This is a genomic window from Nocardioides bruguierae, from assembly GCF_023656415.1.
GTDB lineage: Bacteria > Actinomycetota > Actinomycetes > Propionibacteriales > Nocardioidaceae > Nocardioides > Nocardioides bruguierae.
Map to the genome: position 1 here is coordinate 55,465 of NZ_JAMOIL010000001.1, position 53,852 is coordinate 109,316.

Genomic DNA, 53,852 nt, shown 5'->3' on the forward strand with positions numbered 1-53,852 from the left:
TGCCGGCGGGCTCGGTCGCGCTCGCGGGTGGCTGGTGCGGGGTCTACCCGACCGCGTCGCCGGGCGGCTGGCAGCTGATCGGCCGCACCGACCTGGACCTGTGGGACGTCGCGGCCGACCAGCCCGCGCTGCTGGCCCCGGGCACGCGCGTCCGGTTCGTGGCGGTGCGATGAGCGGCCTCCTGGTGGAGCGGGTCGGCGGCCCCGTCCTCGTGGTGGACGACGGGCGTCCCGGCTGGGCGCACCTGGGGGTGCCGCGCTCCGGGCCCGCCGACCCGGCCGCCGCCGACCTGGCCCGTCGTCTCGTCGGCGCACCCGGCTCGGCCCTGCTCGAGGTCGTCCTGGGCGGGCTGGCCCTGCGCCTGCGCGGCCCCGGCCGCTGGGTGGCCCTCACCGGTGCTCCCGCCCCTCTGCTCGTCGACGGACGTGCCCGACCGGTCGCCGAGCCCGTGTGGGCCGCGCCCGGGGCGCGGATCACGCTCGGGCACCCACCCACCGGACTGCGGTCGTGGCTGGCGCTGGGCGGCGGGGTGGACGTCCCCGCGGTCCTGGGGTCACGGTCCGGGGACACGCTCTCGGGCCTCGGCCCGCGGCCGCTCGAGGTCGGGCAGGAGGTCGCGCTCCTCGAGGACGCCGGCCGGCCCGCGCCCCTGGACGTGCCCCCACCGGCGGGCAGCGGGCCACTGCGGCTGCACCCGGGCCCTCGGCCCGACTGGCGTGGCCCCGACCCTCGAGCGCACCTGGCACGGTGCGCGTGGGAGGTGGCCGCCGACTCCGACCGGGTCGGGGTGCGGCTGGCCGGCCCGGCGCTCCCGCTCACGCGCACCGGCGAGCTGGCCAGCGAGGCCGTGGTGCTGGGGGCGGTGCAGGTGCCGCCGTCGGGGACGCCCGTCGTCTTCGGGCCCGACCACCCCACCACCGGTGGCTACCCGGTGGTCGCGGTCGTGGACCCCCGCGACCTGCCTCGCCTGCTGCAGGCCAGGCCGGGGGAGCAGGTCCGCTTCCGCCGGGCCTGATGCCTCACACCTGGTGCCTCAGGCCAGCGGGTCGTCGTCCTCCGGCACCTCGGGGGTCCACAGGCGCAGGTCCGGGTCCTCCAGCGAGAAGGAGCGCACCGGACCGGCGGGGGACTCGCGGGTCTCGAACCTGACGGTGACCACGCCGCGTCCGGCCCCCCACACCCAGCCGCGACCGTGCTCGACGTGCTCGACGTCCACCCCCGGGGCGAACGCGGAGCCCTGGCGGGCACGGGGTGGCTCGGGGAGGTCCTCGGCCTCGTCGTCCTCGGGCTCCTCGAGGCTGGAGAACAGGTCCTCCTGCACCCAGTCGGCCAGGCCGGAGACGCCGACGCCGAGGAGGCGCACGCCCCCGCGCAGCTGGACGCCGACGTCCGGGCCCGCGGCCAGCTCGGCGAGCAGCGCTCGGGCCAGGCGCGCGACGACGCCCGGGTCGTCGGTGGGCGAGGAGAGGGTGCTGGAGCGGGAGACGGTGGTGAAGTCGTGCAGCCGCACCTTGATGCTCACCGTGCGGCCCGAGGCTCCGGACTCCCGCAGCCGGCGGGCGACGTCGGCGGCCTGCCGGGTCAGCACCGCCTCCATCACGCGCACGTCGGAGAGGTCGCTGTCGTAGGTCGCCTCGACACTGACGGACTTGGCTTCCCGCTCCGGCACCACCGGCCGGTCGTCACGGGCCCGGGCCAGCAGGTGCAGGCTGCCGCCGTGCGCCTTGCCGAGCAGGGAGACCAGCTCCTCCAGGGGCACCCGCTCCAGGTCGGCCACCGTGGTCACCCCGGCGCGGCGCAGCCGCTCGGCCGTGGCGGGCCCGACGCCCGGGATGACGGTGACGGCCATCGGGCGCAGCAGCTCGGTCTCGGTGCCGGGCGGCACGACCACCAGGCCGTCGGGCTTGTCGAGGTCGCTGGCGACCTTGGCGAGGAACTTGCTGCTGGCCAGGCCCACCGAGGAGGTCAGCCCGTCGGTGGCCTCGGCGACCCGGTGCCGCAGGCGGTCGGCCACGCCGGTCACGGTGTCGACCTCCAGGTCGGGCAGGTCCGCCGCGGCCAGGTCGACGAACGCCTCGTCCAGCGAGAGCGGCTCCACCAGCGGGCTCACCTCGCGCAGCGCGGCCATGACCTGGCGGCTGGCCTCGCGGTAGGCCCCGAAGCGCCCGGTGAGGAAGGCCGCGTGGGGGCACCGGCTGCGCGCCTCCCGCGTCGACATGGCCGACCGGACCCCGTACCGGCGGGCCTCGTAGGAGGCGGTGGCGACGACGCCGCGGCCGCCCACGCCGCCCACGACGACGGGCTTGCCTCGCAGCGACGGCTTGTCCCGCTGCTCGACCGAGGCGAAGAACGCATCCAGGTCGAGGTGGAGGACGGAGGCGTGGGCGCGCACGGCGCGAGAACCTACTCCCCGGTGCCGACAGCCGACCCATCCTCACCCTCGGGTACCCGCGCCACCCGGCGTCCACAGGCACCGGCCGCGACGACCTCCTCCACAGCCCCGGGAACCAGCGCCCCGCGGGCAGCTCGGTGGGCCGAGGGTCGAGTCATGACACCTGCACCCCGCACCTCCGTCCCCCACCCCGGCCGACCGGCCCGCTACACCGCCCGCAGCCCCGAGGACCTCGTCGCCCTCGTGCCGGTGGTGCTCGGGTTCGAGCCCTCCGAGTCGGTCACGATGCTCACCTTCGGCGCGACCCGTCAGTTCCACGCGCGGGTCGACCTGCCGCCCGTGGACGACCGCGGGGGCCACGCCCTCGCCGAGGTCGTCGACTCCCTGCTCGAGCCGTCGCTGCGCCACGGCGTGCGTCGGGTCGTCCTCGTGCTCCACGCCCGCCGACGACGTCAGGCCCGCCGCACCGCGGAGGCCCTGGAGCGTGCCTTCACCGCCGCCGGGATCGAGGTCGTGGAGGCGCTGCGGGTCGACGGCGGCGCCTGGTGGCCCGCCGCGGGGCCCGGCGCCACCGGCGAAGGCACGCCCCTGCCGGACGGCCCGCACCCCTTCGCCGTGCGCAGCGTGGTGGAGGGGCGCGTCACGCACGGCTCGCGCGAGGACCTCGCGGCCACCCTCGCCCGGGACGAGGAGGCGACCGGCGCGGTGGAGCGGGCGCTCGAGCCCGCACCAGGGTCCGCGTACGGGGCGGTCGCTCGCAGCGCGGCGGCGGTCACGGACCTGCTGGACCGCCGCGTGCCGGGCAGCGCGGCCGCCTCCGACGCCGAGGTGGCCGGTCTCCTGCTGGCGCTCGAGGACGTCGACGCCCGGGACGCGGCCTGGATGCACATGCGTCGCGACACCGCCCCCGACCACGTCGGGTTCTGGACCGACGTGGTGCGGCGGGCGCCCGAGCCGCACGTGGCCGATGCGGCGGCGATGCTCGGGTTCGCGGCCTGGCTGGCCGGGCACGGGGCACTGGCCTGGTGCGCGCTGGACCGCTGTCTGGAGGTCGAGCCCGACCACCCGATGGCGGTGCAGGTCTCGTTCCTCCTCGAGCACGCCGTGCCCCCGCACGACTGGGACCGGGTCAGCCGGGCCGGCTGAGTCGTCCTCCCGGGCGGGTGAGGAGCCGCACATCTAGGATCTCCGTCCATGGGCGAGGAGGTCGACGACCAGCAGTTCACCCGGGCCGACCGCACGGCGCACCGCGCCAAGGTGCGGCGCTGCCTGGACGTGCTGGCGAGGATGCTGCACGAGTCGGTCTTCGACACCGACGACCCGATGACGGGCCTGGAGCTGGAGCTCAACCTGGTCGACGCCGACGGGCGGCCGTCGCTGCACAACGAGGAGACCCTGGCCGACCTCGACGACGAGGACTTCACCACGGAGCTCGGGCGCTTCAACCTCGAGATCAACGTGCCTCCGGGCAGGTTGCGCGACGGCGGCCTGCGCGCCCTGGAGGAGGGCCTGCGGGAGCGGGTCGAGCGGGCGGACGACGCGGCCGGACGTCGCGGGGACCGGATCGCCCTGGTCGGCATCCTGCCCACGCTCACGCCCCGGCACCTCGAGCCCGACATGATCACCGCGAACCCGCGGTACCGGCTGCTCTCGGACCAGATCCTCGACGCCCGCGGCGAGGACATCACGATCGACATCGAGGGCACCGAGCGGCTGCAGACCTCGACGGACACGATCATGCCGGAGGCCGCCTGCACCTCGACCCAGTTCCACGTGCAGACCACCCCCTCACGCTTCGCCGCGGTCTGGAACGCCTCGCAGGCCATCGCCGGCGTCCAGCTGGCCGTCGGTGCCAACGCGCCGTACCTGCTGGGCCACGAGCTGTGGCGCGAGAGCCGCATCCCGCTGTTCGAGCAGGCCACCGACACCCGCTCGGCCGAGCTCAAGGCTCAGGGCGTGCGACCACGCGTGTGGTTCGGCGAGCGGTGGATCACCTCGGTCTTCGACCTCTTCGAGGAGAACGTCCGCTACTTCCCGGCCTTGCTCCCCGTCGTCGAGGACGAGGACCCCGTGGCCGTGCTCGAGGCCGGCGGCACGCCGAGCCTGGCCGAGCTGCGGCTGCACAACGGCACCGTCTACCGGTGGAACCGCCCGGTCTACGACGTGGTGGACGACGTGCCGCACCTGCGAGTGGAGAACCGGGTGCTGGCCGCCGGCCCGACCGTCGTCGACACCGTGGCCAACGCCGCCTTCTACTTCGGCCTGGTGCGCGCACTGGCGTCCTCGCCCCGTCCGCTCTGGTCGCAGATGTCCTTCTCCGCGGCCGAGGAGAACTTCCGCATCGGTGCCCGCGACGGGATCGACGCGCAGGTCTACTGGCCGGGGGTCGGGCAGGTGGCGGCCACCGAGCTGGTGCTGCGACGTCTGCTGCCTCTGGCGCACGAGGGGCTGGCCTCGTGGGGCGTCGACCCCGCGGAGCGCGACCGGCTGCTCGGCATCATCGAGCAGCGCTGCCTGCTGGGCACCAACGGCGCCGAGTGGTTCGTGGGCCGGGTCCGTTCGCACTCCGACCTGGGGCGTGAGGAGGCGCTGCGCGTCGTGCTGGGGGAGTACCTCGAGCACCAGCGCTCGGGCGAGCCGGTCCACACCTGGTCCCAACGGTGACCAGCCGTGACCGGCAGTGGCACCCGGCAGTGAAACCCGGCAGTGAAACCCGGCGCTGACGTCTAGCGTCGGCGCATCCGCTTCCACCGCCGCGTCGTGCCGCTGCGCGGGTCCCACCAGCCGCTGCGGGTGACGACCACGAACACCAGGCCCGAGCCCAGCTCGGCGGCCGCGGCGCGTGCGGCCGACAACCAGGCGGCATCCGCGTCCTGCAGGTCCAGGGGCCCGGTGCGGGTCAGCCAGACCAGCGGCCGCGCACCGAGGTCCTGCCACGCGGCCAGGAGCAGCGTGACGAGCAGGTCGGTGCGCAGGGCGGCGTCGAGGTCGGTGCGGTCGGCCGCCAGCACGCGGACCCTGCCGCCGGGCAGCCCGACGTGCAGCCGCGCCGGCGGACGGCGGCGGCGCTCACCGGTGGCCAGGTCGTAGACGGCTCGTCGGAGCGCGGCGGTGGTGGCGGCGGACGGGCAGGACGGCAGGCCGCCGCCGTCCCCACCCAGGTCTCCCGCGGCGAGGGGGACGTCGGGCGGGGAGAGGGGCACGCCTGGAGTCTGCTCCGCTCGGGCCCGGTGCGCGACCGGCTCTCCACAGGGTGGCGAGGAGCGGTGGCTCAGGCACCGGGAAGTGCGCGCACGGCACGGTCCGCGAGCTCCGCACCCGCTCCGTCGTAGAGCTGGAGGCCGGTGGCCGCACCGGCCCGGCGGGCGTGCTCGAGGTCGCTGTCCTGCTGGGCGACGACCGCGACGGTGCCCTCGTAGCCCGAGCCGCGCAGGTGGCTGAGCGCCTCGATGTTGTTGCCGTGGAAGGGCATGGCCAGCAGGACCACGGCGACGTCGCCGGTGCGCACGCGGTCCCAGAACTCCGGGTCGGTGGCGTCACCCTCGACGACGTCGAGCCCGTCGGCGCGCAGCTTCTCGGCCCGCTCGACCGAGTTCTCCACCCCGACCACCGAGAGCCCGTGCTCGCCGGCGAGCCGCTCGTAGGCGGAGCGGCCGACGCGCCCCATCCCGAGGACGACGGCCTGGTGGTGCCCCACGTCGACGGGCCGGTCGTCGGGGTGGAGGCGCTCGCTGGGGCGGTCGGGCATGAGCCGCGAGGTGACCCGGACGACCCACTCCGGGTGCCGCGTGACGGTGCCGAGCACGAAGCTCACCGCGATGGCGGTGGCGAGCACCCCGACCCACTCGGGCCCGAGCAGGCTCGCGGGCGCGGCGACGGCCACGATCAGCGCGAACTCCGAGTAGTTGGCCATCGCCGTCGCCGTGACCACGGAGGTGCGGCGGCGCAGCCCGGCCCACCACAGGAGCCAGGCCAGGGCGAGGCCGCGCAGGGGGATCAGCGCCACGAGGCCGAGGGCGATGAGCAGGTGGGGCAGGTCCGGGATGCCGGTGAACCCGATGGAGAGGAAGAACCCCACGAGGAAGAGGTCCTTGACCGAGAGCAGGCTCTTGGACAGCGCCTCGGAGCCCGGGTGGCTGGCCAGCAGCATGCCGATGGCCAGCGCCCCCAGGTCGCCCTTGAGGCCGACGGCGTCGAACAGGGCGTACCCCGGGACCAGCGCGAGCACGACGCCGAAGAGCGGGCGCAGCTCGGCGTGGCCCAGACGGTCCAGGACGCGACGCAGGACCAGGCTCCCGGGGAGGAGGAGCAGCACCAGCAGCGCCTCCGGCCCGGGCAACGACCCGTGCGAGGCGGTGAGGAAGACCACGGCCGCCAGGTCCTGGAGGACCAGGATGCCGATGGCCGTGCGTCCGGCCAGCGAGCGCGAGCCGGACTGCTCCTCGAGCACCTTCACGACGAAGACGGTGCTGGCGAAGGACAGCGAGAACCCGACGAGCAGCGCGGTGCGCCAGTCCGTGCCGCCGACGATCGCCCAGCCCGTGAGGCCGAGCGCGCCGAGGACGAGGGCGACCAGCGCCGTCGTGAGCACCATGTGCAGGGCCCCGACCCCGAGCACCTCGCGCCGCACGAGGGTGCGGACGTTGACCTTGAGGCCCACCGAGAACAGCAGCAGCGTCACGCCGAGGTCGGCGGCCAGCGAGACCACCGGCACCTCCGGCACGCCCAGCCCGTGCAGCACGAAGCCGGCGGCGAGGAAGCCGAGCAGCGGTGGCAGACGCAGGGCCGTGGCCGTCAGGCCGCCCGCGAGCGCGGCCAGCAGGGTGATGCTCGTCGGGTCCACGGTGCTGCTCCGTCCGTCTCCAAGGGCGTGGCGGGTGCTGGGCCGCATTCTGGCAGGCCGAGCGTCACCGTGGGGCCGGGACAGGGCCGGCGTGACACGCCGCGCGACGTGCGGGTGGCCAAGGCCCCGAGACGGGTGGTGCGGAGTTCGGTAGCGTCGGCGCTGCCGGTGCAGGAGCCGGCGTCCGCGCTCGGGGTCGCCCGGGCGCACGCGTCCCTGGCGGAGGCCGGGGCCGAGGCGGGAGGTCGACATGAGCACGGTCGTGGTGGGTTACGTCCCCAAGCCGGAGGGCGAGGCAGCGCTTCGCGCAGCGGTGTCGGAGGCGAAGCGCCGCGAGGTCACGCTGGTCGTCGTGGACTCCCACCGCGGTGGTCGAGACTTCGACAGCGATGCGGCGGACGACGCCGAGGCCTCCCTGACCACGGTCAAGGCGCTGCTGGAGGAGTCCGGCGTCGACTACGAGATCCGCCAGCTGGTGCGTGGTTACGAGCCGTCCGAGGACCTCCTCTCCATCGCGGAGGCCAACGACGCCGAGCTGCTGGTCATCGGGCTGCGTCGACGCTCGCCGGTCGGCAAGCTGATCCTCGGCAGCAACGCCCAGCGGGTGCTGCTGGACGCCCACTGCCCGGTCCTCGCGGTCAAGGGCAGCTGAGCACCGCCACCTTCCCGGCCCCGTGGTGCGCCACCGGACCTGAAGCGGAACACGTGTCATCCGAGACGTCCTGCGTGACGCCTGTGGGCGGAGTCATGCCTGCTGAGCAAGTCACGTCCAGACCGCGCGCCCCGGAGCAAGCGTTCTCTCACAGGATTCCTGTGAATCCTCGACGAGGCGGGACTTCGGACCCCTAGGGTCGGCTGCGGCCGGTACCCCTGGCGCTCTGCGCCCCCGGTCCACCCACCGCCGTCTCGCCGCCCTGGATACTGTCCCGTCCGGGCGGCGTGACGGCGGCCCCAGCGCGCGCAGCCCGACCGGCGCGTCTCAGTCCTCGCGCCGGCGCCGCTCGAGCAGCACCGTGTCGCGCCAGACCCCGTCCAGGGTGGCGATCCGCGAGCGCACGGCGAGGGTCTCGTAGCCGGCGGCGTGGTGCAGCGCGATGCTGGCCCGGTTCTCGGGGAAGATGGAGGTCTGCAGCGTCCACAGCCCGCCGGCGTCGGCCTCGGTGACCTGGCGGTGCACCAGTGCCTTGCCCACGCCCCGGCCGCGGGCCTCCTCGGCCACGTAGACGGACGTCTCGCCGACCCCGGCGTAGCAGGCCCGGGCCGAGACGGGGGAGACCGCTGTCCAGCCGACCAGGCGACGCTCGCCGTCCACGTCCGCCTCCGCCACCCACCGGTGCCCGTCGGTCCACTTGTGCCGCAGCGCGTCGACCTCGGGCACCTCGGTCTCGAAGGTGGCGTTGCGTGTGGCGATGCCCTGCGCGTAGATCTCCCGGACACGGGGGAGGTCCGCGTCGGTCATGGACCGGGTGCTCACGTCGACCGGCAGGTCGGCCGGGCAGCAGGGACGGGTGGTGAGGGCGCCCATCACCACGTCGGCGGCGTGCGGCAGACCGGTGCAGCAGGTCTCGTTCACGGCCACCACCGTGGAGGTGCCGACCTTCTTCAGGCTCACGAAGCCGACCTCGGCGAGACGCTTGACGTGGTGGGACACCGTCGGCTGGCTGATGCCGAGCTGGGTCGCGAGGTCGCCCACGCGGGTCGCGCCGGTGGACGCCGAGGCGACCGCGTGCAGCAGCCGCACCCGCGTCGGGTCAGCGAGCACGGCGAACCAGGAGGCGTAGGTCTCGGCCGCGGCGGGCTCCAGCGTCTCGCTCATGGCGGCACGGTACGGCAGTCATCGATCACTGTCGATCATTGACGAATATCGATGGAACTGCCACGGTGAGCGCATTCATCGATCCGCATCGATCAATGATCGTTCGAGTCCCGGCTCAGGAGGACATCGTGATCCCCACGCACCAGCTCCCGCTCGTCGTCGTCGGCGCAGGCCCCATCGGTCTGGCCGCGGCGGCCCACGCCGTCGAGCGCGGCCTGCCCACCGTCGTCCTGGAGCAGGGGGAGGTGGGTGGCGCGGTGCTCGGCTGGGGCCACGTGCGGCTGTTCTCACCCTGGTCGGAGCTGGTCGACCCGGCGGCCCGCCGCCTGCTCGAGGCCGCGGGCTGGACGGCCCCGGACCCCGACGCCGTGCCCGACGGACGCACCTGGGTGCGGGAGTTCCTCGCGCCGCTCGCCCGCGCGCTGGTGGACGCCGGCGTCGACCTGCGCACGGGAGCCCGGGTGGAGGGCGTCGCCCGCGAGGGGCGGGACCTGCTGGTCGCCGGTGGTCGGGAGGACGTCCCGTTCGCCGTGCACGTCGTCACCGTGGCCGGGCACGAGGAGACGCTGCGCGCCGCCGCGGTCGTGGACTGCTCCGGCACCGCTGGTCGTCCCAACCCGCTGGGCGCCGACGGCTGGCCCGTGCCCGGCGAGCGGGCGCACGCGGACGCCGTCATCTACGCCGTGCCCGACGTCGAGGACCCGGCCGTCATCGCCAGGCTGGCGGGCACGCACGTCGTGGTCGCAGGTGCCGGCGCCTCGGCCCAGAACGCCCTCGTCGCCCTCGGCCGTCTGGCCACGACCCACCCCGGCACCCGGGTCACCTGGCTGCTGCGCCGCGGCGACACCTCGCGGGCCTTCGGTGGCGGGGAGGCGGACGAGCTGGAGAACCGCGGACGCCTCGGCGAGGCTGCGCGGTCGGCGGCCGGGTCCGAGGTCGTCACCACCGTCACCGGGTTCCGCACCGCCGCCCTCGAGCAGGCCGACGACGGTCGGCTGAGCCTGGTCTCCGTCGACGGCACCCGCGTCGGCGACGTCGACCACGTCGTGGCCGTGACCGGATTCCGGCCCGACCACTCCTGGCTGGAGCAGGTGCACCTCGACCTCGACCCCGAGCTCGGCTGCCCGCGCGGGCTGGCCGTGGAGATCCACCCCGCCCACCACTCCTGCGGCACCGTGGCACCGCACGGCGCGGCGCTGCTGCGCCAGCCCGAGGGTGCGCTGTACCTGGCCGGGATGAAGTCCTACGGCCGCGCGCCCAGCTTCCTCGCGCTGACCGGCTTCGAGCAGGTCCGCTCCATCGTCGCCGAGGTCGCGGGCGACCACGAGGCTGCCGCGGCCGTCGAGCTCGTGCTGCCCGAGACCGGCGTGTGCGGCGCGGCTCCCGCGTTCGACGGTGCGCCCGCCGCGTCCTGCTGCGGGCCGTCGGTGCCGGCGGGGACGCCCGACCTGGTGCAGCTGGGGGCTACGCGGGGCTGACCTGCCGCGCGTCCTCGGCAGTGTCGTCGGGTCCCTCGTCGCCGTCGGCCGCGTCGGTGTGCACGGGCTCCCCGGCGGCGAGCCTCGCCTGCTCGACGAGGTAGCGCGAGAGCACGCCGAGGACGGCGGCGGTCGGGACGGCGAGGAAGGCCCCGGCGACGCCGAACAGGCTGCTGCCCAGCGTCACCGAGAGGAGGACGACGCCCGCGTGCAGCCGCAGGCTCCGCCCCTGGAGCCAGGGGGAGAGCAGGTTGCCCTCGACGTTCTGGACGAGCACGACGAGCCCGATCACGAGCAGTGCGGTGATCGGCCCCTGGTCGACGAGCGCCACCAGGACGGCCACGGCTCCGGCCGCCACCGCACCGACCACGGGCACGAACGCCGCCAGGAACGTGAGCAGTGCCAGCGGCAGGACCAACGGGACCCCCAGCAGCACCAGGCCGATCGCGATGAAGACCGCGTCGAGGAAGCCGACGACGGCCTGGGCGCGGATGAACCCGCCGAGGGTGTCCCACGAGCGGCCGAGCACCTCGGTGACGTGGGGGCCGGTGCGCGGGCCCAGGAGACCGCCGAGCCAGGGCAGGAACCGCTCGCCGTCCTTGACGAAGAGGAACGCCAGCACCAACGTCAGCAGCCCGGTGACCAGGCCCGAGGTCACTGCGTTGACGCCGGTGAGGACGCCGGTGGCGATGCTGCCGGAGCTGGACCGGACGCGCGACACCATCTCGTCGACGGCGGAGTCGATGTCGGACTGGTCGATGCCGATACCGGCGTTGACCGCGACCTCCTGCAGCTGGCGCAGGCCCCCGGTGATGCTGCTGCCCAGCTCGCTGCCCTGCGAGACGACCGAGGGGAGCACGGCCGCCACCACACCACCGAGCGCACCCAGCCCCACCACGAGCACGGTCGCCGCGGCGAGGGCCGAGGGGAAGTGGAGCCGCTGCTGGAGGAACCGGGCCGGAGGCGCCAGCACGGTGGCGACGATCAGGCCGAGCAGGATGGGGAAGACCGCCGGCCACAGGAGACCGACGACCCACAGCGTGGCGGCGACGCCGAGGCCGATGATCAGCCAGCGCAGGGTCCACGACGACGCCCACCGGATGCCGTGGCCGATGGCCGCCTCGTAGGTCGGGCGACCGTCGGCCACGGCATCAGCGGAGGGATCAGGGGAGGGATCAGCGGACGGCCGCTCGGGGGTGTGCTCGGGGGTCTGCTCGGGGGTTGGCTCGGGCAACGCGGGGCTCCTGGTGCGGCGGGGAGTCCCGGTCCCGGGACGCGCGTCAACCTAGTGACCGGGACCGGGGGTGTGCACCGCCCGAGCGGACGAGGCGGCTCGGCAGTACCGGACGTACCCGCGCGGGTACCGACGGTATGTGGGGTCTACATTCGCTGCGCGCTCGTGGGGAAGCCCGTCGCGGGCGAGGAGGAGGACCCACCGCATGACCGACGCCACCACCGCCTTCCGTGCGGCGCGAGACCTGCTGCTCGACCTGCGCGAGGACCACACGACCGCGCTCGAGCGGTTCACGTTCCCGGACGTGGGGGAGCGCTGGTGCTGGGCCATCGACTGGTTCGACGCCACGGCCCGAGGCAACGACACCGAGGCACTCGTGGTGCTGCACGAGGACGGCTCGCGTGAGGCGCTCACCTACGACGCGCTGGCGCAGGCCTCCGACCGGACCGCCCGCTGGCTCGCCGGCCACGGGATCGGCCGCGGTGACGCGGTGATGATCATGCTCGGCAACCAGGTGGAGCTGTGGACCACGATGCTCGGCGCCATGAAGCTGGGCGCCGTCGTGGTGCCGACGGCGATGGCGGCGGGGTCGGCGGAGCTGTCCGACCGGCTCGACCGGGCCGGGGTGCGTGCCGTGGTGACCACCCCGGAGGACGCGGAGAAGGTCGACGTGCTGCCGGAGGCGGCCTCCCTGCTGCGCGTCGTGGCCGGGCAGCGTGACGGCTGGCTGTCGCTGTCCGACGCGGACGCCTGCGAGGCCGGTGCGCTCGAGCACCCCGGCACCGCCCCGTCCGACCCCCTGCTCCTCTACTTCACCTCGGGCACGACCTTGCGGCCGAAGCTGGTGCAGCACACCCAGGTCAGCTACCCGGTCGGGCACCTGACCACCATGTTCTGGCTCGGCCTGCTGCCGGGCGACCGGCACCTCAACATCTCCTCGCCCGGGTGGGCCAAGCACGCGTGGTCGTCCTTCTTCGCGCCGTTCAACGCCGGCGCCACCGCCGTGGTGCTCGCCTACGCGCGCTTCGACGCCTCCCGCCTCGTCGCCCGCCTCGAGGAGGAGCGGGTGACGACGCTGTGCGCCCCGCCCACGGTGTGGCGGATGCTCATCCACGCCGACCTCGGCGCCAAGCCCGCTGCCCTGCGTGAGGTCGTGGGCGCCGGCGAGCCGCTCAACCCCGAGGTGATCGGGCAGGTCGAGCGCATGTGGGGCGTGGCCGTGCGCGACGGCTACGGCCAGACCGAGACCACCGCCCAGATCGCCAACACCCCCGGCTCGGTGCTCAAGCCGGGCTCGATGGGCCGTCCGCTGCCCGGCGTGCCCGTGGTGCTGGTCGACGAGCGCACCGGTGCACTCGTGGAGGGCGTCGGCGAGGGCGAGCTGTGCCTGGACCTCTCAGCCTCGCCCCTGCCGCTGATGACGGGCTACCAGGGTGACGCCGAGCGGCAGGCCGAGGCCACGGCCGGCGGCTGGTACCACACCGGCGACGTGGCGACCCGCGACGAGGACGGCTACCTCACCTACGTCGGGCGCACGGACGACGTGTTCAAGGCCTCCGACTACAAGATCAGCCCCTTCGAGCTGGAGAGCGTGCTCATCGAGCACCCGGCGGTCTCCGAGGCGGCGGTCGTGCCGGCGCCGGACCCGCTGCGCCTGGCCGTCCCGAAGGCCTACGTGGCGCTGGCCCCCGGCTACGAGCCGACCGCCGAGACCGCGCGCGACGTGCTCCGGCACGCGCGCGAGAAGCTCGCGCCCTACCTGCGGGTGCGGCGGCTGGAGTTCTTCGACCTGCCCAAGACCATCTCCGGCAAGATCCGCCGGGTCGAGCTGCGCGGACGGGAGGAGCAGCTGGCGGAGGCCTCCATCAGCACCGAGTTCCGCGACTCCGACTTCCCGGAGCTGCGCGGGTCCCGCTGAGGGCCGCTGTCGCCCAGGGCTCAGCCCAGGAGCGCCCCGGGTGGTCTCACGGAGGGCGTGGGGGCGAGTCGGGGGCCGCGCGTGCCGGGGGTGGAGCGGGGGCCCGGCCTGTCTCCTAGGGTCGCTGCCGTGAGACGACGGGTGCTGGTGACGGACGCGAACGACTTCCTGGGGCCGGGGGTGGTCGAGCGGTTCCGGGCCGAGGGCGAGGAGGTCGTCACTCGTGCGGCGCCCTTCACCTCGCGCGCCGAGGTGGCCGCGTTCGTGGCCGAGCACGGGCCGTTCGACGTCCTCGTGGCCAACCTCGAGGTGCCGATCACCGTCGCGCCCGTGGAGGAGCACGACGACGCGACCCTCGTCGGGGTCTTCGACCGGCTGGTGCACCCGCTGTTCTGGCTCCTCGCCGCGTGCCTGCCCGACATGCGCGCCCAGGGGGACGGGGTGGTGGTGGTCCCGACCTCGGCCGTGGTCCTGCGCTCCAGCGGGCACCCCGTGGCCGCGTACGAGGCGGCCCGCTCGGCCCAGGCCTCGGTCGTCCGCAGCGCCGCCAAGGAGGCGGCCGGGTCGGGCGTCCGGGTCAACGGCGTGGCCCCCAACTTCATCGAGAACCCGTCCTACTTCCCGCCCGAGACGGTCGAGGACCCCTCCTTCCGGGCAGCGGTGCGCGCCGAGGTTCCTGCCCAGCGCCTCGGCAGCGCCGCCGAGGCCGCCGCGGTCGTGTGGTGGCTGGCGTCGTCGGAGTCGTCCTACGTGCACGGCGTGATCGTCCCCACGGACGGGGGCTGGCGGCTGGCCTGACGAGTCCCGGCACGGTGCGGTCGTGGCACGGCCGCTGGGCGGCTCTGCAAACACGTTGTCCCTGCTGTGCTCGACTGAGACAGTCGCGCCGTGACTGCGATCTCGCTGGCCTCGCCCGAGCACCTGACGCCGGAGAGGACGAACCTCCTGGCGGAGGTCGCTGAACGCAACGACGCCACGCACGGGGACGACCTGCTCGGGCTGATCCTGTCGGGCTCGGCGGGCCGAGGGCTGGCCACCGACCGCTCGGACCTCGACGTCTACGTGGTGCTGACGGACGACGCAACTGCGGGCCGGCGCACGACCAAGACCGCCGCGGTCGACGAGATCCCTCTGTCCCTCTCGGAGCTGGCGGAGATCCCGCCGTTCGGCACCGATTACTGGTGGTACCGATGGTCGTTCGCCTGGGCGCCCGTCGTGCTGGACCGCACCGGCGGCATGCTGGACGACCTGGCCCTGCGGCAGGCCACCGTCTCTCCCGAGGAGGCTCGGTCGATCCTCGTCACGCACGACCGCCTGGACGGGTGGGTCAACTACGCCTACCGCGCGCTCAAGAGTGACCGGGACGGCCGGGTGCGGGAACGACGGCTGGACGCCGCCGAGTCCCTGCCGTGGCTCCTGGACACCGTGTTCTCGCTGGGCGGCCGCGTCCGGCCGTACCACAAGTACCTGCCGTGGGAGCTCGAGCAGCACCCGCTGCCGGGGTGGACGGCGGACGGCCTGCTGAGCCTGGTGGAGCGCACCCTGGACGGCGACCCCGCCGCGATCCGGGAGACCTTCGAGCGAGTCCTGGACCACCGCCGGGAGTTCGACCGCTCGCAGCCGGAGCCGGTGCTCGTGCCGATCGTCGACGGCTGGGGCAGCGAGCTGGCGCTGTTCGACTCATGAGCCGCTCTGAGAAGATCGCACCATGGCCCTCCAGATCACCGGCGACGCCGCCGCGGACAAGCTGCTCACCGATGACCCGTTCGCCCTGCTGGTCGGCATGATGCTCGACCAGCAGTACCCGATGGAGCACGCGTTCCGCGGGCCGGCGAAGGTCGCGGAGCGCATGGGCTCGCTCGACCCGAAGGCCGTCGCGGACGCCGACCCCGAGGAGTTCTCCTCGCTCTGCGCCCAGCAGCCGGCGATCCACCGCTTCCCGGGCTCCATGGCCACCCGGATGCAGGAGGTAGCGCGGATCGTCGTCGACGAGTACGACGGCCACGCCGAGCGGATCTGGACGGAGGCCGCGGACGGTCGCGACTTCCTCAAGCGCATGCAGGCGCTGCCCGGGTTCGGCAAGCAGAAGGCCCAGATCTTCGTGGCGCTCGTGGGCAAGCAGCTCGGTGCCGCCCCCGAGGGCTGGGAGAAGGTCGTGGGCGACTACTCCCAGCAGGGCTACCGGTCGGTGGCGGACGTCGTCGACGGCGCGTCCCTGCAGAAGGTGCGCGACCACAAGAAGGAGATGAAGGCGGCTGCCAAGGCTGCCAAGTCCTGACCTGCGGAAACGCTACTGGGCTGCACGGCGAGTCCGCAGAGAGTCCGCAACCGACATCATGGCGGCGTCGATGACCGACCTGGTGCGGTCGTCGTCGCCCGGCCACAGGTGCGCGTAGATCTCGAGCGTGATGACGGGGGAGGAGTGCCCCAGCCGCTCCTGCACTTGCTTCACGGAGGCGCCGCCGGCGATCAGTGCCGATGCGTAAAAGTGCCGCAGGCTGTGACTCCCGAAGTCGGTGCCAGCCGTGGCATTGGCACGGGCCATGACTCCCCGCCACGGTCGGTAGGCGAGCGGATCTCCGAACGGGTCCGTCCAGAGGGCCTCGGATGACGGGTGCAACGTCAGGTGCTCAGCGAGCGCGTCCACCGTGGACTGCCCCAGCGGAACAATGCGACGCGACGACTTGGACTTGAGCGGGCCGAGCTGTCGGTTCTGGTACCTCTGGCGCTCGACCGAGACCGTGCGCCGCAGGAAGTCGACGTCCGCAACCATGAGGCCGAGCGCCTCCCCGATGCGGAGCCCGCTCCCGGCCAGGAAGGCCACCAGTGTGCTGTGGCGCGGCTCCATGGCGTCCATCAGTCTCGCGACGTCGTCCGGGGTCGGCACGTGCACCGGTGCGTCCTCGAGGGGCGGCAGCTTGATGCGCGAGCACGGGGTGCGCGAGATGACCCGGTCATCAACGGCTGCGCGGAAGACCTGGGTGCACACGTGGTAGATCCCGCGGACGGTCGCCGGCTTGAGCCCCTGGATCTCGAGCTGCTTCACGATCGACTGGATCTCGGTCGGGCGGATGGTCGCCATCGGCTTGGGGCCGAGCCTGGGGATCAGGTGCACGCGGAGAGCGTTGTCGTTGATGTTCTCGGTGTTCCGGGCTGCCACCTGGACGGACTGCCACTGCCGCGCGTACCGCTCGAACGTCACTCGTCCGGCGCGAGGGTCGACGTACTCGCCATTGACCACCGTCGCGGTGACCTGGTCGAGCCAGCGCTGCGCATCCACCTTCCGGTCGAAGTGCCGGGCGTGCTCCTTGCCGGCCTCGTCACGGTACCGGGCGCGCCATCTGCCGTTGTCACGCTTCGCGATGCTGGCCATCGGCGGGCACCGCCTTCATCAGATCGGCGGTCGAGAGGTTTGACCACTGCTTGAGCGACTTTTCCCAGTGCCGCTCAATCGTGTCTCCAACGAGATCGAGGCTGTCGGAGGGGAATCCGCGCTCACCGTCGGGCACACCGGCCAGCTCGGCCGCCTCGTCCCGCGCCGAAAGTAGATCCCCCATCACGTCGCTCGTGCTGCCGAGCCACACCAGGGCCCAAGCCTCCATCGGGGTCGGAGCCCAATCTTCTAGTTGGCCTTGGTCCCGCGAGAAGACGTCGGATGTCAGCTGGTCGATGGCCTCTAGGAGCTCCAGCCCATCCTCAGTGAGATTCTCGAATAGCCGGCGACAACTCCTGCGGACTCGGTCAACGCCCAACTGAAGGGCCTGGTCCGATGCTTCCATGTAGGAAGTCATCGACGAAAGGCTCACGTCGAACACGTCCGCGACACAGTGAGCCTCATCGAGCCTGATCGGCCGCGTCTCTGCCTCGATGCGCTGGATGGTCTGCTGGTGAAACCGCAGTCCATACCGAGTCTGCAGAACGCGCGCCAAGTCGGTTTGAGTCATGCCTGCTCGCTCGCGAAGTCGCGCCAAGTTCGTGGCGAAGTGGTGCTCCCACAGTCCTCGCTGATTCCCATCGGTCACCAACGAACCGTACAACGTTTTGTAGGTGCACGTCTACAGCCTGGTTGCGCAGGATCAACTCTCATGTCAACATCAGATCGTAGATGACCACCAACGAACGGTTGTGATTGTGTTGAGCCACTCCACGAAGTTGCTACGGATCGATGAAGTTTCGACGCTCACCGGCGTCCCCGAGAGCACCCTCCGCTACTGGCGGTTCTGCGGATCCGGCCCTCGATCAGCCAAGCTCGGGCGTCGCGTGGTCTACCGCGAGGCGGATGTCCTCGAATGGATCGATGCCCAGTTCGAGCAGGCCGGCTGAGGCTGAGGCTTACGCCTCACGGAGACGGATGACTCGCCAGTCCTCTCCCCAGCTGCGGCCGATTGACCAAGGCCGCACCGTCGAGCAGCTCATCCGGGCCGCTCATCTTCAACTTGAGACGCTCGAGGTGACGCTGTCACCGAGCAAGGTCTCATCACTTGTTCGTCACTACCGGCGTGCAGTCGCACCGACCGGCCTTCCCTTCGAGATGTGGATCGAAGCTCAGGCCGAACTGGCTAAGCCATGCAAGTCTCCGGGGGCGGCATGAATGGTGCGGCGGTCTCCGGGACCGCCGCACCCACCGCGGGAGTTCGCTGCCGAGTCTGCGGACATCGCATCTGGTCGCCTGACTCCATCGCCGCCGGAATCGGGCTCGCCTGCCGACGAGAGGCAGCGCGGATAGCCCGCGCTGCCCAGCAGGCGGTGGGTCGATGAGCCGCATACTCACGGTCGTCCTGGACGGCTACCGCAGCACGATCGCCGGCCCCGGTGCCTTCTCGCTGATCCACGAGGCATCTGGCCGTAAGCCGGTGTGGATCGGCACCATTCGCGCGTTCTCGGTCTCCGAGCGCACCGCTCGCGACGTCATGGCCGAGGCTGAGCGTCGTCGGTACGAGGTCGCCGTCCGTGACCATGACGATGCCGACAAGGGGCACGCGATTGTGTGTACCCCTGGCCTGCCCGATGGGGTACGCCAGCCGTACCCCATCCGGCAGGCGGCCGCCGCCGACGGCGTACACACTGTGGACACCCCTAGCGCTGAGCAGGGTGGTCTCTGGTGAGCCCGCTCGAGGCCCAGGTGGCCGACTTCCGCGCCCGGGTGCTCCTGGATGCGCTCGCCGAGGGCACCGCGAGCTACTGGCTGCGTCGTGCTGCCGCGTTCGAGGACGCCAAGCCGCGGCCGGATGACTTCAACGGTGCCGCGACCGACGAGATGCTCTCGGCCCGCTGGCGACGGATGGACCAGATCGCCCGTGCTTGCCGGCGCGCTGCCGACATCGCCGTGACCGGTGACCGGGAGACCGCACGCGGGATGGTCCTGCGAGCTCTGCGCGAGGTCGAGGCGCTTGAGGCGGTGGCGGCATGAACAAGGTGACCGACCGTCGTCCTGGCCTGCTCGTGGCCGCCATGGCGAACCCGGACCTCAGCAACGCAGAGCGGGTCCTCGTCCTCGTCGTCCTGCACCTGCCGGCCGAGTACGTCGACGGCATCAGACGCCCGGGAAGCGCCGGGATCGACGTCCGCGGCAACTTCTCCCTGCACTACGACTACCTGGCTCGAGCACTGCACACCTCGCCCAGCAACGCCAAGAAGTTGATGCAGCGACTGGAGGCCAAGGGCGTCCTGAGCAAGCGGTCCACCGGCACGTTCGGACGACCAGCTTGCTTTCAGATGCTTCTCGTAAGGGGGGACAAAACGTACCCGGTTAGGGCGAGAAACCTTGTCCCCCCTTACGGCCCCGAGGACCCCACTTCAAGGGGGGACACCATGTCCCCCCTTACCTATAGGGAACCCACCCAGCCCAGACGGGCACCCACCTCGGAGGCGGAAGCCGTCGCCGATGGCGAGGCCGGATGGGTGCCTCGCTCCGCTGCATCCAGCGCCGAGGTCGGCACCACTGCGGACCGCCACGAGGGCAGCAACGACGGGGACGAGTCCTCTTCGCTGCCGCTTCCTCCCGTCACCCGTTGCCAGTGGCACTCGTGGCCTCACCTGTGCCCCAGCGACTGCGCCAACTTCACGCCTGCTTCCCGGAGGACCGCATGACCGCGACCGTGCTCGACCTGACTCCTCGTCTCCGCGCTGCTGCACCGACGTGCTCGTGCCGTGAGGACTGGACCTGCTTCACCCACCGCTGCACCGACCTGGCCGTGCTCCTGCGCGAGGAGATGGACGGCGCCGTCGGCGAGCTGCTGGTGCCGGCCGACCGTTACCGGGACGTGCTGACCCACGTCGTGGCCGTGCTCGACAGCATCACTGGCGAGGTTGGCACCGTCGTCCGTCCGAGCGAGGTGGGCCGATGACTCCCACCTCGCACCTCATCCAGCCCGACGCGCTGGTGCTGTGGCGGACGCTGTCGGACTTCGCCCGCGAGCTCGGGGAGGCAGGGCTGCCGGTCCCGTGCCGTCGTGACCCCGACCCGTTCGTCTCCGAGGAGGACGAGGAGCGTGACGCCGCTGCCGGCTACTGCCTTGCCGCCTGCCCGCTGGTCCAGCTCTGCGGTGCCTACGCCGACGCCCAGGGCGAGACCTGGGGCGTCTACGGCGGTCGTGACCGGACGACTCAAGCCCAAGGCCGCTCGTCCAGCCGACGTGAGCAGGTGGCCGCGTGAGCACGCTCTGCTCCTCGTGCGAGGCCACGCCGTCGGGGTGCCAAGCGCTCCACCTGCTGGCCGGCCGGTCGTGCTGCCTGAGCTGCTCTCACGGGCCTGGGGGAGAGGCCCCGGGGGTGGGGGTCACTCAGGACTGCGGGATTAAGTCAAGCCGCACACACAGAGCCATATCCACAGGAGGGGCCATGGCCTACACGCCCCGACCCAAGAGGGAAATGGCCTGCGTGATGTGCGGAAGTGTTATGCACACACACGCGCCGAACCGGCGGTTCTGCTCACAGAAGTGCGAGGCCGAGCACTGGAACAAGTCGCTCGTCACCTCGGGGGCGAGGCGCCGCGGATGATCGTCGGCGAGCAAGGACCAGCGGTGGTCATCTCCGCTGAGACCGCCTACTGGCTCGAGCGGATCTGCAGGGTCTCGTCGTTGCGTCAGCGGCTCCGAGACGGTCAGCACCAGGCCGTCTCCCAGGAGCTCTTGGACCTTCGTCGGGTCGCGATGACCTTCGATCCCGCACTGCTTCCGCAGACCGCGGCAGTCGGAAGTGACTCAGCGGAAGCGGCCACAGGCTTGGAGCAGCAGGAGTGGTTCACGGTCTCCGAGGCCGCCGACCGCCTCGGTATGGGGGAACGCGGTGTGCGCCTGGCGTGCAGCGAGGACCGCCTGGACGCCGAGCAGGTCGCCGGGCGGTGGCGGATCAGCCGGGAAGCACTCGAAAACTTCAACGCCGCCCGTGCGGCGTGAGCACCAGGGAGTCACCAGTGAACCGACAGGAAGCCATCCGGGCTCTGCTTCGCGCCGGCAAGAAGGCCGAGGCCGAAGCGATCGTCGAGAAGCGTCTCAGCGCCGCACGGAGTGCCTACGAGCGTGTGCGTTCGGACCAGACCAGGACCGAGGAGTACCGGCGATGGGTGCTCGCGGTGGAGGCGGCCCGCGCGGATCGACAGCTCACCGAAGACCTGGCTGCTCTGGCGCGTACCGCGTCCTCGTCCGAGCGTGTCGACGCCGGCCGTGTGTTCGGTACCGCCGGGCTCCCCGGTGACGCCGCCAGCCTCGCGATCTCGCGGCGAGACGCCTCCGACCGCGCCGAGAGCGCGAACGGCAAGGAGGAACTGCTCGACCTGCTCAGCCGGGCGACCAGGTCCGGTGACGAGGTGCTGGCCCGGGCGGTCGCCGAGGTCGCCGTCCGCAAGCGGCACGCCGAGGTCGTCAACGCCTTCGCCGACGACCGGCCAGACCTCGAGACCCCGATCCAGCGCCTGTGGAACGTCGAAGGCGCCGACAGCGGCGAGGCGATCTTCGGGTTCACCGTCGCCATCTCCGGTCTCAAGCCGGCCGAGCTGCAGTCCGACAGCTGGTCCTCGATCAACGCCCAGGCCAAGGCTGCCGAGCCCGGCTCCGGGTCCTCGTCCCTGGCGTACTTCTGAGGAGCGGCACCGTGAAGGCATCCCAGAACACCGACCTGGCCCAGCGCCGTCTCCTGGAGGCTCTGGCGTCTCTGGTGGAGTCCGGCCCGCACATCGTGGACGGGTTCCGCTCCGGTGTGGAGACCGGCCTCCAACTGGCCGACGCGATCGGAGCGGCGCCCGTCAGTGGGGTCTACCGACGTCTCGAGGATCTGCTGAGCGCTGTCGAGGCCGACCGGCAGGAGGCGCAGCATGGCTGATCGGACCTTCTCCTACGAGTTCCGCGGCAAGTTCGACAACCTGCGCGCCGGCCTCACCACTGCCGGCCGCAACGTCGACGAGTTCGGCAAGAAGCTGACGGCGCTGGACAAGGATGGCGCCCGGATGCGCGCCGGCATGACGCAGCTGGCCGACACCGCTGGCAAGGCGTCCCTGGCCCTCACTGCCGGTCTCGTCGCTGCCACCAAGGCCGCGATGGACTGGGAAAGCCAGTTCGCGGGCGTGCGGAAGACGGTCAACGGCAGCGCGGCCGAGATCGACGCCATCGAGGAGTCTCTGCGCGAGATGGCCCGCACCATGCCGGCCACCCACGAGGAGATCGCCGCGACCGCCGAGGCTGCCGGTCAGCTCGGCGTCGCCACGCAGGACATCGCCTCCTTCACCGAGGTCATGATCCAGCTCGGCGAGACGACGAACCTGACCGCCGACGAGGCGGCGACCTCCCTGGCGCAGTTCATGAACGTCATGGAGTCGACCGGGGACAGCGTCGACGAGATCGGCGCCACCATCGTCGCGCTCGGCAACAACGGCGCCTCGACCGAGGCCGACATCGTCAACATGGCCCAGCGGGTCGCGGGCGCCGGCAAGCTGATCGGTGCATCCGAGTCCGACGTGCTGGCCCTGTCCTCGGCGATGGCGAACCTCGGCATCCAGTCGGAGCTCGGTGGCGGCGCCATGCAGCGCGTGCTGATCGAGATGAACACCGCGGTCATGGATGGCGGCAAGCAGGCCCAGCAGTTCGCTGAGGTGGCGGGCATGTCGGCCGAGGACTTCGCTGCCTCGTGGCGCGGCGACCCGATCGAGGCCCTCGACGCCTTCCTTCAGGGCCTCGGCGGCATCCAGGACTCGGGCGGCAACGTCGTCTCCGTCCTGAGCCAGCTCGGCATCAAGGGCACCCAGAACCTCCAGGTGATGCTCCGCCTGGCCGGTGCTGGCGACCAGCTCACCGACGCGCTCGGCCTGTCCGCGGAGGCGTGGGACGAGAACACGGCCCTCATCAACGAGTACGCCCAGCGCGCCGGCACCACCGAGTCCCAGGTCACGGTGGCTTGGAACAACATCAAGGACGCCGGCATCGACGCGGGCGAGACCCTGCTGCCGATCGTCGCGGACCTGGCCGACGGGGTCTCGAGCGTGGCCCAGGCGTTCGGGGATCTGCCCAAGCCCGTGCAGGACGCCCTCGTCGGCCTGGCCGGCATCACCGCCCTCGTCGGAGGGGCCGCATGGTTCGGCGCCCGCACGATCAACGCCGTGGTCAGCACTCGTCAGGCGATCGTCGACCTCGGTGGCAGCAGCACGAAGACCACCAAGGCCATGAAGGGCCTGGCAGGTGCTGGTGCCGGTCTCGCTGTCTTCGGTGCCGCATCGGCCGGCATCCGCGCCATCCAGGAGGCCACCGACGAGGCGCTCCCCGGCATCAACGCCCTGACCATGCAGCTGCTCAAGCTCAACGACGGCCAGGTCAGCTCGCTGTCCAGCGAGTACGACTCCCTGGGCGAGTCCATCCGACGCATCACCGACAAGGGCGCCAACGAAGCGTTCTCCGACTTCATGATGACCCCGTTCGAGGGCTCCTTCGTGAAGTCCAGCTCCCTGCGCCAGGCTGAGGCCGAGGTCGACAGCCTGGACGCCGCCCTGGCCGGTCTCGTCACCTCCGGCCACGCCGACGTCGCCGCCGATTCGCTGAGCAAGCTCGCCGACGCTCAGGGCCTCTCCGAGGCGCAGACCGAGGCACTGATCGGCATCCTGCCGCAGTACCAGGAGGCACTCGACGGTGCCGCGAACTCCGCCGCCCTGGCCGAGGACGACACCGCCACCTACACCTCGCAGCTCCAGCAGGCCCAGGACGCGGCAAGCTCTTCCGCGCGCGAGATCCGCAACCTGATCGACGCGATGCTCGAGCAGCGCGACACCGCGCGCTCGGCCTTCGACGCCGAGACCCGCTGGCGCCAGGCACTCAAGGACGCCACCGCGGCAGCCAAGGAGAACAGCGCCGGCATCAAGGGCAACAGCGACAAGGTCCTGGAGAACCGGTCCGCGCTGTCCGAGCTTGCCGACGCCTGGAACTCCCAGGACAAGGCGGTCCGCAACAACGTCGAGCGTTACAAGGAAGCCCGCAAGTCGTTCATCGACACCGCTGAGGCCATGGGCGTGCCCCGCAAGCAGGCACAGGGCCTCGCTGACGACTTGCTCGCCATCCCTCGGCAGCGCCTGATCAAGATCGACGCAGAGGCCGCTGCTGCACAGGCTGCGCTCGACGCGACCCAGGCCAAGCTCGACAACCTCAAGGACAAGACGGTCACCGTCCGCGTCACCACCAGCGGCACCAACGCCTCCACCCCCGGCTTCGGCCCGGTGCCGGTCTCTGCGGACGGGTCCACGGTCCCCAAGGACGGAAAGCCCTACGGCGACCGCTACCTCTACATGCTTGCCCCCGGCGAGGAGGTCATCTCCAACCGCCGAGGCCAGGCCGACCGGCACCGGCCACTGCTCAAGGCCATCAACAACGCCGCCGACGGCGCCACTGTGGGCGGGCTGCGCGGCGGCCTGGAGTCCCGCGGCGATCAACTGCGACTCATCCAGTCGATCCGGCAGATCCAGCGCTCGCTGGAGAAGACTGGCGACGACCAGCTCAAGGGCCTCGAGCGCCTGATCGCCAAGAACGATCTGGCCCAGGCTCGCCGTGACCTTATGCTCGCCCGGATCGCGCCGGCCCTCGACAAGGCCACCGCGCGCCTGGACAGCACCACGGCCCGCCTCTCCGACGTCCGGCAGAACGCCTCCGCACTCTCTGGGACCGTCAGCGGCAGCCTGGCCTCAGAGCTCTTCTCATCCTCAGGCTGGGGCGGCGGCGACCTCGCGACCCTGCGCGGCGACATCGCCACCGGTCGCGGCATGAAGCAGGACATCGCCACCCTGCGCCGCAAGGGCCTACGCGGTGACGCTCTCCAGGCCGTGCTCGCCGACGGCGCCGCTACGACCGAGCGCTACGCCGGCATGAGCCGTCGCCAGATCGGCCAGTACGGGCGCCTCTACGACCGTCGCGAGCGCGTCTTGTCCAGCGTCGGGTCTGCAGCCGGCAGTGCGGTCTACGGCCCCGAGGCCAAGCAGCTGCGTCAGGAAGTCCGCGGCCTCCGCCGTGAGGTCAAGCAGCTCAAGTCCGCCACGGTCACCTCCAGCCGCGACAACGCCGAGCGCGTCGTGCAGGGCGTGAACGGGGCGGCTGCCGCAGGGATGCGCCGAGCCATGAAGGGACGCACTCGATGACGACCACCCACGGCGGCTTCGGTCATGCCGGCTGAGTCTCCTCGTCCTCATCGTCGTCCAGCGCAAGCTCTACCGCAAAGAGCAGGTCAGCGCGCCGCGCGTAGGCCCGTGAGCCAAGCAGGGTCGTCCCGAAGACGACTGCCGTTGCGATCAGGACCGCGTCCCCCTCAACCACGAGGAAGGCCAGGACGATAGAGATAATGAGGCCGACGATCGAAGCATCCCTGATGGCCTGCTCGAGCGGAGTGCGGAAGCGGCTGGCGCCGTCAGGGAGGTCCATGCGGTGAACCTTGCCAGGACGAGCAGCCGTGCGTGGGCGATCCAGGCAAGTGGGCCTGCACTAACGGTGGTCCCGCCCCGATGGTCCGCGAATCCGGCCCAGGACTCATCTCCGACGTCAGCTTGGGCGGATGCGGTCTCTCAACTCCTCGGCGAACCGCTCCCTGGCCATGCGCATCGTCTCCCTCACCTGCCTGGTGGGTAGCTCGAGTAGGTGCCCATCGACCTCTATCGTGAAGTCCAGCAGGAAGACCGAGTCGGTCTGGTGGCGCCTCGTCACGTCCATGGCAGCGTCCACCCTGATGCTCACCTCGCTCAAGGGCCACGATCGCGCCGCAACACCTCCGACTGTGTCCCGCCCGAAGTCGTCCGCGACCGTCGCCTCGCCGCGCAACAGGCGGGTGTCCGTAAGGACCCAGCACGTCCACTTGGCTGTCGAATCGCCCTCGACACGTGCCGTCACCGCGCCGGCAGCGCTCTCGTCACCGAGCAGCCACAGCATCGCCGCGTACAGCTCACCCGGCGGCTCGGACAAGGTTGCCTCGTCGGCTAGATCGAGACGGCCCCAGTCATCGTTCGTTAGGTTCATCCGGGCAAGTTAGCCCGTACCGCCGACACCATGGCCGCGCTGCGACTGGGGAGTCCCACCGTCACTCGCCTGGGTCGTCGCTGTTTCCAGAAACGTCGGCGTTCGAGCCGGGGCACTTAGGGGTCAGCCCGGCTCTGAAGGTCCGGTCGCAGGCAGGCGACCAACCGGACGCGCCGATCGGCACCCCAGAAGTCGGGGCCGATGGGCTCGCGACGTAGGCGGCGAGTCGTGGTCATTCTCGACCCTCAGCCGGCCGCCGGGGCTAGATTGCGTGCATGGCCAGCATTGACTACGCCTTCGTGGCCGACTACGCGAAAGTTGAGTCGCAGGGGACTCTCACGGTCGTTGGAGCTTCCTGGACCTTCGTCGTGGCCGATGGGTTCCCGACCCAGCGTCGTATGGCAGTCGCTGGCCGCATCCGAGGTGCCATGGACGAGGGCCCAATCCCCATGCGGGTGACGGCTCGAGGACCGGGACGCACGTTCGAGATCGTGGCAGGTATCGATCTGGTGGCCGGCCCAGATGCTCGGCCCTACGGTCCAGAGCGCTACGTCGGGCATCTGTTCGCCATCGACATGGGAATCCCGTTGCTGCAGGCGGGGTTGTACGAAGTGCTGGTCGAGCTGCCGAACGAGGGCTTGACGAAGCGGCTAGCATTCGAGGCTCAGCTAGGCGGACAGCCGGCCGAATGATCCTAGACATCCGCCAGGGTCATGCCACCGAACGGATGACCGAGCGCAAGATATCGCGTCAAGACATCGAGAACGCGATCCGCAACCACCGACAAGTGGTCAATGATCCAAGTAAGCCGAGCGTGACGTACATCGGGCCGGGTGTGAACGGAAGGACTCTCAAGGTCTTCACTCTGCCCCCCGGGTACGTCAACGAGCAGACTCCAGTCATAATTAAGTCAGCAGCGTGGAAAGGAACCCCATGAGCATCATCATCACGCTTGACCCCGGGATCGACGCTGGCTACATCCGCCTATCGGCGGACGAGGTGGCGGACACGATCGAGTTCAACGAGCAGATCCTCGTTGACGTAGATGAGTTCGGAGTAGCGGTGGGCATCGAGTTGCTCGAGCAGTCTGCTGCCCTTCCTTTTGCCGAGCTCGTGTCTCAGTTCCACGTTCACAGTGACGTGGTGGACCTCCTCCGTCTGATCCGCCCTGACCTGGAGTCTTTCCTCACTGTGTCGCAGGGGACGGACGGCGTCAGCACAGGGATCAAGGATCGACGCCTCATGCCGGCGTGAGTGGGGTCTAACCCCATTCGCCCTCCCCATCCCCGGTCTGAGTTGATCAGGCCGGGGATGACGTGTCTCTGCCCCGCTCCAGGCCGGCCAGACCGTCAACGGCGCCTCCCTCCGCGTCACGGCCGGCGCAATCAGGCCCTAAGGCCCCGGCATGTCGTCGCATGGCCAACTACGCGCGGACGGAGATCTGGGGCGGGGTCAGACGCCGCTCAGCGCAGCACGCAACGCCCGGCCGTCATGGCCGAGATAGACGATCCACGTAACCCGCGAGATCTTCGGACCGGAGCAGCCGCCGACGGCCGATCCTCACGCTGTCGATCTCACCGGCAGCCACCAGCTGCTCGATCACGCGGACCGAGAGGGAGAGCCTCGTAGCAGCTGTGGGTAGGTCATATAGGAGCCTGTCGCCTACGCGACCGGGATCTGAGGATGACTGGTCCTGCTGGGGCTCGACTGGAAGCTCAAGGGCGTCGGCGAGCTCTCGCAGCGCTCGAGCGATGGCGCGGTTCCGGGCGCTGGTCATGGCGCCAACTCTGCCCCGGGGGATTGGTCGTCTAGCATCGCCTCACAGCCCGTGCGTTGAACGGACCCGAGACCGGTCAGCGCACGGGCTGCCTAAGCCCCACGGAAGCTTCTGCCGAGGTGTTACCCGAGGTAACACCTCATGTTCGTCCCGGAGAGTCAGCGGAGACGCCGCCGTCGCCGCAGGGCCGGCTGGGGCTTGGGTCGCATGACTTCCCACATGGCGTCGACGTCGCTGCGCGTGAAGCGCCAGCCGGCGCGACCGCCGAGCTGCGCGCCGACCCCGGCCTCGTGCGCCAGGGCGGAGACCTTGCGCGTCTGACAGCCAAAGAACGCGGCTACCTCGCGTGCCGTGGAGATCTCCGGCAGATCGGAGCTGCTGCCTGGCGTGGCGTTCACAGGAGCATGTTCGCACGCCCTTCTGAGGCACCATGTGACCGGTGTGCGAATCGAGTCCCATTGCCTACTCGGTCAAGACCGCTGCGATCCTCACTGACCTCAGTGAGTCGACGATCCGCGACGCCATCAACAAGCAGGAGCTGCCGGCGTACCTGGTCGGCCGAGCGCCGCGCATTTTGCGTGAGGACTTGCTCTCGTGGCTCACCCACCGGCCCGCGCGACCGTAGGTCGCACCTGACACGCAGAACCGCCCCAGCCCGTTGATTCCGGCTGGGGCGGTTCTGCAGGTGTCCCACGTGGGACAGGTGTAAAGGGCTTTACAGGTGTCTCAGGTGAGACAGGTGTTAAGGACTTAACACCTGGTTGCTCAGTCGTCGCTCCACGCGAACTGGAGCTCGAGCCAGATCGTCTCGCAGCGCTTGCAGGGACGCAGTTCGGTGGTCGTCAGCGAGGTCGTCGGGACGCGGTTGCCCGGAGTCAGAATCGCCCCACACAGTGCCGGGTGCGTGGGCAGGTCGCGCATGTCGGACCAGACCTTGTGCATGGTCGCCTTCCGACTGTCGCCGCCGGAGTCGAGCGAGACGGCACCGGGCTCCACCTGTTCGGCGCTCATGCCTGCACCTCGGCGACGCCGTTGAAGCCGGGGTGCTGATCGGCGTAGGCCACAGCTGCGACGAGTGCCTCGGCCATCTTGCGAGCCTCGTCGATCTCGGCGCCCCCTTGGAAGCCCTCCGCGTAGATCGTCCCGACCTCGTGTAGGTACGTCCCGGGTTCACCAGCCTCCATGGTGGTGCCCTGGACTTCGACGTCCCAGGTCCAGTCGTCACCGCCGTCGAAGGAGTCGTTGCCGATGACGTGCGCGCACACGAGGACGCCTCGGGCGTTGAACTCCCCGATCGTGTGCTCGGTGGTGCACCCGTCCCAGCAGGGCGGGTTCGGGACGGTTCTCCACCAGGGGGCGCCGCGGTGCTCCTTGACCCACTCGAGCGCCTTTTCGACGTCCATCTTCAGGAGCGCCAGGCCGGTGATGTCGAGGTCCCAGGACTCCGGGGCCACGCACATGCCCCTGTCGAAGTCGAGGAAGCCAGGGTTGTCCTCCCGCTCCTCGGCGCCGCAGGAGACGAGCCCGAACGTCGGGCCGCCGTGGATGGCGCTCTGGACGCCCTTGTGGTCGATCGAGTCCCAGCCGTGGCCGCGCTCGAAGCGGCACCAGGGCGGGCACTGAACCAGGGGAGTGGGGCTAGCGCTCGAGAGCGCAGGGGTAGTACCTTCTGTCTCAGACATTGCATCCCTTTCGAGGGAACGAGGCCCCCGCGGAGTTGCAGCTCGGTGGGGGCCGATTCGTTTCGAACGCAGGACGCGACGGATTGCAGTCCGTGGCGTCGACGGTGGGCGTGACTCCTAGTCACGGCACCGGGTCGAACGGGACCGGCTTCGGCGGGCCGGCCTGTGTGATGGCGCGGAGCGTCTAGGCGCTCACCTCCCCAGATTCAGCGCTGCCCGTCGTCATAGACGGGCTGACAGGGTTGTCATTCTTCACCTTCGAACTTGACGACTGTCAAGGGTCTACGGTGCGGCATGTGGCGGACGAACTCATGGGCCTGGCCGAAGTGGCCGAGTTGCTCGGGGTGACTCGCCAGCGCGTCCACCAGCTCGCGCAGCGATCCGACTTCCCGAAGCCGACCGCCCGACTCTCGGCCGGCCTCATCTGGCTGGGGGCCGATGTTCGGCAGTGGGCCGTCGAGTCCGGTCGGCTTGGAGAGTCCGCGGACAGTCCGCAGGACGGCCAATCCTGACCAACGGCTACCAACGGTCGATGTTCCTGTTTGTGCTGGTCAGCCCCTGACCTCCGCAAACGGTCAACGGAAGCCAACGCGGGGGAGTCCAAGAAGGAGATGAAGGCGGCTGCCAAGGCTGCTAGGTCCCAGGGGTGAGGTGAGCCCCGCCCCGCCCGCCGGTGCACAGATTGGCGGACGGGGCCGCGGGGGAGGACTCTTGCGCGCATGAGCACTGGTCCCGCCGAGCCGGGCGCGAGCCCCGCCTCGTCCGCCCCCACCCTCGTGGACGGCGGCAGCGCCGAACGGCAGGGGGCCACCCTGGGGCAGCGGGTCGGCGACTGGATGCTGGCCGACCTCGAGGACCGGGTGCCGCACCAGGCACCGCACGGCCGCCCGCGGCCCGAGCACACGCGGCACCCCTGGTACCGGGTCGTCTGCCTCACCGGCGTCGACTACTTCTCCACGATCGCCTACCAGCCGGGCATCGCGGTGCTCGCCGCCGGGCTGCTCTCGCCCCTGGCGACGCTGGTGCTGGTGGCGCTGACGCTGTTCGGCGCCCTGCCCGTCTACCGTCGCGTGGCCCAGGAGTCGCCGCACGGCGAGGGCTCCATCGCGATGCTGGAGCGGCTGCTGTCGTTCTGGAAGGGCAAGGCGTTTGTCCTGGTCCTGCTGGGCTTCGCGGCCACCGACTTCCTCATCACCATCACGCTGTCGGCCGCCGACGCGACGGCGCACGTGGTGGAGAACCCGCACGTGCCGGCCTCGTGGGACGAGCACCCCGTGCTCATCACGCTGGTCTTCATCGCGGCCCTGGGGGTCGTGTTCCTGCGCGGCTTCTCCGAGGCCATCGGGGTCGCGGTGGTGCTGGTGCTGGCGTTCCTGGGCATCAACGCGGTCGTGATCACCGTGGGGCTCGTGGACGTGGCCACGCACCCGGACCTGGTGCTGGAGTGGGGCAACCTGCTGACCGCGCGACACGGTGACATCTGGACGATGCTCGGCATCTCGGCGCTCGTCTTCCCGCAGCTGGCGCTCGGCATGAGCGGCTTCGAGACCGGCGTCGCGGTGATGCCGCAGATCCGCGGGGACGAGGCCGACACCGAGCAGCGACCCACCGGCCGCATCCGTGGCGCCCGCAAGCTGCTGACGACGGCCGCGCTGATCATGAGCGGCTACCTGCTGACGTCCAACGTGGTCGTCACGCTGCTGGTCCCGCACGCGGAGCTGGAGCCCGGGGGAGAGGCCAACGGTCGCGCGATCGCCTACCTGGCGCACCACTACCTGGGCGACGGCCCGGGCACCGTCTACGACATGGCGACCATCGCCATCCTCTGGTTCGCCGGCGCCTCGGCGATGGCCGGGCTGCTCAACCTGATCCCGCGCTACCTGCCGCGCTACGGGATGGCGCCGGACTGGGCCCGGGCCGTCCGCCCGCTCGTCTTGGTGCTGCTGGCCATCGCCGCGATCGTCACCTGGCTCTTCGACGCGGACGTGGACGCGCAGGGCGGCGCCTACGCCACCGGCGTCCTCGTGCTGATGACCTCGGGCGCCGTCGCCGTGACGCTGGCCGCCCGGCACGCCCGCCAGTCGTGGCGCACCCTCGGCTTCGGCCTCGTGGCGGCGGTCTTCGCCTACACCACGGCCAGCAACGTGGTGGAGCGCCCCGACGGCGTGAAGATCGCCGGCGTCTTCATCGGGCTGATCATCGCGGTCTCCGCCTACTCGCGCGTGCGACGCGCGTTCGAGCTGCGCGTCACCGAGGTCGAGCTGGACGCCAAGGCCGAGAAGTTCCTGCGTGACACCGCCCGGCGCGCCATCCGGCTCGTGGCCAACGAGCCCGGCACCCGCGACGCGGTCGAGTACGAGGACAAGACCCGCCAGGTGGTGCGGGACAACGACCTGCGCGACGAGGGGGACGTGGTGTTCGTCGAGGTCACGGTCATCGACCCCTCCGACTTCGCGGGCAGCCTCCGGGTGCGCGGCGAGGTGCTGCACGGACAGTGGCGCGTGCTGCGGGTCGAGGCGTCCTCGGTGCCCAACGCCCTGGCCGCGCTGACCCTGGCCGCGCGCGACCTGACCGGCAAGGTGCCGCACATCTACTTCGAGTGGACCGAGGGCAACCCGGTGGGTCAGTTCCTCCGCTTCGTCTTCTTCGGCGCCGGTGAGGTGGCCCCGGTGACCCGCGAGGTCCTGCGACGCGCCGAGCCCGACCGTGCCCGTCGTCCCCACGTCCACGTAGGCTGAACGGAGCCTGAACGTCCGCCAGGACACTGCTGAGACCGAGGCCGGGCCGCCCACCTGCTGGGACACCCCCGTTTCCGGGGCTGGATGCTGGTGTGTTGGGAGGCGCGTGGCAGAATGGTCGCTGCGGTGCTTGACGAGTCCGGGCTTTGCCGCGCCCCTACGCCAGTTCACGAGAGGTGTTCGTGACTTCGAACGCACGTAAGGTCCCCGCCGAGGTGCTGGAGCACCCGGCAGTCGTGGAGCTCATCGAGCGGGGTACCCCCAGTGGGGTGGTCACCCCTGCCGACCTCCGCCAGGCCAGTGAGGACGCGGCCGTCGAGCCGCGCCACCTCAAGTCCCTGCTGGCGCACCTGTCGGGCCTGGGGATCACCGTGCAGATCGACACGGCCGGTGCCACCCGCGCTGTCGCCGCGACCTCCAAGGCCCCCGCCAAGAAGGCCGCCGCGAAGAAGACCACGGCCGCGAAGACGACCGCCGCGAAGCCCGCCGCGAAGAAGGCCGCCTCGGCGACCACCGCGGCCGAGGCCGGCAAGGGCGCCGAGCCCACCGTCGCCGAGGTCGCCCAGCAGCAGGCCGCCCAGGTCGGCCCCGACGGCAAGAAGATCCTCCCGGACGTCTCCGACGAGCAGTTCGAGAAGGACGTCGCCGCGGACCCCTCCATCAAGGAGGACGAAAAGGAGGCCTCGTTCGTCGTCTCCGCCTCGGACGACGCCGGCGAGCCGGAGCAGACCGTCACCGTCGCGGGTGCCACCGCCGACCCGGTGAAGGACTACCTCAAGCAGATCGGCAAGGTCCCGCTGCTCAACGCCGAGATGGAGGTCGAGCTCGCCAAGCGGATCGAGGCCGGCCTCTTCGCGGACGAGAAGCTCGCCAAGGGCGGCCGCATCAAGGCCGACCTGCTCGAGGAGCTCGAGTGGATCGCCGACGACGGTCGCCGGGCCAAGAACCACCTCCTCGAGGCGAACCTCCGCCTCGTGGTCTCGCTGGCCAAGCGCTACACCGGCCGCGGCATGCTCTTCCTGGACCTCATCCAGGAGGGCAACCTGGGCCTGATCCGTGCGGTCGAGAAGTTCGACTACACCAAGGGCTACAAGTTCTCGACCTACGCGACGTGGTGGATCCGTCAGGCCATCACCCGCGCGATGGCCGACCAGGCCCGCACCATCCGCATCCCGGTGCACATGGTCGAGGTCATCAACAAGCTCGCCCGCGTGCAGCGCCAGATGCTCCAGGACCTGGGTCGCGAGCCCACCCCGGAGGAGCTGGCCACCGAGCTCGACATGACCCCCGAGAAGGTCATCGAGGTCCAGAAGTACGGCCGCGAGCCCATCTCGCTGCACACGCCCCTCGGTGAGGACGGCGACTCGGAGTTCGGTGACCTCATCGAGGACTCCGAGGCGATCGTCCCGGCGGACGCCGTGTCGTTCACGCTGCTCCAGGAGCAGCTGCACGCGGTCCTCGACACGCTCTCCGAGCGCGAGGCCGGCGTGGTCTCGATGCGCTTCGGCCTGACCGACGGCCAGCCCAAGACCCTCGACGAGATCGGCAAGGTCTACGGCGTGACGCGTGAGCGCATCCGCCAGATCGAGTCCAAGACGATGTCGAAGCTGCGGCACCCCAGCCGGTCGCAGGTCCTGCGCGACTACCTGGACTGACACGCCGAGGGCCCCGGGACTGTTTCTGCACGTCAGAGACGGTTTCGGGGCCTTTCGCTTGCGTACGGTACCCGGCAATAGCGCTCTTAGTCCAGATATTCATCTACGGTGGGGCCTATGGACCCCGCTGAGGCGCGCCTGCTCGCCAACTCCTGGAACCTCTCCCTGCGCGCTGAGCGGAAGTCGCCGCAGACGCTCAAGGTCTACGGCGACGGCGTGCGGATGTTCCTCGACTACTGCGAGGCCAACGCCCTCCCGCCGATGCAGCGCTCCACGCTCAACCTGTGGGTCTCCGGCCTGCTCGACGCTGGTTCGGCCGCGTCCACGGCCCGATCACGGCAGCTGGCTGTCCGCCGGTTCTCGGCCTGGCTGGCCGAGGAGGGCGAGCTGCCGGCGGACCCGTTCGTCGGGGTCAAGGCGCCCAAGCTCGACGAGCGGGTCATCGAGCCTCTCACCGACGACCAGCTGCGCGCGCTGCTCAAGGCCTGCCAGCCGCCCAAGGGCGCCGAGCCGCGCGTCGCTCTGAGGCACCGCCGCGACGAGGCGATGCTGCGGCTCATGCTCGAGACCGGGATGCGCGCCGGCGAGGTCGTCGCGCTGGACGTCGAGGACGTGGACCTGACCACCGGAACCGTCACCGTGCAGCGAGGCAAGGGCGGCAAGGGGCGCGTGGTCCCGTTCGGGCCCGACGCCGGCCTGGCGCTCGACCGGTACCTGCGACTGCGCCGAGGTCACCGGCTGGCCGAGACCTCGCTGCTGTGGCTGGGGGACCGGGGCAAGCGGTTCTCCTACGACGCGTTGCACAAGACGCTGGCCGAGCGGGCGAAGGCGGCCGGCATCGAGGGGTTCCACCCGCACAAGCTGCGCCACACCGCGGCCCACCGCTGGCTCTCGGCCGGCGGCTCGGAGTCCGGCCTCATGGCCGTGGCCGGCTGGACCCGCCCAGACATGCTGATGCGCTACACCAAGGCGCAGGCGGCGGCCCGTGCGGCCGACGAGGCCCGTCGGCTGAATCTCGGAGAACTTTGAGCGTGGGAGGCCACAGCGTCGGCGCGCCCGAATAGCGTTTCAACCACACCTCGCAGGGCTTGACCCGGGCCCGCTGAGCGAGGGGAAGCCACATGTGTCAGGAGGCAACGAGGTGCATCGCGTGACGGTCCGGCCGGGTTGGACCACGATCACGGAGCCGCACCACAGGACTCGACCTGTGGAGGCTCCACATGCCCGGCAAGACATCCGACCAGGCCCCCGACCGGGCCCCTGACCCGACGCTCTCGGCGTTCGGGAAGATCGGCGCCCACACCTCGTGGGCGAACACCACCAACCGCACGGCCAGGACGGCGCCCGCCCGCGCTGCCCTCGACCAGAAGTTCCTCGACCAGGCCGACGGCGACCCCCAGCGCGCTGCCCACCTGCGCAAGGCGCACTTCCAGCGGCTCGCGCAGCTCTCCGCCCAGGCACGACGGTCCCGTGGGGGCACCGAGGGCGGGGTGGCCTGATCATGGACAGGAGCACCGAGGACGGCACGCGTCTGGGCGCGCACGGGCCTTTGGCCGTCGCCGTGCGCCAGGCGCGGGCTGAGCGGGGCCTGACGCTGCGCGCGGCCGCAGAGCAGATCGGGATGCCCTTCCGCACCCTGCACCGCATCGAGCGCGGGCACGGCTTCGACGCGGTGCACGCGCCCGCGCTGCGGCGCTGGCTCCGGGCCGCGGGGGAGGGGAGCAGCCAGTGACTCGCATGAGCACCGCGCCCGGCCTGTGCCACTACCCCGGCGGGCACGACGATCGGTGGGCGTGTCCGCTGCACGGCTGCCCCAGCTGCGCCGCCGGCGCCTTCCGGTATCTGGAGCCCGAGGCCTACGAGCCGCCCGTCCACCGCGACGATCCGCTGTGGGAGGTGCTCTCGGAGCTCGCCGAGGCCTACGTCGACGCGGAGGGCTGCATGGTGTGTCGTGAGATCACCACGCGGTCGTTCTGGGCCCGGTACCCCGGGTCGGAGTGCGAGACCGAGTGCCTGGCCGGCCACTGCGAGGCCTGCGGCCTGTGCGGGAAGTCCGGCCGGGTCTGCCGCAACTGCGAGCGTTGCCTGGACTGCTCGCGCGACGACGAGTACAACCCCTGCGCACTGGAGCGCTGGGACCGCACCCTGAAGCGTCGCGTGGTGGCTCGCTGGATCCACGAGCTGCTGAACCCCCGCACCGACCGTTGGACGCGCTACGACACGCGGACCGGGAGGTGGGGTGCGTGAAGCAGCCCTTCGACTGGGACGACGAGGCCAACTCCGAGGCGCTCGACGCGCTCGTCGGCGAGCTGCTGCGGCAGCGCGTGTTCCGCGAGGCTCGTCGTCGGCTCGACGTCGAAGCCCGGACCAGCGCCGAGGACGGCTTCGACGCCGGGCTGCTGGCCGATGTGCTCGCACGGCCGGCCGAACCGCCCGAGCGGGTCGAGGGCCTGATCCCCTCCGAGGCCAGCACGCTGATCGTGGCCATGCGCAAGACCGGCAAGACCACGCTGGCACTCAACCTGGCCCGCGCGCTCATCCTGGGCGGGGCGTTCCTGGGCCGCTTCCCGGTGCGGCCGGTCGCCGGTCGTGTCGCGTTCCTGAACTACGAGGTGAGCGCGGCCCAGCTGGCGCGATGGGCCTCCGAGCTCGAGCCGCAGATCCCGCGCGACCGCCTGGTGCTGGTCAACCTGCGCGGTCGCCGCAACCCGCTGGACAACGACGAGGACCGCGCCGAGCTCGCCGAGCTGCTGCGTGAGCTCGAGGTGGAGACGCTCATCGTCGACCCCTTCGGCCGCGCATTCTCCGGCGCAAGCCAGAACGACTCCGCCGAGGTCGGTGCGTGGCTGGTCCGGCTCGACCTCTTCGCGCGCGGTCAGGCCGGGGTCTCCGACGTCGTCCTGACCGCGCACGCTGGGTGGGAGGGTGAGCGCACGCGGGGCTCCTCCGCGCTCGAGGACTGGCCCGACAGCATCATCACGCTGACCCGGGACAAGGAGGGGGCCACCTACTTCCGGGCCATCGGCCGCGACGTCGACGTCCCCGAGGACCGCATGGAGTTCGACGAGCAGACGCGGACGATGTCGCTGACCGGTAGCGGGTCGCGCCGGCAAACGGTGCGCACCGACCACGTCACCGCCCTGGTGCCCGCAGTCGTCACCGCCGTGCACGACAACCCGGGCGCCGGGGTCAACGACGTGCTGACCGCGTTGCGCGCCACCAGCCTCAGCTTCAGGGATCGCGACGTCAGTTCCGCCCTCAAGTCGGCCACCGAACAGCTGCTCGTGGTCGCCAAGCCGGGTGGTCCAGGGAAGAAGACGGAGCACTACCCGTCGGGACCCCGTCCAACCCCGTCCACACTGCTGCCCGGCATCGGTTCCACCACCCCGTCCAACCCCGTCTATAGGGACGGGGTGGGGGTGGGCAGTAGTTCGAGCACCGAAGAGCTTGGACGGGGTCAGGAGCCAGAACTTCCGGCGACCCTGTGCACTTGCGGACACCCCCTCGGAGCGGCGCTGCCTCACAAGCGAGGGTGCGCCCAGATCGGCGGTACCGCGCGAGGTGGTGTCTCGTGAGGACGCTGCTTCCTGTGCGGCACGCGATGCAGCAGGCCAGGAACCGGCGGCTGCCGAACTGGCTGCGCCTGGCGTACTGGGCCGCCGCGCACGCCGACGAGAACGGGCACGCTCGTGCCTACCCCGGTGACCTGCGCCGGCTCCTGGCCGTGGACGCCCACGAGGTCAGCCGTGCGATCCGGCTGGCCAAGGCCCGGGGTCTGCTGGCCGAGAGCTCGCACGCGGGCTGTCTGGTGCTCGCCGGCTGTGCGACCAGCGCGTGCGACGCCGAGCACCAGGAGCTGGCGTGAGAGCCGGGGCCTCGTGGTCGGGGCGCGTGGTCACCCGCGCCCGGGCGGTGGTGGCGACGTGGCTGCCGATGCAGTGCGGACGCTGCCCACGCACCGTGGACGGCACCGAGCCGTGGGTCGTGGGCCACAAGATCAGCCGAGCGCTGCGCCCGGACCTCGCGCTCGAGCCGAGCAACTGGCAGCCCGAGCATCGCTCCTGCTCGGACCGCAGCGCGCAGGCCGCGGTGATCGAGAAGGCACGAGCCGAGGGCGCGAGAGACGCACTTCTCGGCGTTTTCCCCGCCACGACGACCGCCGGGCAGGCCCCGCCCCTGCCCGTCTCTCCCTCTGGCGCCGAAGATGGCCAGTGGACGGTGCCGGCGCGGCTGAAGTGGGCTCACCACGTCCGCACGGCGCCTGAGTGGCTCGCGCCGTACCTGGTGGTCCCGGACAACGCGTCCCCGCCGTTGGCGATGACCGAGGTGCACCCGCGCGCGGTGTGCTCCTACGCGGCCGAGGGGTGCACCCACGGGTGGGCGGGCGTGCCGTTCGTGCTCGAGCCGCCGGCGATCGCGTGGGTCGAGAAGGCGCGGGGCATCCGGCTGCGGTGGTGGCAGCAGCTGGCCATGGTGCGCCAGCTCGAGCACGACGCGGCGGGCCGGCTGGTGTGGTTCAACGTGGTGGAGTCCGGGACTCGGCGCATCGGGAAGTCGGAGCGGCTGCGGTCCCTGGCGCTGTGGCGGATGCAGCGCGGCGTGGAGCTGTTCGAGCCGGGGCAGACGGTGATCCACTTCGGCAACAAGCTCGACGTCGTCCGCGAGGTGCAGGAGCGGGCGTGGCCGTGGTGCGAGGCGCAGGGCTGGGCGGTCTCGCGGAACAACAACAACCGGTCGGTGACCCACCCGAACGGGGCCCGGTGGCTGGCGAAGACGACGGCGTACAGCTTCGACGTGCACCTGGGGCTGGCCGATGAGTGCTGGGACATCGAGCCGGTGCGGATCTCCGAGGACCTCGAGCCTGCGGCGCTGGAGCGGGAGTCGGCGCAGGTGGTGACGACGAGCACGGCGCACCGTCGCGCGACGGCGTTGATGCCCCGGCGGATCTCGGCGGCGTTGGCGTTCGATGATCTGCGGACGTTGCTGCTGCTGTGGGGCGTCGAGCCGGCGGCGGACATCTTCGCGGAGTCGACGTGGCGGGCGGCCTCAGCGCACTGGTCGCCGGAGCGTCGTGACCAGATCGCGGCAAAGCTGGTGGAGGCGCGCGAGGCGGAGCCGACTCTGGACGACCCGGACCCGGTGGGGTCGTGGGCGCACCAGTACCTGAACCGGTGGGACCTGGCGCCGCGACCGAAGAAAGCGAAGGGCGACCCGCTGATCGACGCGCCCGCGTGGGCCGAGCTGGCCGTCGAGCTGAGCGAGCCGCGTCCGGCGCCGGTGGCCGCGGCGGTGGAGTCCTGGTTCGAGGACGGGGTCTCGGTGGCGCTGGCGTGGCGGCTGCCGGCTGGCGTGGTGTCGGTCGGGGTGGCCGACTTCGCCGACCTGGGGACCGCGTTGGCCGCGGTGCGGGCGTCGGGGTTCCGGGGCCGGGTGACGTGTGGGTCCTCGCTGCTGGAGGACCCGGCGGTGCGGACCTCGCGGGTGCGGACGCGCCCGGGTGAGGGCCGGGTCATCTCGGCGGTGCAGGAGCTGCAGCGGCTGCTGGCCGAGGACGTGGTCCGCCACGACGGCGGGGAGCACCTGGCCGGCCAGCTCGTCGAGCTGCGCACGGCGCCGGGCGTGGACGGGCCGCGGGTGGTCTCCACAGGCCGCGCCGACGCGGTGAAGGCCGCGGTGTGGGCCATCCGCGACGCCCGGCTGGTGCGCTCGGGGAAGCCGCGCGTGCTCTCGCGCACCCCTGATCCGGGCAGCTGAGCCCCCGGTTGAGTTGGCGGGGTTGGCAGGTTCCTCACCACGGGGTGGGCAGGAACCTCCAACCGGGGCCCCAGCGTCGGCGCGCCCGCACACGCTGGGGTCCGTGGGATTGGTCAGGTCGTTGCTGCGGGGTCGCATGGACCCGTTGGTCCAGATGGCGATGGAGCAGGCTGACTCGGCGCCGGCCTTCGCGGTCGACGCCGAGTCGGTGCCGCCCGAGGCGTACGGGCTGACCAGCTACGCCGCCCCCGTGACCGCGGTCGCCCGGGTGGGCCGGCGGGAGGCCATCCAGGTGGCCGCGGTGAAGCGGTCCCGCGACCTCATCGCCGGGTCCCTGGGCTCGCTGCCGCTGCAGGTGGTCCGCTCGGACCTGCGGGTCGAGCCGACCTCGTGGCTGCACCAGCCTGAGCGTGACGTCCCGCGGTCGGTGACGATGACCCGCACCATCGAGGACCTGCTGTTCGAGGGCATCGCCTGGTGGAAGGTCACCGCCTTCGACTGGCGTGGCTTCCCCGCCCAGGTGCGGCGGCTGGACCCCCGCAGCGTCGACGTCCAGAAGGACGGCCGCGTGCACGTCACCCTCGACGGGCACCGGGGCACGGCCGATGAGTGGCCGAAGGACGGCGAGCTCATCCGGTTCGACTCGCCCAACGACCCGCTCCTGACGGCCGGCGCCCGCGCGATCCGGCAGTGCCTGCTCCTGGACCGGGCCGCGCAGCGGTACGCCGACGGGGCGCCCCCCGGCGACTACTTCTCCGCCGCCGACAACACCGACCCCTTCGACTCCGAGGACGAGGTCCGCGAGCTGCTCCTGGACCCGTGGCACCAGGCCCGACAGGCCCGCTCGACCGCGTGGGTGCCGGCCGGGGTCAGCTACCACGCCTCGACGTTCAACCCCGAGCAGCTCGAGCTGGCCGCCCAGCGGCAGCACGCGGTCCTGGAGATCGCCCGGGTGGCCGGCGTGGACCCCGAGGAGCTGGGCGTCAGCACGACCAGCCGCACCTACGCCAACCAGTTCGACCGCCGCAAGGCGTTCCTGGACTTCACCCTCGGCGGCTACCGGGCCGCGATCGAGGACCGGCTGTCCATGGGCGACGTCACGCCCCGCGGCTCGACGGTGCGCTACGACCTCGACGCGTTCCTGCGCACCGACCCGCTGGCCCGCTACCAGGCGTACAAGGCCGGCCTCGAGGTCGGCGCCATCCAAGACCAGGGCGAGGTTCGCGCCCTCGAGGGGAAGCCGGCCCCCACCACCACCGTCCCCGGATCCACCAGCGGATCCGCACCAGCACAGGAGACCACCGTGACCCCCAGCATGTCGGCCACCGAGCCGCTGACCATCACCTTCGACTCCGGCCCGGCCGTCGTCCTCGACGCGCCGCCGGCGGCCGAGTCCTTCTCCGTCGACGCCGAGCGCCGCGTGATCCGCGGCCTGGCCGTGCCCTACGGCAAGACCGGGATCAGCAACGGCCAGAGGTTCCAGTTCACCCAGGGCAGCCTCAAGTTCGCCGAGACCAAGCGCGTCAAGCTCTGGGTCCAGCACGACAAGAACCAGGCCATCGGCTTCGCCACGCGCCTGGAGGACCGCGCCGACGGCCTGTACGCCGAGTTCCAGGTGGCCCGCGGCGCCGAGGGCGACCGGGCGCTGCAGCTGGCCGAGGACGGCGTCCTGGACGGCCTCTCGATCGGGCTCGGACGCGGCGGCCGGTTCCGCGACCAGGGCGGCGTCCAGTTCGCCGTCGACGTGCCGCTGATGGAGATCAGCCTCACCCCGGCGCCGTCCTTCGACGACGCCCGCACCGGCACCTTCGAGAACGCCGGCCAGCCCGGTCAGGGCAGCGGCCAGGGGGCCGGCCAGGGCGGCGAGGCTCCGCGGTTCGAGGGCCTGGCCACCGAGATCCGCAAGGCCATGTTCCAGGGCTTCTCCGACTTCGGCGGCGGCCGCGAGCAGGTCTCGGCCGGCCACAGCGCCGGCTTCGAGGTCGAGGAGCCCTCCCCGTACCGCTTCGACGGCACCCGCGCCGAGCACTCCTTCGTGGCCGACATGCGCGCCGCGCAGCAGGGCGACGGGGAGGCCCGTCAGCGACTGGAGACCTTCGGTGAGGAGTTCGAGCGGTTCGCGGTCACCACCGGCAACGTCTCCTCGCTCAACCCCACCAAGACCCGCCCCGACCTGTACGTGCCGAACCTCCAGTACTCCCGCCCGCTGTGGGACTCGGTCTCGACCGGGTCGATCGAGGACCAGACGCCGTTCACGGTCCCGAAGTTCGCCGCCGCCACCGGCCTGGTCGGCGCGCACACCCAGGGCACCGAGCCCACGCCTGGCTCGTTCTCGGCCACCGTGCAGACCATCACCCCGGGTGCCACCTCCGGCAAGATCGAGATCAACCGCGAGGTCCTCGACCAGGGCGGCTCGCCGCAGGCCGACCAGATCATCTGGGGCGAGATGCTCAACGCCTGGTACGAGGCCATCGAGGCCAAGATCGCCACCGCGCTGGCCGCCGTCGCGACCGCCGAGCTCAACCTCGCCGGCGCCACCGACGCCGCCCTCGTCGACGCGCTCACCGGCTACTTCGCCGGCCTGCAGTTCGTCCGCGGCGGCAACCGGTTCACCGGCTTCGTCTCCGACGGCAACCTGTTCCCCGCGCTGGTCGCCGCCTCCGACACCGCGGGCCGCAAGCTGCTGCCCGTCCTGGGCCCCACCAACGCGCAGGGCAGCGTCTCCGGCGGCTTCGACCGCGTCCAGCTGGGCACCCAGACCATCCGCGCCGCCTGGGCGCTGGGCACCGGCAACGACAAGAAGTCCTACAGCTTCGTGCCCGCCTCGGTGTGGGCCTGGGCCTCGGCGCCGCGCAAGTTCGTCTTCGAGTACCAGGTCAAGTCCGTGGACATGGCCATCTGGGGCTACTCGGCCACCGCGATCCTGCGCGACTCCGACGTCAAGCCGATCGACTACACCACCGCGGACGCCTGATGGCCGGCAAGAGCACCTCCTCGGCGGGGCGGCGTCGGCCCTCCGCCGAGGAGCGCCGCGGCAAGCGGGGCCACGACGAGCACGGCAACGTCCGGCCCGCCGACGGCCGCTTCGAGCTGCACGACCCGGCCCAGGAGTCGAGCTTCGTGTCCAGCACCAAGGCCAGCAAGACCAGCAGCAAGACCCGGCCCACCCGAGGGAGCGACGATGGCTGACGACCAGGCACCGGAGACCGGCAAGAGCACGACGTCCACGACGTCCACGGCGCGCCGGGCGAAGCCGAGCCGTCGCGTCGGCGACCACGTGCAGCTCAAGCCCGGGGGCATCGTGATCCGCCCCGGCGGCGTCACGCACATCCTGGTCCGCGGCGGGTTCGTCCTCGACGAGCCCGGCACGTTCACCATCGACGGCGAGCCCGTCGAGGTCGCGTGAGCATCGACCAGGGGGCGCTCGAGGCCGTGCCCGTCCCGACTGCGCAGGAGGTCGCCAACCTCTCCGGCTGCGACCTGGTCGAGGTGGAGCAGTTCTACGCCGGCGAGGTGGCCGACCAGGCCCGCCGCTGCCGCGTCGCCACCTACACCCCCGCGCTGGCCGCAGCGCTCGTGCGCCGCGTGCAGCGCGCGGTGGCGATGAGCAACCTGCCGCTGGGCGTGCAGATCGACGAGGTCGGCGCCACCCGGCTGGGCAGCACCGGCCCCGAGGTCCGCCGGCTCGAGGGCCCCTACCGCAAGGTCGTGGTCGGATGAGCTTCCGCGAGGACCTGGTCACGCGTGCCGCCACGGTCGCCGGTATCCGGCCCCACCCCTACGTCGTGCAGGCCACCGCCGCCGGCACCCTCTACCCACGCCTGGAGCGGATCGATTACCCCAACCCCTTCGGGGGCGTGGCCCACTGGAACGTCGTCCTGGTCCTTCCGCAGTCCCCGGCCGACGCAGAGCGCTACCTCGAGCAGAAGCTCCCGGCGCTCAGGGCCGCGATCGCGCCGGCGCTCAGCGTGACCAGCGTGGCCCTCCAGCGACTTCAGCTCGACGGCATCGGCGTCCTGCCGGTCGCCTTCATCAACGGACACAGAGAGCAGGACCCCTCATGACCGCACTCGGCACCCGCCTGTTGACCATCACCGTCGACGGCGAGGACTACACCGCGCAGGCATCCAACGTGCGCATCACCGGCGCGCCGGCCGACTCCGACTTCGTCTCCTTCGAGGACGCCGCGAACGGCGGCAAGCGGGAGTACAAGCTGGCCTTCACCGCCGTGCAGGACCCCGCGACGGGCTCGCTGTGGGACCTGCTGTGGTCTCAGGCCGGCTCGACCGTCCCCGTCGTGGTCAAGCCCGCCGGCGGCACCACGGCCAGCGAGGCCACCCCGCACTTCACCGGCAATGTGGTCATCACCGAGCCCGACGGCGACCTGCTGGGCGGCGAGGCCAACGCCTCGACCAGCGCCCGGTTCACCTTCGACGCCGAGTGGACCTACGCCGCCAAGCCGGTCCGCGTCACGGCCTGACCGCCGCCCACGAGATCCGGAGTCGGCCGTGCACCTGGGAACCCGCTCGCTGACGCTCCGCGTCGACGGCCTCGAGCGCACCGCCGACGTCTCGGACTGTCGGATCGAGGCCGTCGAGGCCGACACCGCCGGCCGGACACTCTTCGGCGACACCCTCACCTTCCGCCTGCGCGGTGTCGCCGCCCAGGACATGGCGGCCGACTCGCTGTGGGCCCTGGCCTGGGAGGCGACGGCAGGCACCGTCGAGGCAGACATCCGCCCCGCAGGCGGGGCCGTCCCCACCGAGGAACAGCCCTGGTTCCTCGGCACGCTGCAGATCGACGCCGCACCCGGCGTCCTCGTCGGTGGCCCGGCCGACCCCGCTCTCGGGGGCCGGTTCACCTTCGAGTTCGACTGGGCCTTCCTCGCCAAGCCCGAGCGCATCGACGGGACCAGGCCATGGTGAACCGGAGCGGCTTCCGGGTCGAGGGCCTGCGCGACGTCGTCCGCGGCCTGCAGCAGATGGGCCTGGACGTCGACGACCTCAAGGACGCCTTCGCCAAGCTCGCCGCCAAGGGCTCCGAGGTCGCCTCCCAGCTCGCCCCTCGACGCTCCGGCCGCCTCGCCGGCGACGTGCGCGGCAACCGCGCGAAGTCCAAGGCCGTGATCACCGCCGGCCGCGCCACCGTCCCCTACGCGGGACCCATCAACTACGGCTGGCCCAAGCGCGGGATCGAGCCGTCGCTGTTCATGCAGCGCGCCGACGAGCAGATGCAGCCCACCGCCGTGCAGCTGCTCGAGGACGAGATCAACACCAAGATCCAGGAGAAGCACTTCCGATGACCACGAACCCCGCCACGACCACCACCCCCGGGCCCGCCGGCGTGTCCACCGGTGCGCCGGAGCCGCAGGTGACCGTCGACGAGATGATCCAGTCGCTGACCGGCTTCGACGAGCTCGCCATCGAGAAGCACTTCAACGGCTTCGACATCTACACCGACGGCGAGGCCCGCGGCATCCGCGCGATGCGCGCCCTGGCCTTCGTGCAGTTCCGCCGCAACGAGATGAAGGACCTTGACGCGTTCAAGGCCGCCCAGGGGCTGTCCTTCCGTGAGGTCTCGTCGATGTACCTGCCCGACGAGCTCGAGCTCGACCCCGACGCCCCCGAGACCGCCTCGGGAAAAGACTCCGCGCTGCCCGCCTGAGGGCCTACGAGATCGGGGCGTGGTGCTACCAGACCGGGCAGCAGCCCGAGCTGTGGCACCAGCTCTCCCGCCTGGAACGTGACCAGTTCGTCGAGGCAGCCCTCGACGCGAAGAAGAAGGGGTGGTGAGTGATGGCCGGGCCGATCCGGATCAGCATCCTCGCCGACGGGTCCAACGCCAACCGCGCGTTCGCGTCGGTCTCGGCCAACGCCGGCGGGATGGGCGTGCGCGTGGGGAAGGCCGGCAAGGCGCTCGGCCTTGCCGTGGCCGCCGGCACCGCGGTCGCGGGCGCCGCGGCGCTGAAGTTCGCCGCCGACTCGGTGAAGTCGGCCTCCGACGCCCAGCAGTCCCTCGGCGCGACCGAGACCGTGTTCGGCAAGTACGCCCGCAGCGTCGTCAAGCGCAGCAACGAGGCCGCCACCGCGGTGGGCATCTCGGCCAACGAGTACCGCGAGCTGTCCAACGTCGTGGGGGCCTCGCTGACCGGCGCCGGGGTCTCCATCAAGGAGGCCAGCTCGCTGACGGCCGACCTGAACAAGCGGGCCGCCGACATGGCCGCGACCTTCGGCGGCACTACCCGCGAAGCCGTCGAGGCCGTCTCCTCGGCACTGCGCGGCGAGACCGACCCGATCGAGCGCTACGGCGTCTCGATCAAGCAGGCCGACGTCAACGCCCGCCTCGCCGCTCTCGGCCAGGACGAGCTCACCGGCGCGGCGGCCAAGCAGGCCGAGATGCAGGCCCGCCTGGACCTGATCTTCTCCAAGACCGCCAAGACCCAGGGCGCGTTCGCCAAGGAGTCCGACACCCTCGCCCACCAGCAGCAGGTCCTGGGCGCCCAGTTCGAGAACGTCAAGGCCAAGATCGGCTCCGCGCTGCTGCCGGTCCTCACCCAGGCGTTCTCCTACGTGAACACCACGGTCGTCCCCGCGGTGGAGAAGTTCGGCGCCGCCATGCGCGACAAGCTGGCGCCCGTCTTCGACCGGATCAAGGAGGCCGCGGACCAGCTCGCTCAGCGGCTGCAGCCGGTGGCCGACTGGTTCCGCTCGAACCCCGACCTCATCAAGGGCGCGGGCATCGCCCTGGGCATCGCGGCCGCCGCAGCTGGAGTGCTGGCCCTCGCTATGGGCGCGGTCGCCGTCGCCACGTCCCCCATCACCCTGACCGTCCTCGCGATCGCTGCGCTGGGCGCCGGGTTCGCCTACGCCTACAAGCACTCCGAGACCTTCCGCAACGGGGTGCAGGCCATCGGCGCGGCCTTCCAGAGCCTGATCGCCACCGTGACCCCGATCGTCCAGCAGATCGTGGCCGCGGTCGTCGGCAAGTTCCAGGAGATGCGGCCCCAGCTGCAGGCAATCTGGCAGTCCATTCAGTCGATCGTCCGCTCGGCGCTGTCCATCATCCAGTCCGTCATCAAGGCGGTCACCGGGGCCATCAAGGCGATCTGGCAGAACTTCGGCGGCACGATCCTGCGCTTCATCACGACGACGCTGACGAACGTCGTGAACGTCATCAAGGGCGTCTTCAAGATCATCCAGGGCGTCTTCAAGGTCGTGTCCTCGGCGCTCAAGGGCGACTGGTCCGGCCTGTGGGACGGCATCAAGATGATCGTCTCCGGCGCCGTCGGCGTCGTGAAGGGCATCATCAGCCAGGCCTGGAACGTCATCCGCACGCTGACCTCCGCTGCCTGGACCGCGCTGAAGCTCGTGGTCTCCAAGGCCTGGGACGGCATCAAGAGCGCCGTGACCTCCGGCATCAGCGGTGCCGTCGGCCTGGTCCGCGGCCTGCCGGGCAAGATCACCAGCGCCCTGGGCAGCCTCGGCTCCCTGCTCGAGCAGGCCGGCACGGACCTGATCCAGGGTCTCATCGACGGGATCACCAGCAAGGTCGACGACCTGCGCGGCTACCTGAACCAGGTCACAGACCTCATCCCCGACTGGAAGGGCCCCGCGGACAAGGACCGCAACCTGCTCACCCCGGCCGGCCAGATGATCATGCAGGGCCTCATCGACGGGATCAGCGACCAGCTGCCCAACCTCGAGACCGTGCTGGGTCGCATCACCACCAGGGTCCCCGAGGCCATCACCAAGGTCCGCGACGCCCTGGAGACCGAGCGCGACCGCATCGCCGGCATCGTCGACAGCCTGAGCTCCAAGTTCGACTCGCTCTCGACCAGCGTCGCCGACGCCTTCACCCCGGACCTGTTCCAGGCCGGGAGCGCCGGGGAGTTCATCCGCCAGTCCCGCGACGCCATCGGCAGCCTGCGCCACATCCGCGCCGCGTGGCGCAAGCTCACCAGCTGGGGCATCAACCCCGAGTTCTTGTCCCAGCTGTTCGCCTCCGGCAACGGGGCCCTGATCATCGACATGGCCAAGGGCAGCCGCAAGGGCGCTCGCACCGCCGCGCGGCTCTCCCGCCAGGTCGGCCAGCTCGCCGGCGGGCTCGGCAACCAGGTGGCCACCGAGCGGTACGGCCCGAAGCTCGACAAGACCAACCAGCTCCTCGCCGACGTCCGCGGGCTGATCAAGGGCCTGCCGTCGGTCAAGGACCTCACCGCCTTCACCAAGGGTGCGAGGGCCGACAGCCGCCTCACCACCGGCAGCAGGAAGCGCCGCGGCGACATCGCCGAGGTCGGCGCCGGCTCGAGCGGCCGCAGGGTCAGCACCAGCCGCTCCAGCAGGAGCGCCCCGGACGCCGAGGACCTGCTCGCCCAGCTCATCGAGGTGGTGAAGGACTTCACCCGGGAACAGCGCCAACGCGACCGGGAGACGGTCCGCACCATGGGGGCCGCGGTCGTGAAGTCCGGCGACGTGTTCGCCGAACGGCTGAACCACTCCCTCGTGCGGGGCGTGCGCATGGCCGGCACCCGGAGGGGCTTCTGATGACGCGCGCAGCATCCGTGGCCGCAACCGCCACCCTCGTGCACGACTACACGATGGACGACGTCGAGCGGATCGCCTGGTCAGCCGCCCACCGGCTTCGAGCGCCCGTCCTCACTCTCGAGGACGGGCACGAGGCTGCCTGGCACGGCGTGGTCGAGCATCTCTACGGCAGCGAGGACTGTCCCCACTTCCACGACCTGATGAACAGCGCCGTCGCCGCCGTCGCCGCCGAGATCCGCGCCCATCACCAGAACCACGGCGTGAACGCCGACACCGGCGAGGTGCGGCCGGCGTTCCACAAGTACTGGCTGCCGGTCATGGTGCCGTTCGCGGACTTCACCGACACCCTCGTCGAGCGCATGGCGCTCCCGCAGGTCCTGGGCCTGCTCACCGACACCGAGTACGAGGCGATCGCAGCTCTGGCAGCTCACGGCTCCGGCCGAGCCGCAGCCGCCGCGCTGGGCATCAACGACAAGGCCTTCTACGAACGTGTGCGCAAGGCCCGGGCCAAGGCCGTCGCGGCATGGTTCGACGCCGAAGCTCCAGCCCCACGGTCCACGGTTCGCGCCGACGGCGAGGTCCAGTGCCGCGCCGGCCACGCCCGGTCCGAGCACGGCTACCTGACCGGCAGCGGCGACGCCCAGCGGTGGCGCTGCAGGGCCTGCGTCAACGCGGCCGAGCGCCGACGCTGGGCCCGCAGCCGCTGACCATCACACGCGCGCGGCGGTGGCACACGGCGCGCACCGCGGTCCTGCTGACCAGCAACCCGCCCGCGGTGCCGCCGCGAAGGTGGTGGCGCTGAGACCGCAGGCCGATTGGCTCGTGCCTCTCAGGACGAGGTGGACCTGATCGGTAGGGAGAAGCCCAGCCGGCCACTCGTCGTAGGTCTGTCCTGATGCGTTCTGAATGCTCACGACTCACGCAACCTATCAGCCGGGCTGGCGTTGGCAAGGGCCTGCTCAGCGACGCCGGGCCTTGGTGGTGGGGGCCTGTGGAAGACATCCCGCGACTGTCGGAGCGGCGTGGCAGTCTCCGGTCCGACGGACCCACCGGAGGCAGGAGCACGCATGAACGAGCAGGACCCCGAGTACGACGAGGACGATGCCCAGATCGACCAGGAGATGGCGCTGTGCGCGGCAGCCATCACCGCCCTGCACAAGCAGGACCATGACGCGCTCGCAGAGGTGGCGAACCTCGTCGCGGAGGAGATGGACCCCGGCCACATCGTCACCACGATGGCGTCGCTCGCACTGCTGCTGCACCGATCGCCAGACATGGGGCCTGAGTCGCTGACTTTCATGCTCAACGCGCAGGCATCGGGGGCGTACCTGGGGGAGGGCGAGAAGGACGGTTTCCTGGGGGAGGAGTTCCTGGACCTGCTCGAGGACAGCATGGCCGCACAGCTGCGTGACCATCCCGATGGCGGCGAGGACGACCTGTTCTCGGAGCAGGGCGAGCAGCTCCTGGCGCTGTACGACCGCCGGCCCGGGTCATCCGTGATCGTGCGCATGGGGGTGGTCGCGGCGAGCACGATGTTGATCAACCTTCTGCTGGAGATGTACACGCCTGGGCTGCAGAAGCGGCGGTCGCCCGAGGCCGCGACGAAGTACGCCCTCCTGGCAGCTCGTGCAGCCCTCCGCCGGGAGCCGATCCCCAACGTGTTCTCGGCGGAGTGGGACGACCTGGACCCCGAGGCCCCGGACGCCTGAGCGGTGGTGTCGGTGCTCGTCGCTACGGTCGAGGCCATGACCGACACCACCACGTGCAAGGAGTGCGGCGCGCTCGTCGCGGCCACACGCGAGCAGGACCACGAGGAGTTCCATGCCACCATCGAGGCGCTGATCGACCTGGCGCACCGCAAGGACTGAGCAGCACGACGCCCCGACCACCGCGGCTGGTGGTCGGGGCGTCGGTGGGTGTGGCTACAGCCCGGCCTCCTCCGAGGCATGGCCGGCGTCGCGCAGCAGTTGCGTCATGTGCCGGCGCAGCAGGTCGGCCTCGTGGAGGCTGAGGCGGTGCACCGAGGTCGACGGCGCGGCCTCGAGCTCCACCCAGGCGGGGCCGTCGTCCCAGCTGCGCAGCGCGGTGCGCATGCCGGGGATCTCCTCGACGTCCGAGCCGCCGACGTGCAGCTGGTGCTCCTCGGCACCGAGCTCGCACCACGAGAAGGTCGAGCAGGGCGAATCGCTCGTCACGAGGGCGCGCGAAGTCGTAGAATCGTTCATGGTTCGTTCCTCACAGGTCGGATCACCGGCCCCGACGGTGTTGCACCACCGCTTCGGGGCCTCTTGTTTTCTCGGGTCGCCGTCGTCACGACGGGCTTCGCTGCGCCTCGCCTCCTGTCGGGTGCGGTCGTGGGACGATGTGTGGTGTTCGTGAGCCCCTGGTGTTGCTGTGAGAGGTGTGCCGGGGGCTCCGGCGTTGTCTCAGGACCGTCCGGTGCGCTCGAGCAGCGCAGCCAAGCCCTGGACGTCGTGATGGACCGGGGCCAGGCCCCGGCCGTGGCGGATGAGGTCCTCGAGCTCGTCGACGCTCAGTCGCACCGTCGGCGTCCAGGCGGCCTCCGCCTGCTCCCGCGGGGTCATCTGCGCGATCGCCTGATCCGACGTCGCGAGCACGGCACCGGCGGCGTCGATGCACTCCTGCTCGGTGGGCATGTGTCCCCTTTCATTCCAGGATATTGCAGGCCACACCGCTCCTGAACTGCTCGTTTGTCAGCCGTGACCCAACAGCGCTCAGCCCACCACAGTGCGCGACTACCTGGACTGACCAGCAGCACCCGGCACGCACGACGAGGGCCGCCCACCAGCACGGTGGGCGGCCCTCGTCGCGTTCTGGCCGGGTGTGCTCAGCCCAGCGAGACCGCCGTCCACGAGACCGGCGGCAGCTCGACGGTCAGGACCCCGTCGACGAGGTCGACCACGCGGGGGGCCGCCGTCGTCACCCGCTCCGGCTGCTCGAGGGTGTTGCGGGCGTGCGGGTCCGCGTCGTGGAGCTGGTGGGCCTCGAGCACGGCGACGGCGCCGAGGGAACGCACGTCGACCTCGACGCTGCAGGACTCGGTGGTGCTGCGGTTGACGAGGAAGACGGCGCCCTGGCCGGTCTCGGCGTCGTGGGTGGCCAGGGCGTCGACCGTGTCGACCTCGCCGTAGGTGGCCGTCCGGTGCCGGGTCGTCTCCACCGGCACCTGGAGCGCCACGCCCCGCGCGAGGCGGGAGGTGAGGGCGAACGGGAAGTAGGTGGTCTGGCGCCACACGGGCCCACCCGGCTCCGTCATGATCGGGGCGATGACGTTGACCAGCTGGGCCAGGCTGGCGGCCCGGACCCGGTCGGCGTGCCGGAGCAGGCTCATCATGAGGCTGCCCACCACGACGGCGTCGGCCACGGTGTAGACGTTCTCCAGCAGGCGCGGGGCGACCGGCCAGGTGTCGATCCCCGTGATCTGCTCGACGCTGCGGAAGTGGTCGAGGTACCAGACGTTCCACTCGTCGAAGCTGATGGCGAGGGTCTTCTCGCTGCGGGTGAGGGCCTTCACGTGGTCGGCGGTCGCGGCCACGGTGCGGATGAACCGGTCCATGTCGACCGAGGAGGCGAGGAACGAGGCCAGGTCACCGTCGCGTTCCTCGTAGTAGGCGTGGCAGGAGATGTAGTCGACGTCCTCGTAGGTGTGCTCCAGGACGACGCGCTCCCACTCGCCGAACGTCGGCATGGCGGCGCTGGAGGAGCCGCAGACCACGAGCTCGACCTCGGGGTCCAGCTGGCGCATGGCCTTCGCGGTCTGGGACGCCAGCTTGCCGTAGTCGTCGGCGCTGCGGTGCCCGAGCTGCCAGGGGCCGTCCATCTCGTTGCCCAGGCACCACATGCGCACCCCGAAGGCCTGCTTGCTGCCGTGCTCGCCGCGCAGGTCGCTCAGCGCGGTGCCGGAGGTGACGTTGCAGTACTCGAGGAGGTCGAGCGCCTCCTGGGTGCCCCGGGTGCCGAGGTTCACCGCGAGCATCAGCTCGGAGCTGGCGCGCTCGAGCCATCGGGCGAACTCGTGCAGGCCCACCTCGTTGGTCTCGGTGGAGTGCCAGGCGAGGTCCAGCCGGCGGGGGCGCTCCTCCCGCGGGCCCACCGAGTCCTCCCAGCGGAAGCCCGAGACGAAGTTGCCGCCGGGGTAGCGCACGGTGCTGACCCCGAGCTCGCGGACCAGGTCCAGCACGTCGGTGCGGAAGCCCTCCTCGTCGGCGGTGGGATGGGTGGGTTCGTAGATGCCGTCGTAGACGCAGCGGCCGAGGTGCTCGACGAACGAGCCGAAGACGCGGCGATCGATGGAGCCGACACGGAAGCGGGGGTCGATCGTGAGGCGTGCGGAGTGCATGGGAAGTCCTTCTGGGTCAGCAGGGAGCGCCCGGCGCGACGTGCGCCGGCGCCCGAGGGCAGGAGGTCGGGGACGACCGGGGGAGGAGGGGTGGCTGAGCGGCCGCCGGTGGCCTACTTGACGCCGCCCATGGTCAGGCCGCCGCGCCAGTACCGCTGGAGGCACAGGAAGGCCACGACGAGCGGCACCACGGAGACGAGCGCGCCGGTGACGACGAGGTTCCAGACCTGCTCGCCGCCGGAGCCCACCGACGAGAGCCGCTGCCACTGGCCGAGGCCCACGGTGATCGGCAGCAGGTCCGGGTCGTTGAGCATCGCCAGCGGCAGGAAGTAGTTGTTCCACGCGGCGACCATCGTGAGCAGCAGGACGGTCACCACGGCCGGTCGCAGGAGGGGCAGGACGACCCGCGCGAAGATGCGCAGCTCGCCCGCCCCGTCCACGCGTGCCGCCTCCAGCAGCTCGGGCGGGATGGAGTCCTGGATGTAGACACGCATCAGGTAAACGCCGAGCGGGTTGAGCAGCGAGGGCAGGACGACGGCCCAGCGGGTGTCGGTCAGGCCGGCGTTCGCGAGCATCACGAACGTGGGGATGACCAGCGCCGTCGGCGGCACCATCACCGCCCCGAGCAGGATCGAGAAGGCCAGGTTGCGTCCGCGGAACCGGTACACGGCGAAGCCGTAGCCGGCCAGCACCGCCAGCACCGTGGCGCCGACCCCGCTGGTGACCGCGTAGAAGAGCGAGTTGCCCATCCAGCGCCAAAAGATCCCGTCGCTGCGGGTGCTGAGCTGCACGAGGTTGTCGACGAAGGAGACGTCGTCGTCGAACCACATCGATCCGTGCGCACCGTCGAACAGCGCGGTGTTGGACTTGGTGGCCGCGACGACCAGCCACCAGACGGGCAGCATGAAGTACGCGGCGGTGAGGACGAGGAACAGGTGCGAGCCCGGGCGCAGCGCGGCCCTACGTCCTCGTGGCCGGGTGGCCGTGCCGGGGCCGTGCGCCGGGTCGGGCTGCTGTCCGGCGGGTCTGGTGGTCGCGACGCCGTCCGAGGTGGTGGTCGTCATGAGAGTCCGTTCCGCTTGCGAGTGAGGAAGAGGAAGACGTAGGAGCCGAGGAAGGTCACCAGGCCGAGGGAGAACGAGATCGCCGAGGCGTAGTTGAAGGCCGAGTAGGAGAAGGCCTGCGCGTA

The 53,852-nt window shown here is 71.3% G+C and carries 66 protein-coding genes (2 of these 66 only partly in view); 48 read left to right on the top strand and 18 right to left on the bottom strand.

Features of this window, described 5'->3' with window-relative positions; translation table 11 throughout:
* Both M8330_RS00285 and M8330_RS00290 read left to right on the top strand, forming a co-directional pair.
* Positions 1–173: the end of a 5-oxoprolinase subunit B family protein gene (locus tag M8330_RS00285; protein ID WP_250825697.1), read on the top strand. Its footprint begins 520 nt before the window's first position; only the last 173 of its 693 coding nucleotides appear in the window; the start codon falls outside the window, past its left edge; it ends in the stop codon at positions 171–173.
* Entirely contained in the window at positions 170–1,015 is an 846-nt protein-coding gene (locus tag M8330_RS00290) for a 5-oxoprolinase subunit C family protein (protein ID WP_250051807.1), read from the top strand. Before M8330_RS00285 ends, M8330_RS00290 begins: the two co-directional genes overlap by 4 nt.
* 18 nt (positions 1,016–1,033) lie before the next feature.
* Here the strand turns inward: M8330_RS00290 and M8330_RS00295 are convergent, their stop codons facing one another.
* Complete coding sequence (locus tag M8330_RS00295; RefSeq protein ID WP_250825698.1) at positions 1,034–2,392, bottom strand: DNA polymerase IV; 1,359 nt, start codon at positions 2,390–2,392, stop codon at positions 1,034–1,036.
* Between the two features lie 156 nt (positions 2,393–2,548).
* Here M8330_RS00295 and M8330_RS00300 point away from each other — a divergent pair, with 156 nt between their 5' ends.
* Entirely contained in the window at positions 2,549–3,538 is a 990-nt protein-coding gene (locus M8330_RS00300) for a DUF4192 domain-containing protein (RefSeq protein WP_250825699.1), read from the top strand.
* A 48-nt stretch (positions 3,539–3,586) separates the two neighbouring features.
* Positions 3,587–5,056, top strand: coding sequence for a glutamate-cysteine ligase family protein (locus tag M8330_RS00305; protein ID WP_250825700.1), 1,470 nt, complete (start codon positions 3,587–3,589; stop codon positions 5,054–5,056).
* 62 nt (positions 5,057–5,118) lie between these two features.
* On the opposite strand, the gene M8330_RS00310 is transcribed toward M8330_RS00305, so the two are convergent.
* The gene (locus tag M8330_RS00310; RefSeq protein ID WP_250825701.1) at positions 5,119–5,595 is read right to left on the bottom strand and encodes a hypothetical protein; all 477 of its coding nucleotides are present in this window, start codon (positions 5,593–5,595) and stop codon (positions 5,119–5,121) included.
* A gap of 68 nt (positions 5,596–5,663) precedes the next feature.
* Positions 5,664–7,235 carry a cation:proton antiporter domain-containing protein gene (locus M8330_RS00315; protein ID WP_250825702.1) on the bottom strand — a complete coding sequence of 524 codons (1,572 nt, stop codon included), beginning with the start codon at positions 7,233–7,235 and terminating at the stop codon, positions 5,664–5,666.
* A 250-nt stretch (positions 7,236–7,485) separates the two neighbouring features.
* On the opposite strand from M8330_RS00315, the gene M8330_RS00320 reads away from it, so the two are divergent.
* The gene (locus tag M8330_RS00320; RefSeq protein ID WP_250825703.1) at positions 7,486–7,887 is read left to right on the top strand and encodes a universal stress protein; all 402 of its coding nucleotides are present in this window, start codon (positions 7,486–7,488) and stop codon (positions 7,885–7,887) included.
* 327 nt (positions 7,888–8,214) lie between these two features.
* Here the strand turns inward: M8330_RS00320 and M8330_RS00325 are convergent, their stop codons facing one another.
* A complete protein-coding gene (locus M8330_RS00325) occupies positions 8,215–9,051 on the bottom strand; it encodes a helix-turn-helix domain-containing GNAT family N-acetyltransferase (RefSeq protein ID WP_250825704.1) in 837 nt (278 codons plus the stop codon).
* A gap of 128 nt (positions 9,052–9,179) precedes the next feature.
* Here M8330_RS00325 and M8330_RS00330 point away from each other — a divergent pair, with 128 nt between their 5' ends.
* Complete coding sequence (locus tag M8330_RS00330; protein ID WP_250825705.1) at positions 9,180–10,529, top strand: NAD(P)-binding domain-containing protein; 1,350 nt, start codon at positions 9,180–9,182, stop codon at positions 10,527–10,529.
* Here the strand turns inward: M8330_RS00330 and M8330_RS00335 are convergent.
* On the bottom strand, positions 10,516–11,763 hold the full coding sequence (locus tag M8330_RS00335; RefSeq protein WP_250825706.1) for an AI-2E family transporter: 1,248 nt from the start codon (positions 11,761–11,763) through the stop codon (positions 10,516–10,518). The two genes, M8330_RS00330 and M8330_RS00335, sit on opposite strands and share 14 nt — an antisense overlap.
* 205 nt (positions 11,764–11,968) lie before the next feature.
* Here M8330_RS00335 and M8330_RS00340 point away from each other — a divergent pair, with 205 nt between their 5' ends.
* From M8330_RS00340 to M8330_RS00355, 4 genes are all read left to right on the top strand, one after another.
* The gene (locus M8330_RS00340; protein ID WP_250825707.1) at positions 11,969–13,681 is read left to right on the top strand and encodes an AMP-binding protein; all 1,713 of its coding nucleotides are present in this window, start codon (positions 11,969–11,971) and stop codon (positions 13,679–13,681) included.
* A 129-nt stretch (positions 13,682–13,810) separates the two neighbouring features.
* The gene (locus M8330_RS00345) at positions 13,811–14,479 is read left to right on the top strand and encodes an SDR family NAD(P)-dependent oxidoreductase (RefSeq protein WP_250825708.1); all 669 of its coding nucleotides are present in this window, start codon (positions 13,811–13,813) and stop codon (positions 14,477–14,479) included.
* A gap of 90 nt (positions 14,480–14,569) precedes the next feature.
* Positions 14,570–15,367 carry a nucleotidyltransferase domain-containing protein gene (locus M8330_RS00350; protein ID WP_250825709.1) on the top strand — a complete coding sequence of 266 codons (798 nt, stop codon included), beginning with the start codon at positions 14,570–14,572 and terminating at the stop codon, positions 15,365–15,367.
* A 22-nt stretch (positions 15,368–15,389) separates the two neighbouring features.
* Positions 15,390–15,959, top strand: a complete 570-nt coding sequence (locus tag M8330_RS00355; protein ID WP_250825710.1) for an HhH-GPD-type base excision DNA repair protein — start codon at positions 15,390–15,392, stop codon at positions 15,957–15,959.
* 12 nt (positions 15,960–15,971) lie between these two features.
* Here M8330_RS00355 and M8330_RS00360 read toward each other — a convergent pair whose 3' ends face one another.
* On the bottom strand, positions 15,972–17,054 hold the full coding sequence (locus M8330_RS00360) for a tyrosine-type recombinase/integrase (RefSeq protein WP_250825711.1): 1,083 nt from the start codon (positions 17,052–17,054) through the stop codon (positions 15,972–15,974).
* A complete protein-coding gene (locus M8330_RS00365) occupies positions 17,032–17,703 on the bottom strand; it encodes a helix-turn-helix transcriptional regulator (RefSeq protein ID WP_308196213.1) in 672 nt (223 codons plus the stop codon). Before M8330_RS00365 ends, M8330_RS00360 begins: the two co-directional genes overlap by 23 nt.
* 25 nt (positions 17,704–17,728) lie before the next feature.
* On the opposite strand from M8330_RS00365, the gene M8330_RS22265 reads away from it, so the two are divergent.
* The 11 genes from M8330_RS22265 (at position 17,729) to M8330_RS00415 (ending at position 25,286) form a co-directional block, all read left to right on the top strand.
* Positions 17,729–18,004, top strand: a complete 276-nt coding sequence (locus M8330_RS22265; RefSeq protein ID WP_250825713.1) for a helix-turn-helix transcriptional regulator — start codon at positions 17,729–17,731, stop codon at positions 18,002–18,004.
* A 264-nt stretch (positions 18,005–18,268) separates the two neighbouring features.
* Entirely contained in the window at positions 18,269–18,439 is a 171-nt protein-coding gene (locus M8330_RS22635) for a DUF6011 domain-containing protein (protein ID WP_372490110.1), read from the top strand.
* Positions 18,436–18,786, top strand: a complete 351-nt coding sequence (locus M8330_RS00375) for a hypothetical protein (RefSeq protein ID WP_250825714.1) — start codon at positions 18,436–18,438, stop codon at positions 18,784–18,786. Before M8330_RS22635 ends, M8330_RS00375 begins: the two co-directional genes overlap by 4 nt.
* Positions 18,783–19,091, top strand: coding sequence for a hypothetical protein (locus M8330_RS00380; RefSeq protein WP_250825715.1), 309 nt, complete (start codon positions 18,783–18,785; stop codon positions 19,089–19,091). The genes M8330_RS00375 and M8330_RS00380 overlap by 4 nt, the downstream gene beginning before the upstream one ends.
* Positions 19,088–19,771, top strand: coding sequence for a hypothetical protein (locus M8330_RS00385; RefSeq protein WP_250825716.1), 684 nt, complete (start codon positions 19,088–19,090; stop codon positions 19,769–19,771). Before M8330_RS00380 ends, M8330_RS00385 begins: the two co-directional genes overlap by 4 nt.
* Positions 19,768–20,028, top strand: coding sequence for a hypothetical protein (locus M8330_RS00390; protein ID WP_250825717.1), 261 nt, complete (start codon positions 19,768–19,770; stop codon positions 20,026–20,028). Before M8330_RS00385 ends, M8330_RS00390 begins: the two co-directional genes overlap by 4 nt.
* Complete coding sequence (locus M8330_RS00395; protein WP_250825718.1) at positions 20,025–20,336, top strand: WhiB family transcriptional regulator; 312 nt, start codon at positions 20,025–20,027, stop codon at positions 20,334–20,336. Before M8330_RS00390 ends, M8330_RS00395 begins: the two co-directional genes overlap by 4 nt.
* A gap of 340 nt (positions 20,337–20,676) precedes the next feature.
* The gene (locus M8330_RS00400) at positions 20,677–21,078 is read left to right on the top strand and encodes a helix-turn-helix domain-containing protein (RefSeq protein WP_250825719.1); all 402 of its coding nucleotides are present in this window, start codon (positions 20,677–20,679) and stop codon (positions 21,076–21,078) included.
* Positions 21,079–21,095: 17 nt separating this feature from the next.
* Positions 21,096–21,761, top strand: coding sequence for a hypothetical protein (locus M8330_RS00405; protein ID WP_250825720.1), 666 nt, complete (start codon positions 21,096–21,098; stop codon positions 21,759–21,761).
* Between the two features lie 11 nt (positions 21,762–21,772).
* Positions 21,773–22,000, top strand: coding sequence for a hypothetical protein (locus M8330_RS00410; protein WP_250825721.1), 228 nt, complete (start codon positions 21,773–21,775; stop codon positions 21,998–22,000).
* On the top strand, positions 21,993–25,286 hold the full coding sequence (locus M8330_RS00415; protein WP_250825722.1) for a phage tail tape measure protein: 3,294 nt from the start codon (positions 21,993–21,995) through the stop codon (positions 25,284–25,286). Before M8330_RS00410 ends, M8330_RS00415 begins: the two co-directional genes overlap by 8 nt.
* A gap of 22 nt (positions 25,287–25,308) precedes the next feature.
* On the opposite strand, the gene M8330_RS00420 is transcribed toward M8330_RS00415, so the two are convergent.
* Both M8330_RS00420 and M8330_RS00425 read right to left on the bottom strand, forming a co-directional pair.
* Positions 25,309–25,566 carry a hypothetical protein gene (locus M8330_RS00420; protein ID WP_250825723.1) on the bottom strand — a complete coding sequence of 86 codons (258 nt, stop codon included), beginning with the start codon at positions 25,564–25,566 and terminating at the stop codon, positions 25,309–25,311.
* 117 nt (positions 25,567–25,683) lie between these two features.
* Positions 25,684–26,154 carry a hypothetical protein gene (locus M8330_RS00425; RefSeq protein ID WP_250825724.1) on the bottom strand — a complete coding sequence of 157 codons (471 nt, stop codon included), beginning with the start codon at positions 26,152–26,154 and terminating at the stop codon, positions 25,684–25,686.
* Between the two features lie 275 nt (positions 26,155–26,429).
* On the opposite strand from M8330_RS00425, the gene M8330_RS00430 reads away from it, so the two are divergent.
* From M8330_RS00430 to M8330_RS00435, 3 genes are read left to right on the top strand one after another with little or no spacing between them, the layout of a single operon-like run.
* Complete coding sequence (locus M8330_RS00430) at positions 26,430–26,846, top strand: DUF6941 family protein (protein ID WP_250825725.1); 417 nt, start codon at positions 26,430–26,432, stop codon at positions 26,844–26,846.
* Complete coding sequence (locus M8330_RS22640; protein WP_372490066.1) at positions 26,843–27,091, top strand: DUF4258 domain-containing protein; 249 nt, start codon at positions 26,843–26,845, stop codon at positions 27,089–27,091. The genes M8330_RS00430 and M8330_RS22640 overlap by 4 nt, the downstream gene beginning before the upstream one ends.
* Positions 27,088–27,408 carry a DUF2283 domain-containing protein gene (locus M8330_RS00435; protein ID WP_250825726.1) on the top strand — a complete coding sequence of 107 codons (321 nt, stop codon included), beginning with the start codon at positions 27,088–27,090 and terminating at the stop codon, positions 27,406–27,408. Before M8330_RS22640 ends, M8330_RS00435 begins: the two co-directional genes overlap by 4 nt.
* A gap of 235 nt (positions 27,409–27,643) precedes the next feature.
* On the opposite strand, the gene M8330_RS00440 is transcribed toward M8330_RS00435, so the two are convergent.
* Both M8330_RS00440 and M8330_RS00445 read right to left on the bottom strand, forming a co-directional pair.
* Positions 27,644–27,931, bottom strand: a complete 288-nt coding sequence (locus M8330_RS00440; RefSeq protein ID WP_250825727.1) for an excisionase family DNA-binding protein — start codon at positions 27,929–27,931, stop codon at positions 27,644–27,646.
* A 158-nt stretch (positions 27,932–28,089) separates the two neighbouring features.
* Positions 28,090–28,329, bottom strand: a complete 240-nt coding sequence (locus M8330_RS00445) for a helix-turn-helix domain-containing protein (protein WP_250825728.1) — start codon at positions 28,327–28,329, stop codon at positions 28,090–28,092.
* A gap of 41 nt (positions 28,330–28,370) precedes the next feature.
* Between M8330_RS00445 and M8330_RS22645 the strand changes: the two genes are divergently transcribed.
* Positions 28,371–28,556: a helix-turn-helix domain-containing protein gene (locus M8330_RS22645; RefSeq protein ID WP_372490067.1), complete on the top strand. Its 186-nt coding sequence runs from the start codon at positions 28,371–28,373 to the stop codon at positions 28,554–28,556.
* 140 nt (positions 28,557–28,696) lie between these two features.
* Here the strand turns inward: M8330_RS22645 and M8330_RS00450 are convergent, their stop codons facing one another.
* Positions 28,697–28,942 carry a hypothetical protein gene (locus tag M8330_RS00450; RefSeq protein ID WP_250825729.1) on the bottom strand — a complete coding sequence of 82 codons (246 nt, stop codon included), beginning with the start codon at positions 28,940–28,942 and terminating at the stop codon, positions 28,697–28,699.
* A complete protein-coding gene (locus tag M8330_RS00455) occupies positions 28,939–29,613 on the bottom strand; it encodes a hypothetical protein (protein ID WP_250825730.1) in 675 nt (224 codons plus the stop codon). The genes M8330_RS00450 and M8330_RS00455 overlap by 4 nt, the downstream gene beginning before the upstream one ends.
* Positions 29,614–29,909: 296 nt before the next feature.
* On the opposite strand from M8330_RS00455, the gene M8330_RS00460 reads away from it, so the two are divergent.
* From M8330_RS00460 to M8330_RS21700, 23 genes are all read left to right on the top strand, one after another.
* Positions 29,910–30,125 carry a helix-turn-helix transcriptional regulator gene (locus M8330_RS00460; RefSeq protein WP_250825731.1) on the top strand — a complete coding sequence of 72 codons (216 nt, stop codon included), beginning with the start codon at positions 29,910–29,912 and terminating at the stop codon, positions 30,123–30,125.
* A 207-nt stretch (positions 30,126–30,332) separates the two neighbouring features.
* Complete coding sequence (locus tag M8330_RS00465; protein WP_250825732.1) at positions 30,333–32,351, top strand: APC family permease; 2,019 nt, start codon at positions 30,333–30,335, stop codon at positions 32,349–32,351.
* Positions 32,352–32,527: 176 nt separating this feature from the next.
* Positions 32,528–34,006 carry an RNA polymerase sigma factor gene (locus M8330_RS00470; protein ID WP_372490068.1) on the top strand — a complete coding sequence of 493 codons (1,479 nt, stop codon included), beginning with the start codon at positions 32,528–32,530 and terminating at the stop codon, positions 34,004–34,006.
* 117 nt (positions 34,007–34,123) lie between these two features.
* The gene (locus tag M8330_RS00475; RefSeq protein ID WP_250825733.1) at positions 34,124–35,035 is read left to right on the top strand and encodes a tyrosine-type recombinase/integrase; all 912 of its coding nucleotides are present in this window, start codon (positions 34,124–34,126) and stop codon (positions 35,033–35,035) included.
* Positions 35,036–35,226: 191 nt separating this feature from the next.
* A complete protein-coding gene (locus M8330_RS00480) occupies positions 35,227–35,505 on the top strand; it encodes a hypothetical protein (RefSeq protein WP_250825734.1) in 279 nt (92 codons plus the stop codon).
* Positions 35,506–35,507: 2 nt separating this feature from the next.
* Positions 35,508–35,738, top strand: coding sequence for a helix-turn-helix domain-containing protein (locus M8330_RS00485; protein WP_250825735.1), 231 nt, complete (start codon positions 35,508–35,510; stop codon positions 35,736–35,738).
* A 5-nt stretch (positions 35,739–35,743) separates the two neighbouring features.
* A complete protein-coding gene (locus M8330_RS00490) occupies positions 35,744–36,253 on the top strand; it encodes a hypothetical protein (protein WP_250825736.1) in 510 nt (169 codons plus the stop codon).
* A complete protein-coding gene (locus M8330_RS00495; protein WP_250825737.1) occupies positions 36,250–37,581 on the top strand; it encodes an AAA family ATPase in 1,332 nt (443 codons plus the stop codon). The genes M8330_RS00490 and M8330_RS00495 overlap by 4 nt, the downstream gene beginning before the upstream one ends.
* Positions 37,578–37,871: a hypothetical protein gene (locus M8330_RS00500; protein ID WP_250825738.1), complete on the top strand. Its 294-nt coding sequence runs from the start codon at positions 37,578–37,580 to the stop codon at positions 37,869–37,871. The genes M8330_RS00495 and M8330_RS00500 overlap by 4 nt, the downstream gene beginning before the upstream one ends.
* Positions 37,868–39,760: a terminase large subunit domain-containing protein gene (locus tag M8330_RS00505; RefSeq protein ID WP_250825739.1), complete on the top strand. Its 1,893-nt coding sequence runs from the start codon at positions 37,868–37,870 to the stop codon at positions 39,758–39,760. The genes M8330_RS00500 and M8330_RS00505 overlap by 4 nt, the downstream gene beginning before the upstream one ends.
* A 136-nt stretch (positions 39,761–39,896) precedes the next feature.
* Complete coding sequence (locus M8330_RS00510) at positions 39,897–42,734, top strand: phage portal protein (RefSeq protein WP_250825740.1); 2,838 nt, start codon at positions 39,897–39,899, stop codon at positions 42,732–42,734.
* Positions 42,734–42,949 (top strand): hypothetical protein, encoded by a 216-nt coding sequence (locus tag M8330_RS00515; protein WP_250825741.1) that lies wholly within the window; start codon positions 42,734–42,736, stop codon positions 42,947–42,949. Before M8330_RS00510 ends, M8330_RS00515 begins: the two co-directional genes overlap by 1 nt.
* Positions 42,942–43,166, top strand: a complete 225-nt coding sequence (locus M8330_RS00520; protein ID WP_250825742.1) for a hypothetical protein — start codon at positions 42,942–42,944, stop codon at positions 43,164–43,166. The genes M8330_RS00515 and M8330_RS00520 overlap by 8 nt, the downstream gene beginning before the upstream one ends.
* The gene (locus M8330_RS00525; protein WP_250825743.1) at positions 43,163–43,480 is read left to right on the top strand and encodes a hypothetical protein; all 318 of its coding nucleotides are present in this window, start codon (positions 43,163–43,165) and stop codon (positions 43,478–43,480) included. The genes M8330_RS00520 and M8330_RS00525 overlap by 4 nt, the downstream gene beginning before the upstream one ends.
* Positions 43,477–43,824, top strand: a complete 348-nt coding sequence (locus M8330_RS00530) for a hypothetical protein (RefSeq protein WP_250825744.1) — start codon at positions 43,477–43,479, stop codon at positions 43,822–43,824. Before M8330_RS00525 ends, M8330_RS00530 begins: the two co-directional genes overlap by 4 nt.
* Entirely contained in the window at positions 43,821–44,240 is a 420-nt protein-coding gene (locus tag M8330_RS00535) for a hypothetical protein (RefSeq protein WP_250825745.1), read from the top strand. Before M8330_RS00530 ends, M8330_RS00535 begins: the two co-directional genes overlap by 4 nt.
* A gap of 28 nt (positions 44,241–44,268) precedes the next feature.
* Positions 44,269–44,685: a hypothetical protein gene (locus tag M8330_RS00540; protein WP_250825746.1), complete on the top strand. Its 417-nt coding sequence runs from the start codon at positions 44,269–44,271 to the stop codon at positions 44,683–44,685.
* Complete coding sequence (locus tag M8330_RS00545; protein WP_250825747.1) at positions 44,679–45,062, top strand: hypothetical protein; 384 nt, start codon at positions 44,679–44,681, stop codon at positions 45,060–45,062. The genes M8330_RS00540 and M8330_RS00545 overlap by 7 nt, the downstream gene beginning before the upstream one ends.
* Positions 45,059–45,424: a hypothetical protein gene (locus tag M8330_RS00550; RefSeq protein ID WP_250825748.1), complete on the top strand. Its 366-nt coding sequence runs from the start codon at positions 45,059–45,061 to the stop codon at positions 45,422–45,424. Before M8330_RS00545 ends, M8330_RS00550 begins: the two co-directional genes overlap by 4 nt.
* A 131-nt stretch (positions 45,425–45,555) precedes the next feature.
* Positions 45,556–48,303 carry a phage tail protein gene (locus tag M8330_RS00555; RefSeq protein WP_250825749.1) on the top strand — a complete coding sequence of 916 codons (2,748 nt, stop codon included), beginning with the start codon at positions 45,556–45,558 and terminating at the stop codon, positions 48,301–48,303.
* The gene (locus M8330_RS00560; protein WP_250825750.1) at positions 48,303–49,010 is read left to right on the top strand and encodes a hypothetical protein; all 708 of its coding nucleotides are present in this window, start codon (positions 48,303–48,305) and stop codon (positions 49,008–49,010) included. The genes M8330_RS00555 and M8330_RS00560 overlap by 1 nt, the downstream gene beginning before the upstream one ends.
* A gap of 360 nt (positions 49,011–49,370) precedes the next feature.
* The gene (locus M8330_RS00565) at positions 49,371–50,012 is read left to right on the top strand and encodes a hypothetical protein (protein ID WP_250825751.1); all 642 of its coding nucleotides are present in this window, start codon (positions 49,371–49,373) and stop codon (positions 50,010–50,012) included.
* A 36-nt stretch (positions 50,013–50,048) separates the two neighbouring features.
* Positions 50,049–50,171 (top strand): hypothetical protein, encoded by a 123-nt coding sequence (locus M8330_RS21700; RefSeq protein WP_284704045.1) that lies wholly within the window; start codon positions 50,049–50,051, stop codon positions 50,169–50,171.
* Between the two features lie 54 nt (positions 50,172–50,225).
* Here the strand turns inward: M8330_RS21700 and M8330_RS00570 are convergent, their stop codons facing one another.
* From M8330_RS00570 to M8330_RS00590, 5 genes are all read right to left on the bottom strand, one after another.
* Positions 50,226–50,498 carry a hypothetical protein gene (locus M8330_RS00570; protein WP_250825752.1) on the bottom strand — a complete coding sequence of 91 codons (273 nt, stop codon included), beginning with the start codon at positions 50,496–50,498 and terminating at the stop codon, positions 50,226–50,228.
* A gap of 231 nt (positions 50,499–50,729) precedes the next feature.
* Positions 50,730–50,960, bottom strand: a complete 231-nt coding sequence (locus M8330_RS00575) for a hypothetical protein (RefSeq protein WP_250825753.1) — start codon at positions 50,958–50,960, stop codon at positions 50,730–50,732.
* A gap of 191 nt (positions 50,961–51,151) precedes the next feature.
* Positions 51,152–52,663 (bottom strand): arabinosylfuranosidase ArfA, encoded by a 1,512-nt coding sequence (arfA, locus tag M8330_RS00580; protein ID WP_250825754.1) that lies wholly within the window; start codon positions 52,661–52,663, stop codon positions 51,152–51,154.
* 113 nt (positions 52,664–52,776) lie between these two features.
* Positions 52,777–53,727 (bottom strand): carbohydrate ABC transporter permease, encoded by a 951-nt coding sequence (locus M8330_RS00585; protein WP_250825755.1) that lies wholly within the window; start codon positions 53,725–53,727, stop codon positions 52,777–52,779.
* On the bottom strand, positions 53,724–53,852 hold the 3' portion of the coding sequence (locus M8330_RS00590) for a carbohydrate ABC transporter permease (protein ID WP_250825756.1). It continues 804 nt past the right edge of the window; the window shows 129 of its 933 coding nt (coding positions 805–933); the start codon falls outside the window, past its right edge; it ends in the stop codon at positions 53,724–53,726. Before M8330_RS00590 ends, M8330_RS00585 begins: the two co-directional genes overlap by 4 nt.

Excerpts from the sequence above, each read along its gene's own strand:
- M8330_RS00290 (WP_250051807.1), top strand. The coding sequence starts at position 170 with ATGAGCGGCCTCCTGGTGGAGCGGGTCGGCGGCCCCGTCCTCGTGGTG.
- M8330_RS00415 (WP_250825722.1), top strand. The coding sequence starts at position 21,993 with ATGGCTGATCGGACCTTCTCCTACGAGTTCCGCGGCAAGTTCGACAAC.
- M8330_RS00510 (WP_250825740.1), top strand. The coding sequence starts at position 39,897 with ATGGACCCGTTGGTCCAGATGGCGATGGAGCAGGCTGACTCGGCGCCG.
- M8330_RS00565 (WP_250825751.1), top strand. The coding sequence starts at position 49,371 with ATGAACGAGCAGGACCCCGAGTACGACGAGGACGATGCCCAGATCGAC.
- M8330_RS00325 (WP_250825704.1), bottom strand. The coding sequence starts at position 9,051 with ATGAGCGAGACGCTGGAGCCCGCCGCGGCCGAGACCTACGCCTCCTGG.
- M8330_RS00375 (WP_250825714.1), top strand. The coding sequence starts at position 18,436 with ATGAGCCGCATACTCACGGTCGTCCTGGACGGCTACCGCAGCACGATC.
- M8330_RS00300 (WP_250825699.1), top strand. The coding sequence starts at position 2,549 with ATGACACCTGCACCCCGCACCTCCGTCCCCCACCCCGGCCGACCGGCC.
- M8330_RS00555 (WP_250825749.1), top strand. The coding sequence starts at position 45,556 with ATGGCCGGGCCGATCCGGATCAGCATCCTCGCCGACGGGTCCAACGCC.
- M8330_RS00535 (WP_250825745.1), top strand. The coding sequence starts at position 43,821 with ATGACCGCACTCGGCACCCGCCTGTTGACCATCACCGTCGACGGCGAG.
- M8330_RS00435 (WP_250825726.1), top strand. The coding sequence starts at position 27,088 with ATGAGCATCATCATCACGCTTGACCCCGGGATCGACGCTGGCTACATC.
- M8330_RS00440 (WP_250825727.1), bottom strand. The coding sequence starts at position 27,931 with ATGACCAGCGCCCGGAACCGCGCCATCGCTCGAGCGCTGCGAGAGCTC.
- arfA (WP_250825754.1), bottom strand. The coding sequence starts at position 52,663 with ATGCACTCCGCACGCCTCACGATCGACCCCCGCTTCCGTGTCGGCTCC.
- M8330_RS00355 (WP_250825710.1), top strand. The coding sequence starts at position 15,390 with ATGGCCCTCCAGATCACCGGCGACGCCGCCGCGGACAAGCTGCTCACC.
- M8330_RS00520 (WP_250825742.1), top strand. The coding sequence starts at position 42,942 with ATGGCTGACGACCAGGCACCGGAGACCGGCAAGAGCACGACGTCCACG.
- M8330_RS00450 (WP_250825729.1), bottom strand. The coding sequence starts at position 28,942 with ATGAGCGCCGAACAGGTGGAGCCCGGTGCCGTCTCGCTCGACTCCGGC.
- M8330_RS00305 (WP_250825700.1), top strand. The coding sequence starts at position 3,587 with ATGGGCGAGGAGGTCGACGACCAGCAGTTCACCCGGGCCGACCGCACG.
- M8330_RS00490 (WP_250825736.1), top strand. The coding sequence starts at position 35,744 with ATGAGCACCGCGCCCGGCCTGTGCCACTACCCCGGCGGGCACGACGAT.
- M8330_RS00585 (WP_250825755.1), bottom strand. The coding sequence starts at position 53,727 with ATGACGACCACCACCTCGGACGGCGTCGCGACCACCAGACCCGCCGGA.
- M8330_RS00360 (WP_250825711.1), bottom strand. The coding sequence starts at position 17,054 with ATGGCCAGCATCGCGAAGCGTGACAACGGCAGATGGCGCGCCCGGTAC.
- M8330_RS00575 (WP_250825753.1), bottom strand. The coding sequence starts at position 50,960 with ATGCCCACCGAGCAGGAGTGCATCGACGCCGCCGGTGCCGTGCTCGCG.
- M8330_RS00485 (WP_250825735.1), top strand. The coding sequence starts at position 35,508 with ATGGACAGGAGCACCGAGGACGGCACGCGTCTGGGCGCGCACGGGCCT.
- M8330_RS00340 (WP_250825707.1), top strand. The coding sequence starts at position 11,969 with ATGACCGACGCCACCACCGCCTTCCGTGCGGCGCGAGACCTGCTGCTC.
- M8330_RS00390 (WP_250825717.1), top strand. The coding sequence starts at position 19,768 with ATGACCGCGACCGTGCTCGACCTGACTCCTCGTCTCCGCGCTGCTGCA.
- M8330_RS00545 (WP_250825747.1), top strand. The coding sequence starts at position 44,679 with ATGGTGAACCGGAGCGGCTTCCGGGTCGAGGGCCTGCGCGACGTCGTC.
- M8330_RS00530 (WP_250825744.1), top strand. The coding sequence starts at position 43,477 with ATGAGCTTCCGCGAGGACCTGGTCACGCGTGCCGCCACGGTCGCCGGT.
- M8330_RS00475 (WP_250825733.1), top strand. The coding sequence starts at position 34,124 with ATGGACCCCGCTGAGGCGCGCCTGCTCGCCAACTCCTGGAACCTCTCC.
- M8330_RS00465 (WP_250825732.1), top strand. The coding sequence starts at position 30,333 with ATGAGCACTGGTCCCGCCGAGCCGGGCGCGAGCCCCGCCTCGTCCGCC.
- M8330_RS00320 (WP_250825703.1), top strand. The coding sequence starts at position 7,486 with ATGAGCACGGTCGTGGTGGGTTACGTCCCCAAGCCGGAGGGCGAGGCA.
- M8330_RS00480 (WP_250825734.1), top strand. The coding sequence starts at position 35,227 with ATGCCCGGCAAGACATCCGACCAGGCCCCCGACCGGGCCCCTGACCCG.
- M8330_RS00515 (WP_250825741.1), top strand. The coding sequence starts at position 42,734 with ATGGCCGGCAAGAGCACCTCCTCGGCGGGGCGGCGTCGGCCCTCCGCC.
- M8330_RS00385 (WP_250825716.1), top strand. The coding sequence starts at position 19,088 with ATGAACAAGGTGACCGACCGTCGTCCTGGCCTGCTCGTGGCCGCCATG.
- M8330_RS00430 (WP_250825725.1), top strand. The coding sequence starts at position 26,430 with ATGGCCAGCATTGACTACGCCTTCGTGGCCGACTACGCGAAAGTTGAG.
- M8330_RS22640 (WP_372490066.1), top strand. The coding sequence starts at position 26,843 with ATGATCCTAGACATCCGCCAGGGTCATGCCACCGAACGGATGACCGAG.
- M8330_RS00425 (WP_250825724.1), bottom strand. The coding sequence starts at position 26,154 with ATGAACCTAACGAACGATGACTGGGGCCGTCTCGATCTAGCCGACGAG.
- M8330_RS22635 (WP_372490110.1), top strand. The coding sequence starts at position 18,269 with ATGAATGGTGCGGCGGTCTCCGGGACCGCCGCACCCACCGCGGGAGTT.
- M8330_RS00455 (WP_250825730.1), bottom strand. The coding sequence starts at position 29,613 with ATGTCTGAGACAGAAGGTACTACCCCTGCGCTCTCGAGCGCTAGCCCC.
- M8330_RS00400 (WP_250825719.1), top strand. The coding sequence starts at position 20,677 with ATGATCGTCGGCGAGCAAGGACCAGCGGTGGTCATCTCCGCTGAGACC.
- M8330_RS00550 (WP_250825748.1), top strand. The coding sequence starts at position 45,059 with ATGACCACGAACCCCGCCACGACCACCACCCCCGGGCCCGCCGGCGTG.
- M8330_RS00395 (WP_250825718.1), top strand. The coding sequence starts at position 20,025 with ATGACTCCCACCTCGCACCTCATCCAGCCCGACGCGCTGGTGCTGTGG.
- M8330_RS21700 (WP_284704045.1), top strand. The coding sequence starts at position 50,049 with ATGACCGACACCACCACGTGCAAGGAGTGCGGCGCGCTCGTCGCGGCC.
- M8330_RS00560 (WP_250825750.1), top strand. The coding sequence starts at position 48,303 with ATGACGCGCGCAGCATCCGTGGCCGCAACCGCCACCCTCGTGCACGAC.
- M8330_RS00420 (WP_250825723.1), bottom strand. The coding sequence starts at position 25,566 with ATGGACCTCCCTGACGGCGCCAGCCGCTTCCGCACTCCGCTCGAGCAG.